At 39.3% G+C, this 57,671-nt stretch carries 52 protein-coding genes, 2 rRNA genes and 1 pseudogene (1 of these 55 cut by a window edge); 14 read left to right on the forward strand and 41 right to left on the reverse strand.

Annotated features, from left to right (window positions below):
- Both KZC02_RS19000 and rrf read left to right on the forward strand, forming a co-directional pair.
- Position 1: ribosomal RNA gene (locus tag KZC02_RS19000) — 23S ribosomal RNA — on the forward strand; it begins 2,822 nt to the left of the window's first position.
- Positions 2–396: 395 nt separating this feature from the next.
- Positions 397–508: ribosomal RNA gene (gene rrf, locus KZC02_RS19005) — 5S ribosomal RNA — on the forward strand.
- Positions 509–702: 194 nt separating this feature from the next.
- Here the strand turns inward: rrf and KZC02_RS19010 are convergent.
- From KZC02_RS19010 to KZC02_RS19035, 6 genes are all read right to left on the reverse strand, one after another.
- A complete protein-coding gene (locus tag KZC02_RS19010; protein WP_221390138.1) occupies positions 703–903 on the reverse strand; it encodes a hypothetical protein in 201 nt (66 codons plus the stop codon).
- Positions 904–1,193: 290 nt separating this feature from the next.
- The gene (locus KZC02_RS19015) at positions 1,194–1,991 is read right to left on the reverse strand and encodes an O-methyltransferase (RefSeq protein ID WP_221390139.1); all 798 of its coding nucleotides are present in this window, start codon (positions 1,989–1,991) and stop codon (positions 1,194–1,196) included.
- 266 nt (positions 1,992–2,257) lie between these two features.
- Positions 2,258–2,395: a 30S ribosomal protein THX gene (locus KZC02_RS19020; RefSeq protein WP_221390140.1), complete on the reverse strand. Its 138-nt coding sequence runs from the start codon at positions 2,393–2,395 to the stop codon at positions 2,258–2,260.
- A gap of 133 nt (positions 2,396–2,528) precedes the next feature.
- The gene (locus tag KZC02_RS19025; RefSeq protein ID WP_221390141.1) at positions 2,529–3,194 is read right to left on the reverse strand and encodes a 2-C-methyl-D-erythritol 4-phosphate cytidylyltransferase; all 666 of its coding nucleotides are present in this window, start codon (positions 3,192–3,194) and stop codon (positions 2,529–2,531) included.
- 106 nt (positions 3,195–3,300) lie between these two features.
- Positions 3,301–4,350: a tRNA preQ1(34) S-adenosylmethionine ribosyltransferase-isomerase QueA gene (gene queA / locus KZC02_RS19030; RefSeq protein WP_221390142.1), complete on the reverse strand. Its 1,050-nt coding sequence runs from the start codon at positions 4,348–4,350 to the stop codon at positions 3,301–3,303.
- Between the two features lie 263 nt (positions 4,351–4,613).
- Positions 4,614–6,119, reverse strand: a complete 1,506-nt coding sequence (locus KZC02_RS19035; protein ID WP_221390143.1) for an acetyl/propionyl/methylcrotonyl-CoA carboxylase subunit alpha — start codon at positions 6,117–6,119, stop codon at positions 4,614–4,616.
- Positions 6,120–6,307: 188 nt separating this feature from the next.
- On the opposite strand from KZC02_RS19035, the gene KZC02_RS19040 reads away from it, so the two are divergent.
- Positions 6,308–7,579, forward strand: coding sequence for a pyridoxal phosphate-dependent aminotransferase family protein (locus tag KZC02_RS19040; RefSeq protein ID WP_221390144.1), 1,272 nt, complete (start codon positions 6,308–6,310; stop codon positions 7,577–7,579).
- Positions 7,580–7,834: 255 nt separating this feature from the next.
- Positions 7,835–8,017 carry a histone H1 gene (locus KZC02_RS19045; protein ID WP_221390145.1) on the forward strand — a complete coding sequence of 61 codons (183 nt, stop codon included), beginning with the start codon at positions 7,835–7,837 and terminating at the stop codon, positions 8,015–8,017.
- Between the two features lie 56 nt (positions 8,018–8,073).
- On the opposite strand, the gene KZC02_RS19050 is transcribed toward KZC02_RS19045, so the two are convergent.
- The 3 genes from KZC02_RS19050 to KZC02_RS19060 all read right to left on the reverse strand — a co-directional run bounded on the left by KZC02_RS19050 (position 8,074) and on the right by KZC02_RS19060 (position 9,495).
- Positions 8,074–8,487, reverse strand: coding sequence for a MaoC family dehydratase (locus tag KZC02_RS19050; RefSeq protein ID WP_221390146.1), 414 nt, complete (start codon positions 8,485–8,487; stop codon positions 8,074–8,076).
- Between the two features lie 97 nt (positions 8,488–8,584).
- Entirely contained in the window at positions 8,585–8,962 is a 378-nt protein-coding gene (hpf, locus tag KZC02_RS19055; protein WP_221390147.1) for a ribosome hibernation-promoting factor, HPF/YfiA family, read from the reverse strand.
- Positions 8,963–9,192: 230 nt separating this feature from the next.
- Positions 9,193–9,495, reverse strand: a complete 303-nt coding sequence (locus KZC02_RS19060; RefSeq protein ID WP_221390148.1) for a DUF4286 family protein — start codon at positions 9,493–9,495, stop codon at positions 9,193–9,195.
- Between the two features lie 167 nt (positions 9,496–9,662).
- On the opposite strand from KZC02_RS19060, the gene KZC02_RS19065 reads away from it, so the two are divergent.
- Positions 9,663–10,082, forward strand: coding sequence for a cytochrome B (locus tag KZC02_RS19065; protein WP_221390149.1), 420 nt, complete (start codon positions 9,663–9,665; stop codon positions 10,080–10,082).
- A gap of 75 nt (positions 10,083–10,157) precedes the next feature.
- On the opposite strand, the gene cysM is transcribed toward KZC02_RS19065, so the two are convergent.
- From cysM to KZC02_RS19130, 15 genes and pseudogenes are all read right to left on the reverse strand, one after another.
- Complete coding sequence (gene cysM, locus KZC02_RS19070; protein ID WP_221390150.1) at positions 10,158–11,030, reverse strand: cysteine synthase CysM; 873 nt, start codon at positions 11,028–11,030, stop codon at positions 10,158–10,160.
- Positions 11,031–11,245: 215 nt separating this feature from the next.
- Complete coding sequence (locus KZC02_RS31960; protein WP_229253673.1) at positions 11,246–11,725, reverse strand: hypothetical protein; 480 nt, start codon at positions 11,723–11,725, stop codon at positions 11,246–11,248.
- On the reverse strand, positions 11,722–12,450 hold the full coding sequence (locus KZC02_RS31965; RefSeq protein ID WP_229253674.1) for a S9 family peptidase: 729 nt from the start codon (positions 12,448–12,450) through the stop codon (positions 11,722–11,724). The genes KZC02_RS31960 and KZC02_RS31965 overlap by 4 nt, the downstream gene beginning before the upstream one ends.
- Positions 12,451–12,524: 74 nt before the next feature.
- On the reverse strand, positions 12,525–13,265 hold the full coding sequence (locus KZC02_RS19080) for an alpha/beta fold hydrolase (protein WP_221390151.1): 741 nt from the start codon (positions 13,263–13,265) through the stop codon (positions 12,525–12,527).
- A 171-nt stretch (positions 13,266–13,436) separates the two neighbouring features.
- Positions 13,437–15,155 (reverse strand): AMP-binding protein, encoded by a 1,719-nt coding sequence (locus tag KZC02_RS19085; RefSeq protein WP_221390152.1) that lies wholly within the window; start codon positions 15,153–15,155, stop codon positions 13,437–13,439.
- Positions 15,156–15,293: 138 nt separating this feature from the next.
- Complete coding sequence (locus KZC02_RS31970; RefSeq protein ID WP_229253675.1) at positions 15,294–15,572, reverse strand: GNAT family N-acetyltransferase; 279 nt, start codon at positions 15,570–15,572, stop codon at positions 15,294–15,296.
- Entirely contained in the window at positions 15,532–15,807 is a 276-nt protein-coding gene (locus tag KZC02_RS31975) for a hypothetical protein (RefSeq protein ID WP_229253676.1), read from the reverse strand. Before KZC02_RS31975 ends, KZC02_RS31970 begins: the two co-directional genes overlap by 41 nt.
- A gap of 45 nt (positions 15,808–15,852) precedes the next feature.
- Positions 15,853–17,247, reverse strand: coding sequence for a hypothetical protein (locus KZC02_RS19095; RefSeq protein ID WP_221390153.1), 1,395 nt, complete (start codon positions 17,245–17,247; stop codon positions 15,853–15,855).
- A gap of 95 nt (positions 17,248–17,342) precedes the next feature.
- Positions 17,343–18,476 carry a hypothetical protein gene (locus tag KZC02_RS19100; RefSeq protein ID WP_229253677.1) on the reverse strand — a complete coding sequence of 378 codons (1,134 nt, stop codon included), beginning with the start codon at positions 18,474–18,476 and terminating at the stop codon, positions 17,343–17,345.
- A gap of 94 nt (positions 18,477–18,570) precedes the next feature.
- Positions 18,571–19,227, reverse strand: coding sequence for a hypothetical protein (locus KZC02_RS19105; protein WP_221390154.1), 657 nt, complete (start codon positions 19,225–19,227; stop codon positions 18,571–18,573).
- A 207-nt stretch (positions 19,228–19,434) separates the two neighbouring features.
- A complete protein-coding gene (locus KZC02_RS31980) occupies positions 19,435–20,001 on the reverse strand; it encodes a thermonuclease family protein (protein WP_229253678.1) in 567 nt (188 codons plus the stop codon).
- Positions 20,002–20,076: 75 nt separating this feature from the next.
- Complete coding sequence (locus KZC02_RS19115) at positions 20,077–20,478, reverse strand: hypothetical protein (RefSeq protein WP_221390155.1); 402 nt, start codon at positions 20,476–20,478, stop codon at positions 20,077–20,079.
- Between the two features lie 336 nt (positions 20,479–20,814).
- Positions 20,815–22,046: pseudogene (locus KZC02_RS19120) on the reverse strand (sulfite oxidase).
- A 225-nt stretch (positions 22,047–22,271) separates the two neighbouring features.
- Positions 22,272–23,078, reverse strand: a complete 807-nt coding sequence (locus KZC02_RS19125) for a ferritin-like domain-containing protein (protein WP_221390157.1) — start codon at positions 23,076–23,078, stop codon at positions 22,272–22,274.
- 29 nt (positions 23,079–23,107) lie between these two features.
- Positions 23,108–23,833, reverse strand: coding sequence for a ferritin-like domain-containing protein (locus KZC02_RS19130; protein WP_221390158.1), 726 nt, complete (start codon positions 23,831–23,833; stop codon positions 23,108–23,110).
- 796 nt (positions 23,834–24,629) lie between these two features.
- On the opposite strand from KZC02_RS19130, the gene KZC02_RS19135 reads away from it, so the two are divergent.
- Positions 24,630–24,935, forward strand: coding sequence for a hypothetical protein (locus KZC02_RS19135; RefSeq protein WP_221390159.1), 306 nt, complete (start codon positions 24,630–24,632; stop codon positions 24,933–24,935).
- A 140-nt stretch (positions 24,936–25,075) separates the two neighbouring features.
- Positions 25,076–26,452 carry a sigma-54 dependent transcriptional regulator gene (locus KZC02_RS19140; protein ID WP_221390160.1) on the forward strand — a complete coding sequence of 459 codons (1,377 nt, stop codon included), beginning with the start codon at positions 25,076–25,078 and terminating at the stop codon, positions 26,450–26,452.
- Here the strand turns inward: KZC02_RS19140 and KZC02_RS19145 are convergent.
- From KZC02_RS19145 to KZC02_RS19175, 7 genes are all read right to left on the reverse strand, one after another.
- Positions 26,440–28,962 carry an ATP-binding protein gene (locus tag KZC02_RS19145; RefSeq protein WP_221390161.1) on the reverse strand — a complete coding sequence of 841 codons (2,523 nt, stop codon included), beginning with the start codon at positions 28,960–28,962 and terminating at the stop codon, positions 26,440–26,442. The genes KZC02_RS19140 and KZC02_RS19145 overlap by 13 nt on opposite strands.
- Before the next feature lie 123 nt (positions 28,963–29,085).
- Complete coding sequence (locus tag KZC02_RS19150) at positions 29,086–30,717, reverse strand: MGH1-like glycoside hydrolase domain-containing protein (RefSeq protein WP_221390162.1); 1,632 nt, start codon at positions 30,715–30,717, stop codon at positions 29,086–29,088.
- 488 nt (positions 30,718–31,205) lie between these two features.
- On the reverse strand, positions 31,206–31,856 hold the full coding sequence (locus KZC02_RS19155; protein WP_221390163.1) for a hypothetical protein: 651 nt from the start codon (positions 31,854–31,856) through the stop codon (positions 31,206–31,208).
- Positions 31,849–32,787 (reverse strand): hypothetical protein, encoded by a 939-nt coding sequence (locus KZC02_RS19160; protein ID WP_221390164.1) that lies wholly within the window; start codon positions 32,785–32,787, stop codon positions 31,849–31,851. The genes KZC02_RS19155 and KZC02_RS19160 overlap by 8 nt, the downstream gene beginning before the upstream one ends.
- A 455-nt stretch (positions 32,788–33,242) precedes the next feature.
- Entirely contained in the window at positions 33,243–33,770 is a 528-nt protein-coding gene (locus tag KZC02_RS19165; RefSeq protein WP_221390165.1) for a hypothetical protein, read from the reverse strand.
- A gap of 497 nt (positions 33,771–34,267) precedes the next feature.
- The gene (locus KZC02_RS19170) at positions 34,268–36,199 is read right to left on the reverse strand and encodes a c-type cytochrome (RefSeq protein WP_221390166.1); all 1,932 of its coding nucleotides are present in this window, start codon (positions 36,197–36,199) and stop codon (positions 34,268–34,270) included.
- An 81-nt stretch (positions 36,200–36,280) separates the two neighbouring features.
- Complete coding sequence (locus KZC02_RS19175) at positions 36,281–38,122, reverse strand: family 16 glycoside hydrolase (RefSeq protein ID WP_221390167.1); 1,842 nt, start codon at positions 38,120–38,122, stop codon at positions 36,281–36,283.
- 523 nt (positions 38,123–38,645) lie between these two features.
- Here KZC02_RS19175 and KZC02_RS19180 point away from each other — a divergent pair.
- From KZC02_RS19180 to glgP, 4 genes are all read left to right on the forward strand, one after another.
- Entirely contained in the window at positions 38,646–39,410 is a 765-nt protein-coding gene (locus KZC02_RS19180; protein ID WP_221390168.1) for a DUF1080 domain-containing protein, read from the forward strand.
- Between the two features lie 264 nt (positions 39,411–39,674).
- On the forward strand, positions 39,675–40,244 hold the full coding sequence (locus KZC02_RS19185) for a hypothetical protein (protein WP_221390169.1): 570 nt from the start codon (positions 39,675–39,677) through the stop codon (positions 40,242–40,244).
- 96 nt (positions 40,245–40,340) lie between these two features.
- Entirely contained in the window at positions 40,341–41,414 is a 1,074-nt protein-coding gene (locus tag KZC02_RS19190) for a hypothetical protein (protein ID WP_221390170.1), read from the forward strand.
- A gap of 233 nt (positions 41,415–41,647) precedes the next feature.
- Positions 41,648–43,294, forward strand: a complete 1,647-nt coding sequence (gene glgP / locus KZC02_RS19195; RefSeq protein ID WP_221390171.1) for an alpha-glucan family phosphorylase — start codon at positions 41,648–41,650, stop codon at positions 43,292–43,294.
- A 131-nt stretch (positions 43,295–43,425) separates the two neighbouring features.
- On the opposite strand, the gene KZC02_RS19200 is transcribed toward glgP, so the two are convergent.
- The 6 genes from KZC02_RS19200 to KZC02_RS32550 form a co-directional block, all read right to left on the reverse strand.
- On the reverse strand, positions 43,426–44,358 hold the full coding sequence (locus tag KZC02_RS19200) for an SDR family oxidoreductase (RefSeq protein ID WP_221390172.1): 933 nt from the start codon (positions 44,356–44,358) through the stop codon (positions 43,426–43,428).
- 135 nt (positions 44,359–44,493) lie between these two features.
- On the reverse strand, positions 44,494–45,498 hold the full coding sequence (locus KZC02_RS19205) for a porin family protein (protein WP_221390173.1): 1,005 nt from the start codon (positions 45,496–45,498) through the stop codon (positions 44,494–44,496).
- Positions 45,499–45,807: 309 nt separating this feature from the next.
- Positions 45,808–46,512: a peptidylprolyl isomerase gene (locus KZC02_RS19210; protein WP_221390174.1), complete on the reverse strand. Its 705-nt coding sequence runs from the start codon at positions 46,510–46,512 to the stop codon at positions 45,808–45,810.
- Positions 46,513–46,518: 6 nt separating this feature from the next.
- Positions 46,519–47,148, reverse strand: a complete 630-nt coding sequence (locus KZC02_RS19215; RefSeq protein ID WP_229253679.1) for a hypothetical protein — start codon at positions 47,146–47,148, stop codon at positions 46,519–46,521.
- Positions 47,149–47,256: 108 nt separating this feature from the next.
- Positions 47,257–48,693 carry a BamA/TamA family outer membrane protein gene (locus KZC02_RS19220; RefSeq protein ID WP_221390175.1) on the reverse strand — a complete coding sequence of 479 codons (1,437 nt, stop codon included), beginning with the start codon at positions 48,691–48,693 and terminating at the stop codon, positions 47,257–47,259.
- A 199-nt stretch (positions 48,694–48,892) separates the two neighbouring features.
- Positions 48,893–49,024: a hypothetical protein gene (locus KZC02_RS32550; protein ID WP_255636896.1), complete on the reverse strand. Its 132-nt coding sequence runs from the start codon at positions 49,022–49,024 to the stop codon at positions 48,893–48,895.
- Between the two features lie 32 nt (positions 49,025–49,056).
- Between KZC02_RS32550 and KZC02_RS19225 the strand changes: the two genes are divergently transcribed.
- From KZC02_RS19225 to KZC02_RS19235, 3 genes are all read left to right on the forward strand, one after another.
- Complete coding sequence (locus KZC02_RS19225) at positions 49,057–49,251, forward strand: hypothetical protein (protein WP_221390176.1); 195 nt, start codon at positions 49,057–49,059, stop codon at positions 49,249–49,251.
- A gap of 72 nt (positions 49,252–49,323) precedes the next feature.
- Complete coding sequence (locus tag KZC02_RS19230; protein WP_221390177.1) at positions 49,324–52,692, forward strand: SusC/RagA family TonB-linked outer membrane protein; 3,369 nt, start codon at positions 49,324–49,326, stop codon at positions 52,690–52,692.
- A 25-nt stretch (positions 52,693–52,717) separates the two neighbouring features.
- The gene (locus tag KZC02_RS19235) at positions 52,718–54,370 is read left to right on the forward strand and encodes a SusD/RagB family nutrient-binding outer membrane lipoprotein (protein ID WP_221390178.1); all 1,653 of its coding nucleotides are present in this window, start codon (positions 52,718–52,720) and stop codon (positions 54,368–54,370) included.
- Positions 54,371–54,540: 170 nt separating this feature from the next.
- Here KZC02_RS19235 and KZC02_RS19240 read toward each other — a convergent pair whose 3' ends face one another.
- The 4 genes from KZC02_RS19240 to KZC02_RS19255 form a co-directional block, all read right to left on the reverse strand.
- Complete coding sequence (locus KZC02_RS19240; RefSeq protein WP_221390179.1) at positions 54,541–55,416, reverse strand: hypothetical protein; 876 nt, start codon at positions 55,414–55,416, stop codon at positions 54,541–54,543.
- A 67-nt stretch (positions 55,417–55,483) separates the two neighbouring features.
- A complete protein-coding gene (locus KZC02_RS19245; RefSeq protein ID WP_221390180.1) occupies positions 55,484–55,891 on the reverse strand; it encodes a hypothetical protein in 408 nt (135 codons plus the stop codon).
- Positions 55,892–55,960: 69 nt separating this feature from the next.
- Positions 55,961–56,593: a response regulator transcription factor gene (locus KZC02_RS19250; RefSeq protein ID WP_221390181.1), complete on the reverse strand. Its 633-nt coding sequence runs from the start codon at positions 56,591–56,593 to the stop codon at positions 55,961–55,963.
- Between the two features lie 419 nt (positions 56,594–57,012).
- Positions 57,013–57,657, reverse strand: coding sequence for a response regulator transcription factor (locus KZC02_RS19255; RefSeq protein ID WP_221390182.1), 645 nt, complete (start codon positions 57,655–57,657; stop codon positions 57,013–57,015).
- Positions 57,658–57,671 lie beyond the last annotated feature (14 nt).

Genomic DNA, 57,671 nt, shown 5'->3' on the forward strand with positions numbered 1-57,671 from the left:
TAACATCTTTTTATTCTTGTTCTCTTCTGCTTCCAATATGACATGAAAAGGAAGTTTATGAGCCAAAAGTTTATAAGTTCATGAGTTAAAAATACTCTAAACTTTGAACTACTAAACTCTGAACTCCACTCAAAGATCTTGTTGGTGGCTATTGGCCCGGACGGTGCGACGATTCGCTTCACATCTTCCCAATCCAATGTCACAAATTAAACCAACAGAAAATCTTGTTGGTGGCTATTGGCCCGGACGGTGCGACGATTCGCTTCACATCTTCCCAATCCAATGTCACACATAAACCAACAGAAAATCTTGTTGGTGGCTATTGGCCCGGACGGTGCGACGATTCGCTTCACATCTTCCCAATCCAATGTCACACATAAACCAACAGAAAATCTTGTTGGTGGCTATTGGCCCGGTGTTCACCTCTTCCCATCCCGAACAGAGAAGTTAAGCCCGGAACCGCCGATGATACTTGGGTCAAACCTGGTAAAGTAGGTAGCCGCCACAATACCATTAAACGAAGACCATCTCTAAAGGATGGTCTTTTTTGCGTGCTTAAGGCCGCGCCCCGTGTTGAGCGCAACTCCGACCCAACAGAGAAGTCAAGCGGGGCTGCCTAAGCGGGGCTGCCTAAGCGGGGCTGCCTAAGCGGGGCTGCCTAAGCCCGCAACCGCCGATGATACCGCGCCACGCAGGCTTGGATTAGGCATCCCCGATCAAACCTGGTAAAACAGGCGCGCCGCGCAGGCTAGACGCCACAATACCATTACATACACAAGCCATCCTTTTGAGTTGTTCTTTGTTGTTTACCACTTCACACACTGCACAAGCCGGTATCATCAGCGGTTCCTGGCTGGTAAAGCAACGGGGCACGCCTGGTGCCGGAACGCGTCGGCCGAACACGCTGTCCAGTCTCATAATACTATTTCAGGTAAATCCCAAAAGGAGGGTGTTTATGTAGTTTCCCGATGCGCTTAAGCAGGGCCGGGCTGCGCTTGATGCCCAAACCGGGGCGATACCGTAATCGCCATTTTTTTATCCAAGTGTTGTTATAAAATAAAGAACCATCCCTTGCGAAGACAGTCCTATATTTTACCTGTAATTATTTAATATCTCAAAAGAGATCAAGGAATCTCAATAGATATATTCATGTCATTAATAAACTTTCTGCTTCTGATTATTTGCCGTAGCTTTTATACCACTTCAAGTATTGCAATGCTTGTTCCACCTATGTGTCTGATGTTTTTAAACTGGTAATCAGTCTGATATAATTCGTTAAGTGCGGACCAAACACCTTGCCAATTTGTATAGTCATGCCAAATAATTAAACCACCCGTGCGCATTATGGAAAGTATCTTTCGACTGTCATTCAGGACGTATTCATACGCATGTGATCCATCAATGAACGCCAGATCCACTGAATTTTCATATTCCGCGAATGAAAAAGTAGCTGAATCACCATAAACCTGATTGATTTTATAGGCCATCGGATGCCCAACAAACCGCTCTCCTGATGATTCTTTTTTTACATATCTGATTTCTCCTTCTTCAATTTTCATCTGGGTTGAATCAAGATCACTGCTTGGCAGGTCCAGCGTAATAATCTTTGCATCAGGCTCTGTATTAAGAGCCATGTTTAATGTAGTTCGTCCCTGAAAAGTGCCGATTTCAAAAATTGTTTTCGGATTTAATTTTTTGACCAGATTGCTAATCACTTTTAATTCGAATTCCGTCGTGTGACCAAATCCACATTCATATACTCCTTCACATGTTGCGTGATCATTGCCCAGTAATTCGAACACATCTGTTTTTGGAATAATAAACGGATCAACAGGTATAATATCTTCTGGATTTTGTTGATGTCTATAGACTTGGTAAAGAGACAAGAGTGAATTTCTTCGGTCGCTATTAAACATTCCTAGGGTCATTGTATAACCAATTCTCCGGGCTACACCAAGATACAACCGAGCATCGTTTACCAATTTTTTCATAGTGCGAATATAAGTTTTTAGTGAAATTCTTTGAATACCTTAGTTAGTTTCGAACTATAAGGTAAGTATATACCTATAAATATTAATACAATCTATAGATTTTGTTTGAAATTACGGATTTATCGTAATTTGATATTTGTTTCTGCAATTATGAAATAGCAGAAACGTATAATAATTGGAAAGGAATTAATCGAAGTGATTTTATTGGTTTATTTCAAAATTCTTATTGTGGGATATTTGAAATAAACCAATAAATATTTATATGACTAGGACTGTTTGGTATTAGTAGGTGAAGTTTCAACCCCGGAAACAGGTTTATTTTGGTTTTCGGAAGGACGCCTTAATACGCCAAAGGTACCCCGCCAGATTTTTCCTCTTCTTGTTTTTTTATCTCCTTTTCCCATAACAATTGAGTTTTAAAGTTAAGAAAATGTCAGACTGCAAAAATAAAATATGGAAATAAAAATGGAAAGCACAGATAAGTATTAATTTGAAAATTTTCTGTCAAATTATCTATAAACAAGCACTAATTTGAAATTACAGATAAATTTCAGCCCATCTTAAATCTTCGGGTGTGGTAATCTTGATATTTTCATAAGCACCTTCAATCAGCTGAATTGTATAACCTGCTGATTCTAGCACACTGGCACAATCGGTAAAATTTGCCTGATATGAAGCAGTAAACGCTTTTTGCATCCAGTCAAGACGAAAGGTCTGGGGAGTCTGAATTAAACGAAATGCAGTTCTGTCTTCTGAGATATTATCTCCATCTTTATTAATTTTCCGGATGGAATCTTTCATTGGGACGCTAACTATAGCAGATCCGAATTCTGATGCATGCTGAAAGCTTTCAGAAATAATTTGTTTACTAATTATTGGCCGAACTCCATCATGAACCGCTACAAGGCCAATATCAGCATTTATACTATTAAGCCCATTTTTAACAGAATCAAATCGGGTATTCCCGCCAGCAATAAGTAATAAAGATTCATGGAAAGAATACTGTTTGCATAACAGTTGCCAGTATTCAAACTGATTTTCTGGCAAAACCAATATGATGGAAAGCTTATCCGAATAATTTCTGAACGCTTTTATTGTATGCATCAAAATGGGTAGGCCATTCAACGCTATGAATTGTTTTGGAATATCGCTTTTCATGCGACTTCCTGTACCGCCTGCTACAATTATAACGTATTCCTGCATAATATCTTCCTTAAAGAATTTATAATAAAAAAGTCATTTACGATATGAATTGCTGCAAAACAATCTGACCGTAAATGACCTATAGTATTTCAGTGACTGCTGATTATTAGATAATCAGCATAGCATCTCCATAAGTAAAAAATTTGTATTTCTCTTTTATGGCAAGTTCATATGCTTTCATAACAAGGTCAAAACCTCCAAATGCGCAGGCCGACATCAATAGAATTGATTCCGGCAATTGGAAGTTAGACAACATTGCATTCGCAATTTTAAATTCGTAAGGAGGGAAAACAAATTTATCAGTCCATCCTTCAACCGCTTTTAAATGACCACTTGCCGAAACAGATGATTCAATAGCTTTTAAAGAAGTAGTTCCAACAGCGCAAACACGTTTTTTAGAATCTATCGAAGTATTAACAATGTCTGCACTTGCCTGCGTTATCCTGTAATTTTCTGAATCAGTTTTGTGTTTTGTTAAATCCTCAACATCCACAGTACGAAAAGTTCCTAAGCCAACATGTAAAGTAACCGGAGCAAAATTCACACCTTTTATTTCCAGGCGTTTCATCATTGCTTTTGTAAAATGCAATCCTGCCGTAGGTGCTGCCACAGCTCCGATATGTTCAGCGAAAATAGTCTGGAACCGCTCACGGTCAGCACTTTCAACTTTACGACGGGAAATGATTTCAGGAGGAAGCGGAGTTTCACCCAATTCATCCACCAGTTTCATAAATTCGTCGTTATTTCCATCATATAGAAAACGAATAGTACGTCCGCGTGAAGTAGTATTATCAATAACTTCTGCTACAAGGTCACTATCTCCAAAATATAATTTATTACCGACACGGATTTTACGGGCAGGATCAACCAAAACGTCCCATAAACGCATTTCCCGGTTAAGTTCGCGCAAAAGAAATACTTCAATTTTAGCTCCTGTTTTTTCCTTTTGACCATAAAGACGGGCAGGAAATACCTTCGTATCATTAATAGCCATTGTGTCACCATCATCAAAGTAATTGATAAGATCGGCAAACATTTTGTGTTCTATTTCTCCTGTTTTACGATGTACAACCATTAAGCGTGATTCGCCGCGGTCTGTAGGATGAAGTGCAATAAGGCTTTGGGGTAAGTCAAATTTAAATTCGGATAGCTTCATAGCTGGTTATTCAGTGAAATTCGATAGTCGTTCAGACCTTGGGTGGGTCAAATTGAAACAGTTATTATTCGTATTTTTTTAGTAATCTCTAATATCAAAACTTAGTGGTGGATGTTTTATTTTTCATATTTTAAATCAAAAATAAGAACATAGGGATACTAATTTTTGTATCATTTATACAAGCCAGAATTATTGGAATTTCCAAAAAATTAAGACCGCAAAAGTAGTAAATTTTATGAGAGAATCCTAGGAAAATACCATTTTTAGTTATTGTTGAACCGCCGTGTTCTCCATTTTGATATATTCGCTGATACAGAATCGTTTATTGGTGTTTCAACAGGCTTTAATGATGTGGCTAAATGAGCAGTTATTAGTGCAGCCAGCATTTCAGAACTTGGTTTTTGTTCTCTTTTTAAATTCTCGGCCGAGAAATACTTGTTAACAAAATTCGTATCAAATTCCCCACTTACAAATGCTTTATGCTGCATTACAAATCGACAAAAAGGAAGTGTAGTTTCTACTCCCGAAATTTGATATTCGTCAATTGCCCGTACCATTTTATTAATCGCTTCATCACGATTTTCACCATAAGTGATCAGTTTGGCAATCATGGGATCATAATAGATGGGAATGTCCATACCTTGTTCAAATCCATCATCTACTCTTACGCCATTTCCCTGTGGCCTGTTGTATGTCTGGAGAGTTCCTACATCGGGCAGGAAGTCGTTGGCTGCATCTTCAGCATATACCCTGGCCTCTATGGCGTGTCCTTTTATGATAAGGTTATCCTGGCTAATAGATAATGGATTGCCTTCCGCAATTAAAATCATTTGTTTTACCAGGTCAACGCCAGTAATCTGCTCGGTTACCGGATGTTCTACCTGCAATCTGGTATTCATTTCCAGAAAATAAAAGTTACGGGACTCGTCCATGATAAATTCTACGGTTCCTGCTCCGTAATAATCACATGAGCGCGCAACATCAATAGCGCATTTTCCCATTGCTTCGCGGATTTCAGGAGTAACGGATATCGAAGGGGCCTCTTCAATTACTTTTTGATGGCGCCGCTGGATAGAACATTCACGTTCAAATAAATGGATGATATTGCCATAATGATCTCCCAATACCTGTATTTCAATATGTTTCGGGGAAGTGATATATTTTTCAATGAAAACTGATCCGTCTCCAAACGAAGAGATTGCCTCACTGACTGCGCGATCCATCTGCTCGTCAAATTCGGTATCCCGATTTACTATTCGCATACCTTTACCGCCACCACCTGCACTTGCTTTTATTAATATCGGATATCCGATAGACGCAGCAATGGTCTTAGCTTCCAGTCTGTCTGTTATGGCCGACGAAGTCCCTGGAACCATTGGAATGTTATATTTACCCGCAGCCTGTTTGGCAGTCAGTTTGTTTCCCATTATGGCAATGGAAGTATCCGACGGGCCAATAAAAATTAAGCCTGCTTCTTTGACTTTCTTCGCAAAGTCAGCATTTTCTGAGAGGAAGCCGTAACCAGGATGAATGGCATCTGCATTTAATTCTTTACATATATTTATTATTTTATCTCCCCTCAGATATGATTCAGAAGATGAGGCCGGGCCAACACAAACTGCCTCATCCGCATATCTTACATGTGGGGACATTCTGTCGGCTTCACTAAAAATAGCAACAGTTAATATACCCATTTCCCGGGCTGTACGCATAATTCTCAGGGCAATTTCTCCACGGTTAGCAACAAGTATTTTTTTTATCGGAGGCATGAATATCTAATAGGATACTGGTGGTAAGGTGTAGAATAATAGCTGATTTTTAACTGCAGTATTTTTATTATTTTACTAACTTACAAAATGCTTGGAAGATAAGTCATTATTAAGGTAAGGTTATTTTTTTTATTTTTGTATTTATCTAACAACGTAATCATTGGTTACCTACAATAAATCAGAAGCGAGTGGATATTTTTGAGAAATTGCAAAACAACTCAGGACCTATCGGGACTCCTGCCAAAATGCTGAACAGCCATCATTATTTTTCATTTCCAATGCTGGAAGGAGAGCTTGGTCCCCGTATGCGTTTTATGGGTCGTGAAGTTTTGAACTGGAGTCTTAATAATTACCTTGGCCTTGCAAACCATCCGGAGGTTAGAAAAGCAGATGCAGATGCAGCAGCAAAGTGGGGTCTTGCTTATCCTATGGGTGCAAGAATGATGTCGGGGAACTCTGTCCAGCATGAAGAATTTGAAAAAGAATTAGCTGAGTTTGTAGGGAAAAAAGATGCATTTCTTTTAAACTACGGATATCAGGGAATTATGTCAGCAATCGAGTGTATTTGTGATTACCGCGATGTGATCGTTTACGATGCGGAATCTCATGCATGTATAATAGATGGAATCCGTTTGCATAAGGCTAAACTTGGTGAATATTACAAGTTTAACCATAATGATATGGAAAGCCTGGAAAAAAACCTGAAACGTGCCACAAAAGTAGCCAACGAAAAGGGTGGTGGTGTTCTGGTTATTACTGAGGGCGTATTCGGGATGTCGGGAAAGGTTGGAGATCTTAAGGCAATTGTTGAACTAAAGAAAAAATATGATTTCCGCTTGCTTGTAGATGATGCACACGGTTTCGGGACAATGGGTGAAACCGGCGCGGGTGTTGGAGAATTGTTGGGTGTACAAAAAGACATCGATCTGTATTTCTCGACTTTCGCTAAATCTATGGCGGCTATTGGTGCATTCATTGCTTCGGACAATCCTGAAATAATTATGTATTTGAAATATAACATGCGTTCCCAGACTTACGCAAAAGCACTTCCAATGCCTTTTGTAGAAGCGGGACGTAAGCGTTTGGAAATAATTAAGGCAACCCCTGAATTAAGGACCAAGCTTTGGGAAAATGTCGCAGCCATGCAAAATGGCTTACGCAACCGCGGATTCAACATCGGATCAACGGAATCACCCGTTACGCCTGTTTTCCTGCATAGTGAAGGTGGAGTTCCGGAAGTGACCAGAATGGTGCGTGACCTTCGTGAAAATATGGGTGTCTTCTGTTCAATAGTAGTTTACCCGGTTGTTCCCAAAGGACAAATCATGCTTCGTATTATTCCAACTGCTTCTCATACGCTGGAAGATGTTGAATATACACTTGATGCATTTACAACTCTGGCTGACAAATTAAAAAACCGGGTGTATCAGATTGAAGATGTACAGGAGGTTGTAGAATAGAGAAATATGCATTTTTAGATTGCAGGAGGCATTTTTCATTAAATGCCTCTTTTTTTGATAATTTTGATGAAATTAATTAATTAATTAAGTTTCTGATTATCAGTTGTTTAGATGTTTTGTGGAATTTAAATTGTATTATAGAAGTGTTTTTTTTTGTTTTTTGGGTTGTGATAATGCTTTTAATTACTAAATTTCGGGGAAACATGCGTTTTTAGCGTGTTTTGGGCATTTTTAAACTAAAAATAAATAAAGACCATGGCAAGATTTGATGAAGTAAAGGATCTGATCCTTTCCCTTGAAGGAGACTTTGATAAGTTCTACAACAAAGAAAACCAAGCTGCGGGTACTCGTGTACGCAAAGGCATGCAGGATCTTAAAACGTTGGCTCAAGAAATCCGCTCAGAAGTTCAGGATAAGAAAAATGCTGCTGAAAAGTAATAGTATTTTAAACACACAGACATTTGGGAGCCCGATTCGTTAGAATCGGGCTTTTTTTAGAATATTTTGTCATTGATCATTGTTGCGATTCCTCTCGTAACTACTTTTTTGGTAGTAATATCTACGATTTCTGTTGATATTTCAGCTATATGTTTTTCTTCCTGGATCGACTTGATCGTAAAAACGGCTTTATAGTCTGTTTCCACATACATAGGCCGGAGAAATTCCAGGGTTTGTTTTAGATAAACTGAACCAAAGCCTGGAAACTGGGTTCCTAAAACTTTCGTAAAAACCGTTGCTCCCAGTATTCCGTGAATAATCGGGCGTTTAAAATTTGTAGTCGCAGCATAAGCCGCATCCAAGTGAAGTGGATTATTATCTCCGGTTAATTCTGCAAAGCGTATCACTTCATCCTGGGTGAAACGAAAAAAATGGTCAAAACTGGCATTTACAACAGGCTCAATATTCATAAGATCATTTTATTATAAATTATTCTTTTGCAAAATACTAAAAAAAGGAAGCTACCTTTTGTGGTAACTTCCTTTTTTAATGAAAAATATATGGATTTTATTCTTCGGTTTCCTCTGCAATAACCGCAAATTCTACGGTTTCTTCTACTTCATCAATAAGTTTAGGAGCTCTTGAGTTATTACGCTTGTCCTTGAATTTTTTCACCTGCATTTTCAACGTATCTACTGCTAAATCAGTTGCCTCTTCAAATGTTGTTCCTTGTTCTTTTACAAACATCGTTCCTCCCGGTACATAAAGTTTAACTTCGAGAAGTTTGGTGTGTAATTTGGCGTTATCACTTTTATCTAATTTTAAGAACACCTCACCACTTGTAATCTGATCGTAAAATGTATCCAGTTTATCCAGTTTTTGTTGGATGAATGATAACAATTTTGGATCCGCATCAAAGTGAATTGCTTGCATCTGCAGTCTCATAAGCACTTAGGTTTAAGGTAAAACATAACTTCAAACCATTCATCACAAAATTCATACCTGATAGTACGGCGGTTTTGATTACCACTCTTGAATAAGTGCAAAACACAGGATTTTCCTGCAATTGCCATGATGAACGGTATTTTAAATAAAGAAAATTAATACCTTAATGTCAAGCAAATTGAGAGGTTTATTCGAATTTATTTTAATAATAATATCTAACTAGTCCCTAATCAGGCTTCTTCTAAAAGTGTCCGAAAAGAGACATACTGACCATTAAATTTTTGATGATGTTTTTCCTGCAATTCTTCCTGATGGTGTGTTTGATAAGCAAGAAAATCTTCCATTGTCCTGAATTTAAATTGAGATGTGTAGGTAGAGCCTTCATTTTCTATCTCGGTCAGTAACCTCAGCAGTTTAACTTCAACTGGCAGATTGGTAGCCAGGATCTCAGGTATGTGAATTGTTTTCATATAAGTAAGCCATTCTTTTTCAGATGGATAACTAATATTTACTGTAATGTTATAGATAATCATTGGTTATCGGGATTTTGTAATTTATATTTTATTGCAAATATGGCACATAAATGTTTACTACTTCTTTAATACATTGTTCAACTTCGGCTGTTACATTATTTGGGAGAAGGTAGTTTGGTGGTTACCTTTGTTATTACCATTAATCACCATAATCTGTTCTTATATTTATGAATATTCTTATACATGCTCATTCGGGCTTGCGTTACGTTGTACTTGCATTATTGATTGCAGCTATTATCGTCGCATATTCCAATTGGCAAAGTGCAAAGCAGGGAGACAGCAAAATTTATTTATTTGCTTTCATTGCCACTCATACCCAGCTTTTGATTGGACTGATCCTGTTTTTTATGAGCCCAAAAGTCAATTTTGATTTTATCAGCGATAAATTTTACCGTTTCTTTACCATCGAACACGGATTTACGATGCTGATAGCGATTGCATTGATCACAGTTGGCAGAATCAGATCTAAAAAACTGGAAGGTGCCAATAAGCATAGAACCGTTCTTTATTTTTATGCCATGGCTTTAATCATTATTATGGTAGCGATTCCATGGCCTTTCAGGAATCTCGGATCGGGATGGTTTTAAGGAGCCGCCGGCAATCAGCTTTCGGCTTTTGGACTAACTTTGATAGCCGAAAGCCGAAAGCCGATTGCCGAAAACTTACCCAAATAACTCACTGGAAAGGTATCTGTCTCCGCGGTCACAAACTATAAATACAATTACTCCTGAGGTCAGTTCTTTTGCGAGCTCAATGGCTGCCCACGCAGCGCCTCCGCTACTCATACCAGCAAATACTGCCTCTTCTTTGGCTAATCTGCGTGTCATTGCAACGGCATTCTCCTGAGTGACTTCCATAACCCGGTCGACTCTGTTTCTATCAAATATTTTTGGCAAATATTCTTCAGGCCATTTCCGTATACCCGGAATACTTGATCCGTCTGTCGGCTGACATCCGATGATCTGCACATTTTCATTTTGTTCTTTCAGATAACGTGAGACACCCATAATGGTACCGGTAGTACCCATAGACGATACAAAATGTGTGATCTTTTGATTGGTATCTTTCCAGATTTCAGATCCGGTCGTCTTATAATGTGCTTTCCAGTTATCAGGATTTGCAAACTGGTTCAGCATAAAGTATCCGTTATCAGCTGCCAGCTTTTCTGCATAATCCCGGGCACCTTCCATTGTTTCTGTCAATGTAACTTTTGCGCCGAAAGCTTCCATAGTCAATACACGTTCACGGGTAGAATTCTGTGGCATGATCAATTCAATTTCTACCTCGAACAAACTTGCGATCATAGCCAATGCAATCCCGGTATTTCCACTTGTGGCTTCTATGAGCTTTGTTCCGGATTTTATTTCTCCACGATCCAATGCACCCTTAATCATGCTGTAAGCAGCCCGGTCTTTTACACTGCCGCCAGGGTTATTGCCTTCCAGTTTACCATATATTTTTACCTGAGGATTCGGATTAATCCGGTTTAATTCAACAAGTGGAGTGTTGCCAACCAAGTCGAGAAGTGAGGACATCTGGAGAATTATAAATACGTGATATTATTCTTAAAATTAACTTTTAAAAAGTCGTAACATTTAAACTTAAAATGATGCGCAATGATTCCTCAACAACATCGCATATCATTGTTAGCTTTGGTCTTCAGATGAGAAATTGAAAATTTATTTGTAATGGATATTTCTAAAATCATATTTACTCTATCAATCTAATGGAGAGCAAATGTAATTGATAATTATTTTGTGGCAGTAAAAAAAGTTAGTGTTCCCAAAAGATAATCATCTATTGAAGTGGAATGTGTGCCGCCTGAAATAGTAATCAGTTCAACATCAGCTGCACTAAGTTTTTTCATGGCAGTTACAGCATTGACAGAATTGAAGTAAAAAACCAATGGATCGGCATCTCCATGAAACAGCCGTGTAGGGGTTTTAGGTTTCCAGTTATAGACATTGTTATCTGCAATCGCATTGATAAAACCTGTATCAGCTCCATCATTCAATAATTTCTTGAACGAATCATTCAGGATTGTATTAAAACTATCAGCAATAGGATAATCTATTCCCAGTTTAGCGATTTGAGTTGCTTCGGGTTCTTTGAAATAATAAGAAGCAGGTTTATTCAGATTATATAATCGATCGTAAGTTAACAACACCCACAGATAACTTTTGTTATAGCTGGCTACTCCGGAAGTTTTATTGTTAATAATGTAATTCATGAAGGCAGTTTTGTCATATGCACCAGCTCCACAGCTCGAAGCTCGAAGGTTAAATTCCGATGAAGCTTCTTCTTCAATTTTTTTTGCAATGACATGGTTGCATACCCGCCTTCTGAATAACCCGCAATGTATAATTTCTCATCCCATTTTACTTCTGCATGTCCTTTCAGGAACTCTTTTGCTGCTCGGAGCATATCCAGTGAAGCCGAAGCAAGTGACGCTCTATGCTCGTAGGGATGTGGATACCCCTTTGAAGCACCATATCCAATGTAGTCGGGATAGGCGATAATATAACCAAGCGAACCAAATAATGAACCAAAAGAGGCACCTTCTGAGCCAGGATTAAAATGCGATGGAGCGGACTCATCGTTAGTAATAGTACCATGCTGCACGCTAATCATAGACACAGACTGGTCTGTAACAGGTAGAATAATAGCTCCGGAAGCTATAATTTCATTACCATCTGTATTTTTTGTTTTATATGTAATTCTGTATGCTTTTACCCCATTTTTTACAAATCCAGGTAAGAGTGGGCTCAGGGCAGTAGCACTTTGCAAGATTGTTTCCTTTGGTATTTCCCTGATAAGGCTGTCATCTTCCAGATACTGATTTTCTACAATCGGATCAGGCGTGTTATTGCTGTCGCAGGCTGTCAGGAACAAAAAGCACCCAAAAACAAGAATATAGATTTTTTGAAAGTAAAAAGAAGGAGTAAATTTTTTCATAGCGTTAATATTGAATAAGTCAGTATTCTGTTTGAGTTAACGAATACTGACTTATTTTAGATCAATAAAAAAAATTATATTGAAGAAATTTTCTCCAAATACCAGTTTATCATTCTTGCCGTTGCATCCGGACGTTCTACCATACCCAGGTGTCCGGCTTCAGCAAGAATAAACGGATAACTTTGTTTAGGATAACCTGACAATTCAATACAGCTTTCAAAAGGTATAAGTTTGTCCTGCATACCAATAATAAATAATACCGGAAATGGCATAGACGCCAGTACAGCTGTCCGGTCTGTCCTGTCACGCATGGCAATAATGCCGGCTATCAATGCCTGGGCAGGTAATTTACCATAGCGTTGAATGTGGGCATTGATCTTTTCAGGATATATTTCCTTAAACCTGTCTCCAAACAGATTCGGGGCAGTATGTTTTACAAAAGCCTCAGTACCATGGTTTTTGAGAAGATCAATGGTTTGGTTGCGCTGATGCTTTTTAGCTTCATCGTCAGCAAAAGCAGTTGAGTGAAACAGTCCAAAACCTTCAAGCATTTCAGGATATTTTTCAGCAAACGCAAGTGCAATATAGCCGCCCATTGAGTGACCGATCAATGTGCATTTCTGAATAGTGGCATTGGTTAAAAAACGATGTAATTCTCCGGCATAATCTTCTACCGACTGACAGAATGTGAAGAGTGAAATATTGGGCCTTACAATGGTAAAAGCGTCGTTGAGAGCAGCATCAAGATAATCCCAGATCGTGTCGTCCACGCCATGGCCATGCAATAATACTAAAGTTTTCCGGTGTAGATTCATAACAATTTACTGTCAAGGTTTAGTACTTGTTTGTTTAAATATACATAAAGCTTACTCTAATTACACTTTTCAAAGGAAATGATTTCGGAATCAGCAGAATCCGGTTCAATAAAAAATACCTGAACAGAGACTGCCCAGGTAATATTTATAAAGAATAATTAACTGCTATTTTCACTTCACGTCCTTTGCCATTTCTTCCTCCCGCAAAGCCCTTCTCAGGATTTTACCCACATTCGTTTTAGGTAATTCTATCCGGAATTCTATTTGTTTCGGGCACTTGTATGCTGTCAGATTTTCTTTGCAAAAAGCTTTTACGGTGTCTTCGGTTAGATCCGGATCTTTTTTGACAATAAATACTTTAACGAGTTCTCCTGTTTTCTCACTCGGGATACCAACACATGCTACTTCCAGCACGCCCGGACATTGCGCTATTACATCTTCTATCTCATTGGGATATACATTAAAACCGGAAACAAGGATCATGTCCTTTTTCCTGTCAACGATTTTAAAAAATCCATCTTCGTCTTCTATACCAATATCGCCTGTCCGGAACCAACGGCCGTTTTCGTCTTCAAAAATAACCTTTATAGTTTCATCCGGGCGGTTGTAATATCCAAGCATAATCTGCGGGCCTTTTGCACAGATTTCTCCTCTTTCTCCAATATCAGCCCAGGTATTATCGTCACGCAGGATGCGCATCTCCGTACTTGGAAATGGCAATCCTATTGTACCCAGTCTGTGATTTCCATCCAATGGGCTTACTGACAATACGGGCGAAGTTTCAGAAAGGCCATAGCCTTCAATCAAAACACAGCCAGTTACCTCTTCCCAGCGCTTGGCCACCACTTTTTGCAACGCCATTCCTCCGGCAATTGAAATCATCAATTCACTGAAATCTACGTCTTTAAAACTGACATTGTTTAACAGGCCGTTAAAAAGCGTATTTAATCCCGGGAAAATATGAATTTTATATTTTTTAAGCTCTTTTACAAAAGCCGGCATATCTCTTGGGTTCGTGATAAGGACATTTAAAGCTCCCCATTTTATCCCACATAATGCGTTGACTGTCATCGCAAAAACGTGATATAGAGGTAACGGAGCCACCATATTTATTTGCCCCGTATGATTAGAATGCTTCATTTTGGACATGAGCCATTCATTAATCCCCTCCACGTTTGCGATCAGGTTACGGTGTGTAAGCATAGCCCCTTTAGCAACTCCTGTGGTACCACCGGTATACTGAATAAAAGCTATATCAATACCTGAAACATGAGGCCTTTTGTACGAGATCTGTGCGCCGGTCTTTAATGCATCGTTGAAAGAGACAGCCTGAGGTAAATGATAATCAGGAATCATTTTCTTCACGTATTTCAGCACCGCATTGACAATCTGCTTTTTAGGAAATCCGAGCATGTCACCTATCTCGGTGATAATTACGTGCTCAATACCAGTATTAGCAATAATCTTTTCCAGATTTGCCGCAAAATTGGCCACAATAACAATCGCCTTTGCACCGGAATCATCAAACTGGTGCTGCATTTCCCTGCTTGTGTACAGCGGATTGGTATTAACAATTGTTAGTCCCGCCCTGAGCGCACCGAACATGGCAATAGGGTATTGCAGAATATTTGGCATCTGAATTGCAATACGGTCGCCTTGTTTCAGGCCTATACTTTCCAGGTATGAAGCAAAATTCCGGGACAACAGATCAAGTTCTTTATAAGTGATTTGTTTCCCAAGATTAGTATACGCGGGCTGATCCGCATTATTTTTAAAACCAGTCTCCATCAAATCCAGCAACGAAGTATATGCATCCGGATTTATTTCATACGGTACTCCATCGGGATAATGTTTTAACCAGGGATATGTATCTTTTGATATGGACATCATAAATTATTCAGTCAGGCAACGTTTATTGATTCATATATTATCAAACAATAAATTAAGACAAAAATTTATAAAATCAGTGCTATTAATTTATGAAAGTATGATTTTAATATAAAACGGCATAGTAATCATGAAACAGCTTTAATTTGTTTTTTTCATTTCCCAGAGCCATAGTAAGCCTTCGTCGGAATCATTGATATCCGCAGTTTGTGCAAAACCAACTTTTTGTAAAATCTGGCAGGAAGCATTTTCCTCAGGTAATGTATGGGCAATCACTTTATGTACGCCACTTCTGGAAAAAGCATGCTGTACCAGTCCCATAGCGGTTTCGGTTCCCAGTCCCTTCATTCTGTGGGAAGGTGCTATTTCATAACCAATTTCAACTGTTCCTTGTAGAATCCGGTTCGCCCTTGTAACCACAGGATCCAATAAGTTGGTTATCAGGAATATGAATAGTCAGGTATACCCACCATTCACGAAGCGGAGGATGCGCTTTCCACCGGTCGTAGGAGGGAGTAAAAGTGTCCCTGAATTCGGTCCATTTTTTAGGGACATTCACACCCATCACACGGGCCAGCGTATTATTGCCCATCCGTATCGCGTCAAACAGCGTATCGTCACAGGGTACAATTCTTAAATTGGGGGTAATAATCATAGAATAATATCTTAAAAAAGATCAGAACCCCCAATTTAAGTAAAATCATTGTGAGTTGTTTTCATCAAAACGATCTGTGATCACTTTCCGTATAGCCTGGTACGGACGCATACCGGTACTTTGGGTACGTGTAACTGCCCGGTCAGTAGTTGCGTTAGCCTTGGCGCGTAGTGCCAGGTTGGAAACAGTCAGATGGCTGTTACGCCAGTAATCGTATTCCTCTTCATTCATAACCTCGCGCGTAACCTGCCCATGTGCGTAACCGTCACCAAATGAATGCGTACGGCTGTCGGTTAATGCCTGTTTACGCTCTTCTTCAAGTTTAGCGATTTCAGCAGTAATATCTTTTTCTTCCTTTTTTAATTCTTCCCACGATGGCAATACTGACAACTCATTTTCCAGGATATTCCTTTGTATCAAATGATTGGATAAAGCAATTTGCACAGGCTCCATTTGTTTAACGATTTTTTTACGACGTCTCCGCAACTGCCATAATTTGGGGTCTATCTGTAGCCAGCGATACCAGAATCCTTGTAAAACGGGTAATGCCATACCCAGTGAAACTGCTCCTGCAATGGCAAATAAGACGCCGCTTAATACAAAAGAGAGCAAAGCCCACGGACTGTTGACCAGATCCAGATTCAGCTGATCTGTATTTCTTAATGCCTGTTCAATCTTGTTGGCAAGTTCCGGACTGTTGACGGGATTACCAGTTAAGGGATCGACAGCATTTAACTGCAAATATTTTACCGATTTATTAATAGCTTCTTTTAACTTGTCTGTTCTGTAAGCTTCATATCTGAACCAGCCCAGAACAATTAAAGTCACAACCGTGAAAATGGACAAAACCAGTTTGAACGTTGCATATCTTGACTTTGCCTTGTGCGAATCTTCTTTGTGATAAGGCTCTTCGATCAGCCGGTCGTAAGCTGGTTTTAATAAGATTGATAGCATAGCAAGGCCAATCGCAAATGCCCAGGCTTCATTGGGATTCCTGATATTGAGTGCGTAAGCTACAATTTCGTGCGAAATAATTAAGTCGCCCGCCACAAATGAAATTCCAGCTGCCAGAAATATCAATCCTGCAATCAATGAATATACCGGTGCCTTATCGCAGCGCTTTTCTCTCAACAGCCCGGTATGGGAATCAATGCCGGCAATAGACGATTCCATATCCTGAACCTGTTTGGAACTGCTGTTTAGTCCTGTTACTTCCTGTTGCAGCTTATCGTAGGATATTTTTTGTTGGCGAAGCGTGTCCTGATATTTGTTCTTTACAACTGCAAGTTGTTCTTTTTTCTGATTCAGATTATCTGTAATCCAGTCATGGCTGACCTGGCTGGCCAGATAACCTTCATATCCCTGACGTTCTAATCCTTCAATACCGCTACTATATCCATGCTGGTAATCACCATTCTGGTTTAAATTCTGCTCATCCATGTTGTTATATTTTTGTCCGGTTTCCCGGTATGATGATTAATTGAAATGATTGAATACGAAAACTATTCGTACGACGGACCTAGCCGAAAGCTTTCTTATTCTCCCTTTTGAATATAACTCAATTGCTTTCCGGTCAACTGGTTTTTCATACGGCGTGCCAGGAAAAATTCGCTTTCAAATAGTTTGATAAGCATATCCCTTTTTGCAAACAAACGGTCACGTTCTGTTTCAGCTGCGCTTTGCTCTCTTACAACCTGCCATTTTTTTACACGTAATTCATCTACTTCTTCCTGCAAAACAAGTATTTCTTCTTCCCAGCTGGCAGAATCATCTGTATACCGTTTTTGATCTCTCATCACACCAAGCCAGGATTGCAGATCGGTACGTAAAACGGTAATGTTGCTAAGGAATAGTTTTCCGGCAAAAAGGAAGAGGAACAGTACAAATACAAATAATGCACTTGCCTGTAACCAGCTTTGGTATGGCAGGGCATTGGCAAAAACGAATAATGCGGCAGCAAAAGGCAATCCGGTTTCTTCCAAAAGCGGCCGCCACGTAACTTTAGTTTCCACATTATGGAACATGGAAATACGCCCAAACAGGCTAAACATTCCTGCCAGGAAAATTCCCAGAGCAATCCAGGAACTTTCTGCAAAAGCAGGCCTTAAAGACTGCCGTATCAGAAAAAAGTTTCCGATACACATGGCAATGCAAAGACTCAGTCCAATCAGTGTCCGTGGCAAATGATGGTCTGAATCTGTTTTGGCAGCTTCGTGCTCGTTTAGCCGAATTTTCAATTCTTCAATCCGGTCAGTTTTTTTGCCAATAAAAAGATTTAATTCCTGGATGCGTTCATTATGCTGTTCAATATAGCTAACAGGTTCTGCGGCAAGCTGGGAGAAATATTTTTGGATGATATCTGTTTTCTCAGTCGGCTCAGACTCTGATAACCCAAACAGGACGCCCTCATCGCGCAAAGTATCTTCGTCGGAAAGCCAATAGGGAATGCTTACTTCTGATTTTGTCAATGAAGAAGATTTCGTTTCAGATAACAGGTTGTCCTTTGTATTTACCTGGATGTCGTTAAGCGGAAGCAAATTTTGCCCTGAAAGATCGGCAGGATTTTTATTGGTTTCCCGTTCAGTTTCGGGTTCTTCGTCATAATACTGATCTTCGTCAGATTTTGATGCCCGGAATAAACCGGAAATGTATTCAGTGAATTTGGCCATATTTTTTCATGGATTAGCCTGCGATTATCCATGAAAACTGAATATTAACCTACATTATTGTGATAGCCGGTTATTAAAATTGGGTAAACCGCTCTTAATTAGACGTTTCAAACATTTTTTGTAATGCCTGCCAGAGTTTCTTTTTCAGGTCTCGTTCCGCTTCAATTACTACCAGAGGATCTGTTAAAAGAAACCATATTCCTTCAACCATTTTGGGGGTATACGGAATCATCAAAAGGTCCAGGTGAAGTTTGGCAAGTGGTACACCAAACGTTATGAAGTAATTAGTCCGTTTTTCTGCAAGTACATTTCGTGCATCCGATTTTGGTAAAAAACTGAAATTGATAATATCAGCACTATCGATAGAAGATTTAACGGCTTTTAAAATATTATCTAGAAAAAGCGCTTCCGAAATGATCATTTCTTTTTGTTTCGGTTCATCAATCAGGATTAAAATTTTATGCTGCAAAACAGGAAAATTCCCGATCGACGGTACATCTGTTTTTATTATTTCAAGTTTGGGAGAAAGTGGAATTTCGACAGGGTTGTCAATAGCAATAATAACCGGTTTTTCAGGAACCACAGTTTCAACCGGAGCAATTATGGCGGGAACAGCGGTTACAGAGGATTTAATATTTTCCTCAGAAATTACTTCTTTTTCATGCACAATTTCACTTTCGGCTTTGGTTTCATGTAACTGAAATAAAGTGTCATTCTGAAAAAGGATCTGAAAAAGCGCTGCTGAACTCATTTGAAATATGGAAAAAGGTATTTATAACAGAAAGTAAATTTTTATTTCAGGCCCTTCAATGCAGTTTCACCAACAGATCCAATGTAACACATTGCTGTAAAGGTTTTAAATAGATCTATTCATGAAATGTCCCGAAGAGACTGTAACGGGTAAACAATATTACAGTATCCGGGTTCCCATTACACATTTGTTCAAAACTCTTCATTCTTAATTCAAGATTCCTTTAAAAGCTCCAGATTCCAATCTTTTTTTCTGTGCCTGAATTTCCAGATTAGAATATTCTACACTGCTGGAATATTTTTTGAAATGAACGGCGAGTCCATTTTTAACCAGTTCCTTGTTAAGCACTTTTCCATCCGGAAGTATGACTTCACCTAATAACCGGCCATATCTGTCAAAGTTACCCGCATGTTTTATAGTTACTATTTTCCTGAAGCATTTATCAGAAGTAAATTGTTTGGCAATCTTGTAAAAAGGCTTGCCACGCTCCGGGCTATTTACATGTAAAAAGCGGATTCTTAACGGTTTACCCATCCTGAAACCTGCTTTTTTTCCTGTGAAAATAAATTTCATTTCAATCGTATCCCCATCCTGAATTCCGATTACTTCTGCTCTTAGCGGATTGGGTAAAATATCACTGGCAGGAATTTTAATTTTCGCTTTGTCCTGTGATGGCCTTTTAACCTGCTGAAAGGAAGTTAAACAGAAAACTAAAATGAGTAAAGAAAGGTAATTTCTTGTTAATCGGGAAGTTGTATTTTTTAGGCTTTGCACGCGTATTAATTCATAACGTTTGAAATGTAAAGGTAAAAATTTCTGATCCGGCGGCTATATTTTATCGGATTGAAATTACTTTAATTCTAATTTGTACCATTTGATGTCTTTCAAAGGCTGTCGGCGGGCTAGTGTAGCAGTAGGTGCGTAATATTTTTCAAGATAATCCAATACCTGCTTTTCAGTTTCTCCCAAATCCCACAGATTATGGTTTGCCTGCATCCAACGAATCTTTTGTTTCCAGCCATCTCTGGTAAATCTGTTCTGGATAATCAGCTTTGAAGAATGGCAGCTCGTGCATTGTGCCTTAACCATATAAAGATCTTTATCAACGATCATTCCCGTTTCAGCGTCTTTTTTTAATGTATCTGTGAATGACACAGAAGTCTTTACAGCAATGTTATTATCTGATCTTTTTCCGGTAAAAGAACTTGCCAGAATAACAAATCCGATAAGTCCCGCAATTAAATTTTTCATCATGTAATTTTTTATGTTCCCAGGGATATATACCCTGGGTTGAGGTATAAGAGCCTTTCAGGCTAGCGTTCCATTATCCTATTGAGTTCCCAGGGATATACCCTGGGTTGAGGTATAAGAGCCTTTCAGGCTAGCGTTCCATTCTCCTATTATGTTCCCAGGTATATACCCTGGGTTGAGGTATTAGAGCCTTTCAGGCTAGCTTTCCATTCTCCTATAGAGTTCCCAGGGATATACCCTGGGTTGAGGTATAGGAGCCTTTCAGGCTAGCGTTCCATTCTCCCCTTCCTCAATTTTCCCCTTCTACCATTAACCTTTTAACCTTTTAACCTTTTTTTATTCCACTTTCAAAGCAATCCGTTCGCAGGCGTTATTCAAATAGCCTCCCGGGTTCCAGGCAGGAATCACCATTGGCTGTGATACGGATTTGTCGTCCGTTGCGCGTACCCAAACTTCATAATAGCCTTTCAGAGGTAACTTTATTTTAGTATTCCAATGTTGCCATGCCAACCGGTTTACAGGTGCTTCCAGTTTGCAATTCTGCCAGGTAGAGCCAAAATCAATAGAAACATCTACGGTTTTTATTGCTCTGTCACCTGCCCATGCATGTCCCCTTAAAGGAAGTTCTGCTCCTGCCGGGATAATGGCTCCTGATTTTGGAAAAGTGATAATAGACTTCACCGGCATCGACTCGATGATCTTAAAATATTCATCAGTTTGTGGAACGTCCTGCCCTGGCGAAACCGGGTTTTTTGGCATTTTATAACTATGCCCCTCCATTTTGGCGCCGTCGTGAACCTTGTTACGGATTGAGATTGAACTTAACCACTTTCCGGATACAGAAGCCGGCCAGCCTCCAATTACCAACCGCAATGGATAGCCATGGAATTCAGGAATATCTTTTCCATTCAGCTGCCATGCAATCAATGTTTCGTCTTCCATAGCTTTGGCAATAGGTACGCCTCTTGAAATGGCTTCTTTTTTAGGATCACGGCTCAGGTGCATATCCTTTCCATGGTATCCTATATATACAGCATCACTTTTTACACCTACATCATTTAGTATATCCTTCAACCGGACACCGGTCCATTCGGCGCAATGAACTGCACCCTGTCCCCACTGATTACCGGAAGTCTGCGGCTGAAAACCGGAACGCCCGTTTCCACCACATTCCAGTACAAGCTGATAAGTATATTGTTTGAAGCGTTTCTTCAGGTCTTGCAGCGTATAAGTTTTTGCAGATTTTGCAGACTCGCCATCAATGGTCAGGGTCCAGGTGCTGATATCTGCTTTTTCGGGAATCAGGCCGTTATTTCTGATAAACATTTTGTCGACAGGCGTAATACGGTCGTCCAGTAAATATAGCGGCGATTCTACATTCCAGGGTTTGTCCCCCTGAACGATCATATTAATATCTTTTCCTTTTAAAGCATCTTTCTCATCTAAAGCAATGGGAATGTATCTTTTCGGAAGTTTGTCGGCAAATACAATTTCACTTCCCAGGGCTGCAACAATAGCTGCCATGCTCGTTTTTTTAAAAAGCCTCGTCTGTCAAAAGCCAGTTTCATACATGCAGGATTCAGGTGTTTATGCAAAAATACAATGTTCCGTTTAGTTATGCCGTATTTAAATGGTTTGAATATGGATACAATAAATTGTCGTACGAAACCAAAAAGAAAGGTTACCCAACCGGATAACCTTTCTTTTTACTTTATATCTATTAAACTGATAAGAACTATATCGTCACCAAATTCTGTGTGTGCAATAGGTTCAACAGGAAGGTTAATTTAAAATTACATTTTGATAAAAGGCGTAGCAATTGCCAAAACCTCATCTTTTGTCAAAGTTTCGTCAAACGCTTCTGAAATGGCAGCATTTGATTTTCCGGATAGACCTGTAATATCTACTCCGCCCTGAGTCATATTGTCTTCTCCGTTATATATAGCCTGTACAGCAGGAATAAGAGGTTGTTTCCCGGTTATCCAGCCTTTAGTTGCAGCAGATGCATTTACGATAGCAAATATTCTGCGCGCCTCAGCCGCGTGGCGGGCTTCAACAGAGTGAACCTGAAGAGCAACCTGTAAAATAGCAGGATCCATCATCAAAGCGCCAGCCTGACCTTTGTATGCACGTACACCAGTATCTTCAAGTGCACTTGAAACTGTTATGAAAGTCTTGAAGTTGGTCAAAACATCACCAAAAGCACCACCATAGGTAAGATCAAATTCAGGTTTTGCTCTGTTGGCATCCGTTATTCCCAATGCTTTTTCAAGGTAAGCAACGTGCTGTGTTTCGTGTTTGCTGATCTGTGTAATTACAGTCTTGTAAGCATCCGGAACCAAGCCTGCTGCTGCAAGGCCGGCCTTGTAAAAATCGTCCTCCAGATATTCTAATGTAAGAGCAAATTTAAGTACGTCTACCGCTGATGCTGACTGAGCATATGCTTTGTTAACAATTGTAGCAAAAGCCATCGGTGCGGCAATGGCCATCACTTTGCTGCTCATGCGGTTCATGAAATGGCGGCGTGAAGCGTGCTCCAGACGACCAACTGCATCACCGTCAATTTTTTGTAATTCGTCAATTATTTTGAAAATATTCATTGTTTCTGAAATTGAAGTTGTGTTGGAAATTATTTACCCACGTTAGCACCTGTAACCTTTGTCTTTAGGAACGGCGCTACGGCAGCAAGAATAGTAGCCGGATCAAGTGCTTTATCAAGTCCATTTGTATCTACTACATCGTCTCCTGCAAAATCAGCTGAAAAAGGATTCAGCAGATCGCGTATTACGGATGCATGGCGAGCTTCAACAGAAACAATTTTACCAGCTAAAACCAGGTAAGCACCAGTTTTGATCAGATTTCCGGCACCATTATATGCAGCAACCCCGGTATCTTCGAAAACTTTTGCAGTACCCAAAACTGAGGCTCTGCTTGTAAAATCAATAGCAGAGAAATTTACTTCCAGTCCCGGAATAATAGCGGTTGGTGCTGCTGCTGTTAATGCAGCCTTAAAAAAGTCTCTGTGAATAATTTCGTGGTCACGGATGTCAGTCAGAATACTCAATTCAGCAGCAGAAATTCCTGAATAAGGTGTAGCAATTACTTGTGTGTAAAATGCTGCTTCTAGTTGTTCAAGCGCATAAGCATAGTTTAAAACGCCAACATCTCCTGAACCAAGGTCTACTGTTGTACCATCTGTCGGTGGCACGTCGTCATGGTCAGTACATGCAATAGCCATTGCGCCCAAAGAAGTAGCAATACCTGCTGACATTAAAAAAGAACGTCGGTTAAGCGACGATGACATTTTTTCTTCCTCTTTACCGGAATCGTTTTGTGAATTTTTAATTCTGTTCATAGCAATAAAAGGTTTTGTTTTCCTCTCGCCCATCGAAAGACAATCTGGAAAACCTACGCCCTTGTAAATACTTTAGATCAGTTGTTATTAAAATGAAGCAATGTGAACCAGGAAGTATGATGCTTAAAACGGAAGAAAAATTAATAAGTATCGTATCTAGTTGCCTTCTTTTCAGGTAGTTGAGAGATAATAATTATTCTACAAAAAAATTAATTATTTCCTGGAAATTTTACCAAAAAATACCAAAACAATTTGAAGCAGAGCATGAAAACAACAGGGATCGCTTGTTTGAAACACCAGAAAAGCATAACAAAAGGAATGGTCTGAAAACAAAAAAATCCACTGCTGGATCTTTTTTGTTTTCAGACTAATCGATAGAAAAATAATATAACGTTGAGAAAAATAATGATATAGTGCGTAAGTGGGTCTTATAGTGTGAAATAATACTACTAAGAATTGTAGCCCATTTGATATTTGAAAATGAAATAAATTCTACACAAATATAGATAATTATATGTATTTGAGAAATTTAATTCAATTATTTTTTATTAAATTAAATTGTAGAGCAGGCTTCCGATAAAAGGGAATACTACTACGGCAAATACAAATGAGGTATTTTTCATCAAATTGTAGGAATTTTCATAAATAAAAGACTAATATTTATATAGAATAAAATTTATAAATAACTGTTTATCAGCGTATTATGTGCTTGTATTCTTTCTGGTTTAATTATATTGGACATTCTGATAAAGAGTACATCTACAATAATAAATGTTTCAGGTAACATCTTACAATCATGAAAAAACAAATTATTTCAGCAATTGCCCTGTTACTCACATCGTTTGTTTCTGTACAGGCAAATGATCTACCACAATCAAATACAATTATCTCGGCTGCTCAGGAAAAAGTGGCTGTTAAGCCCGAAGATCTGCCGGAAGCAATTAAAACTACACTTGCGAGTGATGCTTATGCAGGATGGCAGGTAGTAAGCGCTTTTTTAGTAACCAAAGCAGATAACACACAGGTTTATGAGATATCTCTGAAAAAAGGAGAAGAATCATCCACTGTTAATCTGGACAAAGAAGGAAAGAAAGTAGAATAAATTGACTTGTTTTAAATAAAATCGTAAAAGTAGGAGCCGGAGAATTATTTCTCCGGCTTTTGGCGTTTGTTTTTTATAATTTTACGTTTTATCAGCTCGTTAAGTCAATTATTTATTTTATCAATCCCTATAACTTTAACATGGCCCATCTGCTTTTGCTGGAAGACGATACTACATTTTCAAGATTACTAAATTCATTTCTTAGTAAGCATGGACATAAAGTACAAATTTGTTCCACTTTAAAAGAAGCCAAAGCCGCTTTGAACCAGAGTATGGACGAAAATAATCCTTACGAAGTTTTGATGCTGGATTACAGGCTGCCTGATGGGAATTCTGTTGATCTTTTGAAACAGTTAAGAAGTGAAGGATATCGCATGCCCGCATTTATTATGACAAGCTTTCATGATGTGCGTACAGCTGTAAATGCGATGCAGAACGGCGCATTTGATTATATCACAAAGCCAGTAAACCCGGAAGAACTTCTGATGGTTTTAAGTGAGGCGCTTAACAAATCGCATATATCAGTTGAAAAAGTAGAACCGGAGTCCAAAGCAGGTAAAAAAGCAGACAAGACACAACTTGATTTTATTGAAGGTAACAGTAAAATATCCAAGCAACTCTATGAATATGTCCGTCTGGTAGCACCAACGGATATGTCCGTGATCATTCAGGGTGAAAGCGGGACGGGGAAAGAACATGTTGCGAAATCCATACACCGTTTGAGTAAACGTAAAAACGGGCCGTTTGTAGCTATTGACTGCGGTTCTCTTTCCAAGGAACTGGCGGCGAGTGAGTTGTTTGGCCATAAAAAAGGCGCATTTACTGGTGCATTGATGGACAAAGTAGGTCAGTTTGAAGCTGCGGACGGAGGAACTCTGTTCTTGGATGAAATTGGTAACCTTGGCTATGATGTACAGATAAAATTGCTAAGAGCATTACAGGAACGTATCATTGTTCCAATCGGCAGCAACAACCAGGTAAAAGTGGATGTAAGGCTTATTGCAGCTACAAACGAAGACCTGATGACAAATGCAGCGAACGGGGATTTCAGAGAAGACTTGTATCACCGTCTGAATGAGTTCAAAATTGAAGTGCCGGCACTCAGGAGAAGAGGAGAGGACCTGAATATTTTCATACAGTATTTTGTAGATAAAGCCAACGAGGAATTGGGCCGGAATGTACAGCGGCTGTCAAAAGAAGTGATGGAAATTTTTCATACTTACGACTGGCCGGGGAATCTCCGGGAATTGAATAATGTAATTAAAAGGCTGATTTTGCTTACGAAGGATGAAGAAGCCACACTAAATGCATTGCCTGCCGAAATGATAACTGCTATGTCGGAAACGGTTCCCAAGGCCACCGGTTCGGACCTGAAAGCTTTGCAGGAAACGCACGAAAAAGAAATGATAGAAAAAGTACTTCAGGAAGTCAGGTATAACAAGAGCAAGGCAGCCAAGCTACTCAACATAGACAGGAAAACGCTTTATTATAAAATTGAAAAATATCATATAGAGTAGGAGAGGGCTTTTTCTTCTACTTCCTCAATTACATTCCGGGCCTGGTGTATTACATCATTTAATTCAGCGGCTGGAATTTTTTGCTTCTTATCCCGTATGGCAATTTCATAAAAACGGAATTGGGCAGATAGTTTTTTAGCGCCAATTTGTCCGGTTCTGCCAGCCATTCGGTGCATGAGTTCGTGCATATTATCCATATCCGAATTTTCAATGCATTCATATAAAGAAGCCAGGTCCTGCCGGGAATCCTTGACAAACTGATCCAGTATTTCCCTCATAATGGTATCATCGCCAAAAGTCATCTGGTTCAGTATAGATAAATCCAGCTTTGTACGCACCGGCAATTTTTTTATAGAATATTTTTCAAGCAGTTCCAATAGCTCGTTTGAATGGAAAGGCTTCATCAATATGCCGTCAAAGCCCATTTGCAGAAGTTTAGTCCGTTCTTCCGGCAGTGCCTGAGCTGTGAGCACATAAAATTTAACGTCAGGCATTGCAATTTCCCTCAGGCGTTCACAAAGCTCAGCCCCGTTCATTCCCGACATGCGCATATCCGTGAGCACAAATTTTACCTCATTGTCCCAGGGCTGTTCAAGTGCATCTTCTGCTGATGAAAAACAGGAATGTTCAATGTTATACATGTCAAGTACCGAAGAACACCATTTCAGTATAAAAGCATCATCGTCTATCAGCCAGACTTTACCATTTACCAGATAAGTTTTTTTCTCTATCTCTTCTGATGTTATTAGCGGGGTTTCTGCTTTTTCAAGCATTATTTTTACAAAAAACGTAGTGCCTTTTCCGGGATTGCTTTGCAGATAGATAGTTCCGTTCATCCCTTCTACCAACGCTTTCACAATACTAAGCCCTAATCCGGTACCACCAAACCGTCTTGAAATAGATGCATCAGCCTGTTCAAACTGATTAAAAACGCGTTGGGCCTGTTCCTGCGATAAACCAATTCCTGTATCTGCGATCTGGAATTCAAGCACCATGCTTTCGTCCTTTGCAACTCCGGCTGACCGTAATGTTATTTCACCGCTTTCAGTAAATTTAATTGCATTGGTAAGCAGGTTGTACAACACCTGGCGTAGACGAAACGGATCGCCTTTTAAGAAAAGGCTTGATGATAATTTATTTTCCAACGCCAGGGTAAGTCCTTTTTGCCGCGCGGTCGGCCGTAACATCTGGACTACTTCGTTCAGTAAGGGCGTAATGGCAAAAGTCTGTTCTTCAAAAGTAAACTGGTCTGAAATAATCCGGCTGTAATCCAGTACTTCGTTCACCAGGTACAGCAGGTGTTCAGATGCAGAATGTAAACTGTTCAGATCCTGCTGATTTGGTTTCTCGTCCGTTTTCAGTGCTTCTGTATAACCAATGATCGATTGCAGCGGCGTACGGATCTCATGGCTCATATTGGATAAAAACCGCTGCTTGGCCATACCGTGATATTCCGCCTCTTCTTTGGCTTCTTCCAGCTGGCTTCTGTATTTATTGCTCTTGGTGATATCCTTAAAAATCAGATATGCCAGCAAAGCAGTGAGAAAAAAGAAACCGAGCATTACCCACTCTATCTGTTTCTTGCTTTCTGCAATCATTTTCTGGGATTTCAGGCTGTCGTTGTTGGATTGTTTTACAACCTCATTTTCAACCTCCTGCATCACTCGTAACAACTGCCTAACCAAAGAATTACCGGCTGTTGATAATTCCTGTTCGCGGTCTATAAAGCTGTCAGTACGTAGTTTTTGGGATTTTTCTATAGCATTTACGGCCTCGCCTACTTTTTCAATCGTACTATCCTTGGGAACAATAGTAAGCGTATCGACCTCTACATTCACTTCCTGCCTTTGTACTATTTGTGTCGGCACAACAATAACAGGCTCTTTTTTATTCTTTTTTGAGCCGAACATTCTGTTAAAAAGGCCTTTTTTTTCTGGTTCTGGTTTTTTTGTTGAGTCCGGAACAGGTATATAAGTTGTAGTGGTAGTCGTGCTTTTTTTTGTTTTAACAACTGTGCTGTCCGTTTTAAGTTTATTGTCTGTAATCAGTCCTGAAATGGATTTTACCTCATCCGATAGCGCCTGATTGCTCACCAGTTTGGAACGGACTTTCACATAGTTTCCAAATATCTGCTCCCGTTGTTTCAGAATACGTTTCATGGAATCTATCCGTATGATCTGCTGTGGATCATCAATGGTGAGTGTACTGAGCGTGTCAAGCGTAGCTGCAAGTTCCTGGGACTGGATCAGAAACTGTTGCTTTTTGTCCACGCCCGGAATAGAGCCGGCACTTTGAAGATGGTCTATCTGAAGGATATTTTTAAAGACCTTATTTACAAGCCTTAATCTGTCGTTGGGTGTAGAAAGTACATCCAGTTTGATCAGCATATCCTCAAATGCCAGCTTGCTGATTACCCAGGAAGTTCCCAGCGCAAGTGCAGCAATAAAAAAGCCGAGCAAAACTTTGCCTTTAACAGAACTGGTGAACGATGGATTTCGTGTGGATGGCATTATTTCAGGGCGTTGTGATAAATAGTAACGAAATTTAAGAAAGAAATGGGGTATTTCAATAAACGAAAGCCGGAACTGTATATTGAAATATGATATAATCCATTATTATTGAGCAAGATATCTTTATATTTCCGAAATGAAGTTGAATTCGCCCATATTTTTTTTGCCATGATTTACCTGGTAAGTATTTGCTGTATTCTGCGACACTTTTACGAATTTCAGCGATTTATTTTGACCATCTGTAATGCTTTGAATAGCCTTTCCGTTCATCGGAAGAGCCACTACAATATTCATATCGTTTGCTTTTCCTGTCAGTTTATATTTTACATTAACAGAACCGGATTTTTTTGAAATGTAAAGGTTTAAACGGCTGCCATTTGGTAGCAACAGTTTTTCCAGTGCAATATTTCCATCTTCTAATGCATTCAGATTGGGCTTAATGGTGATCGTTTTGGTAAACCGGTTATAATCAACGCCAAAAATATTTTCAATCAGGATCTGGATATATTGTGCTGCGCTCCACGCATAACGTTTTACACCCTGGCCACTTGCATCCGAAGTTTTCAGGAATTCTGTATAATTTGAATTAAACATCCTGACCGTTTTTAAAGCTAATTCAGAAGCCAGGTCATATCTGCCAATGTCTTCCAGTCCTTTTATTACCGCCTCGTTACGCAACGTCCATATATCACCCGACCAGGATGGATTACCATTATAATCACCCACCGTTTCCACATAGATTTTATCCGTTTTGGCAACGCTTGTAATTGCATTCCCTTCCCAGTTGAAATACCTATTATCTGTCAGCATCCGGAGCATTTTCTGGATTTTTTCCGGTGTTGCGGTCTGGTGCCTGAACGGATCGAATGTGTAACATATCAGCTTGTCGTCCCGCTTTTTCTCATGGATCAGATAAGCATAAAAAGCACCGGTATTGTCATCCCACATGTATGTATTAATGCTGTGTTTAAGCTCTTTTTCCAGTTCATTAAATTTTTTGAAATCTTCATTTAAATCAAGTTGACCAGCAAGCAAAGCCAGATCGTGACAGCCTGCAACTACTTCCACATTCAGATCCACTTGCGAGACGGCTTTCAGCCGGTTTTCAAAAGGTGGGAAAGATTCTTCAAAAACGCCTGTGATCAGTCCTGTTTCTTTATCGCGCCTCGCGTCCGACAGCCACCAGTTCAGATAAAGTTTTAAACTGTTATAGGTTGCAGTTATAAGTTCCTTATCATCCGTATGTTTAAGCACATTATAGGCGCTCTGGAAAAATTTTGGTAAAGAACTGCACGTTGGAAAGTTTGGTACTTTATCATATCCATATAATGGAATGCGCCCGTCCGGCTTCTGCACACCAATAAATCCCCTTACCATATTTTCAGAAAATTTCTGGTTCGACCATTTGGTAGCATTCATACTGATAGAACCATCGAGCTGCCACCAGCATTGCCCGTAATGCCCGCCGGGAGCAATAAACGGATACTTAAATCCAAAACCCGGATCCATCACCAGACATTCATCCAAAACATCAAACGCATCCTTAAAATCCACCTGCGTTATTCCCGGAAAAGAAAGGATTGGAATAACGTCATTGCCATTAATGTTTTCTCTTTTAGGGATGGAATCGGTTGGTGGATTTGGACAGTAAACGCCGGAAGCTTTAACCGGATTGGATTCTTTAATATAAACTGCTTTACTGGCAGCACTATTAAAAAGAAGGCAGGAGAGGAGGAGAGTTAGTAATTTATTCATTTGCAGCTTTTTATTACTGCTTTTATTAAGGCTGGGAGTGGGGAAAACTACCGGGGGAAGGCAAACTTTACATCTACAAAAGACAGATTTTTCAAATACTGGGCAATCGTTTCTTCGTAAATGCTGCATCATAATCCGCCTGTACTCTCATCTAAATATTGGCATCAATATCTAATGCATTTTCAAATTTAATTGCAATTGCTACCAATATATTACGGCACCATTTAATTATGTCTGTAATAGGAGCAGGATACATTTTTATAACAAGCGCAAAAGCTGGTTTTTGATGTTTCTTGCTTCAAGGTCAGTTTTGAGGATTTCTCCGGTATGAAATGATAGTTCAGGACAATAAATATGGTTTCTCATTTTATTGAAAACGCCTTGGTTTAAATATTTTGATAGTTCCATTCAGTAAAGCTTCTTCATAAACAATCTAGCTAATTATTTGGTTATTTTTTTCTTAATATTATATATGAATTTAAATCGTGTTAGCTAAGAATAAGGTCATTAAGTAGTTTTGTTATTAATTCATTGTCAACTATTTTGGTTGGAAAATAATATTCTAATTCTCCACCTACTGATCCTAAGACTAATGGAGTTGGATTGCCCGGTTTTCCTGTGTAAACAATTGTACAGACAGGATTATTGTCTACTGGATGCCCTGAATGAATCGTATCAATTGGGATTTGATAAAGTTGTCGGGTACAGTGACTTTCCTTATAATTTAAGGATAGATTTATTTCTTTTAAACTTCTTTTTAAAATACGATCTTCATTTTGATTATAAGCCCCTTCATAAATTGCATATCTAATGCCATTTTCATCATCAATTTTGAAAACATTATTAATAATACATCCTTTATATAAGAAACTATTCACAACATAATAATGATTGTGAATATCCATTAATGCTTTATGTTCATAGTATTTTTTATCCCAGATATGAATTCTAATAGTCTCCATATTTTCAAATTCATATAATTTTGAATAAATAAAACCTAATGGATGATAGTATGCTTTTTCATTTAAATAAGAAGTTAATAAAAGAAAACTTAAAAGTTCGGCAGATTCATTTTCCAAAGAAAAAATGTCTTTATTTATAAAAGATTGCCTAAGTTTATCAAATTTAAAATTATGCATATGGTTTTTCCGTTGATCTTAGTATTTCTGTTATTTTTTCGTAATCATTTACGGTTAGTCCACTGTCTAAATTTAGCTGATTAATAATGTCATGAACATTTTCCGTCGTAAGTGTTTGAAGTTGATATGGGAAATTAATTGATGTGTTAATTGGCTTATACTCTTTAAAGGTTTGCAAAATTTCTTCTTTGTATGTCCTATATAAAAAAGATCCTTCTCTACAAATCAATGCGGGTTCTTTGGGGTCTTCCTTTGTAATTATTGCAGTTTTAGAACTAAGATCAATTCGAAGAGTCGAAAAATTATTTTTTAAACAAATTGATAAATCCAATAAAGGATAATTGCATTTGTAAATTATTGCAGATACTACTGTTGCCGTACATTCATGTCGGACATATTCTTTGTTCCAAATAGAATTGTTTTTAGAAGCGGAATTAAGACCTCTTCGAAAGTTTGCATATTTTATGCAAATACTTTCATCCGTAGGATCTATAATTTGAATCTTAATGCTTTTATGTTCATTTGTTCTCTGAGCAATTTTAGCAATTTCTGGAATCGTTGAAGTTCTTGTATAGCGACCTAATCCGCCTGTGAAATACCATATTTCTGTTTGATTCCTCTCTTTCTCAAATAATTCATTAATTTTAAAAGATTCAATTATTTCAAACTTCTTTTCTTCATCTGGTAGCTCGATATGAAATAGAAAAAGGCCAATACATACAGTAACTGTTAGTGAAACAAAAGCGCTATCAAATATTCTAGAAACAATTGTTAACCATTTTGGATCTCTTGGAATAATTCCTGAATCAGGAACTATTGGTTCAAAATTTGGCAGTACAAAAAACCTAATTATGAGAATTACAAGAAGTATTAATCCAATAGATATTAGGAAGATACTTCTTGAACTTTTATGTTTTAGTAATGTTTTCATAATTATTTTTCAACCGTTGTTTTAAGCTATGTGATAGTTAAAAATTAAGGGGGATCAACGTGAATTTTGTTTAAAACTGAATTGAAATACTAAGATTGAACCTGTATTCTTTAACTTCTACAATTCAAAATTATGTTGTATATATTTTGTGACCATTCTAAGATAAAATACTATTATTAAGAAATTATTTTTACGATGTATGTAATGTTTGTAAGGCCGCTCATTTAACTTGTTGGATCAATTTGTTTCTATATATTCATTTAGTTTTCAAACATAACTGAATCGTTAGATTCAAATACTAATGAAATTTAACTTACAGATATTATTTTATTCTTTGTAAGAACCAAATTCAGGTGATGGCTTCAGGAGTATTGTTATTTTAATGGAAATTTGCCTGATTTTTGATAATAAAACCCATTCGACAAATCGTTATAATAATTCTTCATGATTTAAATTTAATGTTTTGAATATCCATAGGCAACGCCAGTAAAGCTTGCTTTTGTACCTCCACTCATTCCATAAGATCCATTTTTAGAAGTTTGAGTAAGGATTAATACCAAATGGGCTCCTTTCTCTGCTGCTTCTTGCTTTAATTTTTTAAGAGCTTTGGTTTGCATTTTTCCAGCATTTGTCATACTCCAACCACTATTAGCTTTAGCATGTATTTCTCCTAATTTTAACAATCCTGCGACTTCGGATTCGTTATTTGTTATTTGAACTTTACTCCAGTCATTTTCACTATTAATAATAACTTTCTCACTTATTATTTGCTCCCTTCCAGATGCAAACAAAATCTTATAAACTGTATTTTTTGAAATTGAATTTATTGCATCTTCGTTTAAATATTTGTATTTGACACTAGTTTCTTGTGTCTCAATAACCTTACAATTAATTGTATCTTGATTATGAGTAATTATTTTGTCTTGTGAATAACTTTCTATTCCAATAAATACCAAAGCTATTGCGATAATTAGTTTTTTCATTTTTTATATATATAATTAGTTGTTTACTTAGGTAGATTTTTATTGGTTTAAAATGTTAAGAAACAGAGCTATATTATTGGTAATTACGAACAATCGCTTTCTTGTAAATTTAAACTACTTATTAGATAACATACCAATTGTCCAGAAAATATCTGTTAACTTTTTTAATGTAGCAAAAAGAGTATGGAAAATGGTTTTGTATTAGTTGTATGAAACGTGTATTCTTCTATTAGCCACTACATTGCAGAAAAGTTCGATGACTAATTAATAGACTTTTTAGAAAATTGCAGACAATATCTATGGCATTGTTAGGTTTAACAAAATCAAACATATAAAAGAGGGTTATTTTCTCGCCAAAGTACAAATTATTTCTTTCAAAATTCGATATATTAGATTTTTATTAATCGAATCATAACAAATGTATAATAAAGCAGGAAACCGGTTAACGGCTCCTAAAAGCCATCAACCGGTTTCCTGATATTCAAGAAGAACCTATATTACTTCCCCAAACTATTAATCCAAGCCGCAATCTTCACAGCGTCAGCCTTGGGCACCTGTGGCATTGGAGCCATGGGTGTTGCGAAATCAGGCCAGTTTTCTGGTTTTGGAGCGTATATCAGTTCAACTATCTTTTCATTGGTATACTTGCGTTTGGCAACATCCAGATAGGACGGGCCAACTACTTTTTTGTCGGCTGCATGGCAGGCCAGACAGGTGTTTTTTGCCAGCAATGGTTTCACTTCTTCCCATGTTGGTGCCTTTCCTGCTGCGGCAGTTGTTTTGCCTTTGCCATCGGGTGAAACGTGTTCTTTTACGGTTGTTTCAACCGCTGCTTTGGCGACTCCCGACTTGGTGGTTTTCAACTCTGATACTTTTAATTTTTCTCCATCCGGAATATTATTCAGCGTATAATAAGCATCGGCATGTACCAGTGACCATGAGTTGGTGGCAGAACGAACACCTTCCAGCTGTATTTTGTGTACATAATACTGGCGCAATCCGTCAACAACTACTCTTACTTTTTTACCGTCTTCCGATAATTTTACGCCTTTAATCGTCAAGTCCTCAGAATTAACCGGAGGACTTCCGTAAACGGGATAGTGTTTGTAGATATAGCTGCTCACTTTATAAGAATCCAGGTCTTCGGCAGATTTACGGTCAACCGGCATCGTGAATTCGATCTCGAAACCATCTGGCATTGCTTTAACGGTATACATTTCGAACGGCATTTTACCATTCCAAACCAAACGCTGCAATCCCTGGTTGGCATCTCCGGCCGATCCCCAGCCGCGATTAGTTTCTCCTACAAACATAGAACCGTCTTTATCAAAAGCCATACGCAACACACCCGACTGGAAACCGCTACGGAAACCAATAGAAGCGCCCTGGTATTCACCTTTAACTTTTTCCAGAACAACACGCATGATATTACTTTGTCCCTGGTCACCCACAAAGACCTGTCCGGTAAACGGGCCAAAATCTCCTTTTGTATTATCAAGGATCAGTTCAGAAGTGGATACTCCGTGCACGCCATAAGGAAGCCAGACAGCCGGCAATCTTACCATGTCATACTTTTCTTTCAGCTGATATAGGAATTGCGGGTCTTCATTCCGTGTGTTTTCAGGTTTAATAGCACGGTCATTTGCATCTCTTTCCTTGCGGTTGTCACGTTCTGCGAAAAATTGTTTTTCAGTTAGTTTAACGGGTGAGTTTGGTAATCCAGCCCATCTCAAACCTGCCGGATGGCCCATGAAATCACCTTTTTTAACCTGGAAAATTCCACCGGTTCCCATCCAGTCGCCCTGGTTGTCGGTATAAAAAAGCTCACCGTTCAGCATACTGATACCTGCCGGAGAGCGTACACCTGTTGCGTAAGGCTCAAACTTGCCATCGTTGGTAATATGAAAAATCCAGCCACGGCCGGGAACACGGCTTTCGCCTCTCCACCATTCTTCGTCTCCGAAAGCTACGTTACCACTCAAAAAGAAACTGCCGTCCGGTGCCAGTTTAGGCCCGAATGAATACTCATGATAATGTCCTGATAATGGCCATGCGTACACGGTTTCGTAAACATCCGCTTTTCCATCACCGTTTTTATCGATCAGTTTGGTCAGCTCACCGCGTTGTGCACAATACAAGGCGCCGTCTTTGTAAGCAAGGCCCAGAATTTCGTGTAATCCGGTCGCAAATTTTTTGAAATAAGGCGTCCGGCTCGTCGGATTTTCTACAACCCAAACTTCGCCACGACGTGTAGAAATAGCAAGGGAACCGTTTGGCAGAGTAGTAAGCCCACCTACTTCCAGGATTATTCCTTCCGGAATGGAAGGCGTTACGATTTTATAAAAATCTTCTTCTTTCGGTGATTCCTGTGCTTTGAGCACAGTCAGTGAAGTGAGGAAGATGAATGCTAAATGAGCAAGTTTTTTCATTGTTTTAAAGGCTATCGGCTGTTGGCAATCGGCTGTCAAACAGATGGCTGTTGGCCGGCGTTAAAATTATAACTGGATATATCAGAACAGGATTGCGTATTTCACCTCACCGTTACTCACCGGAATCAGTAATTCCTGTTGCCCGTTTGCGCTTCTGATCTCCGGTTTAACATTTTTATCTGCGAGCTGGATATAATACGATTTGCCGTTAATGGCATAAAGTCCGTCAGAAACTTTTTCGATCGAAGAACCGTCAGCTACTCTTGCTACCAGATCCTTTACCGGATTGATCACTTTGATAATACGCTCGAAATACTGGTTGTTTACCACAGAAATGTAATCCGTTACAGGCGAACCAAATGCCAGATACTGGAAAGTGGGCACATCTGAATCGTCCAGTACATAACCTTTCGGGCGGTAACCGCTGCCGGTCGTATCCGTTACCCATTTGGATTGTCCGCTGCTTTTACCCAGAAGCATATCATCTCCCAAAACTGTTACACTTCCGCGTGGTCGTGAAGAACCGTCGCCGCGATCGTGCCACATTGGCGTTGCGTCCAGAAATTCGCCACGCCAAACCTGTAAGATCGTTCCTTTATCCAGATCGTAAGTGTAATGAAGATTAGCCGGGCTCCCTACCGAAACGGCATGAACAACACGTTGTTTTTTGGAAGACTCATCTTTTTTGAAATCCATAAAACTACGCGTAACGGTATTGGTAGCAGCTGCGATCAGGATTGGGTCAGTTGCATTGCCAGCCATGGCCGAGCTTTTCGTATTATAGGTTACTTCCCTGAAACCAGGGCCGCTTACCAAAAGTCCCAGAGCGGGTTTCAGCCAGCCGTCTCTTTTATTGTTAAAAATTTCGACTGTATGATCACCAGCTTTCAAATTCACTTTTCCTTCGCGATAGTTTTCATTCCATGCCGGAGTAATTACCAGTTTGCCATCAATTTTCAAATAGGAATTTCCGGCTGCCTGCAAGCGGAAATTGTAATCACCAGCAGTTGGAGCATTGTATTTTCCGGTATACACCAGTGAAAAATTGTTGTTCTCTTTCAAAACTTCCCAGGTAAGTGTTTCTGCTTTTCCGGTTTCGGCAGGCGTAAGTTTAGACAGATCATCTGTTTCCATCAAACTGCCATAATAGGTTTTGTAGTTCAGGTCTGATAACGTTCCCGGTTTTTTATCAAAATTATTGATCACAATATTTTTGATCGCCAAAGAACCATGATCACCCTGGAAACGAAGCGGGCCCATCGCCACATCTTCTGCTGTCAGCGATCCGCGGGTCGGTCCGCTTACTTCTACATTTTCATGAATAATAGTACCGTTCAAAACGATTGAAAGAAATACCGCGTTGGATATCTTTTTACCGTTTGAGTCAAAGCGTGGTGCCTGATAAGAGATTTTGATATTTTGCCATAGTCCGGGTGCTTTTGCTACATTGAAACGCGGTGCGTAACCTTCGTAACCTTTTTCGCCTTCTGGTTTTGCGTCGTTCCAGCGTTCGTAAATTCCACCGCAGTCGTTATACTTAGCGGATTTCTTTCCCCAGCTGTCAAATAATTGTACTTCGTAATTGCCCTGAAGATAAATTCCTGAATTAGATCCTTTGGAAAGCATGAAATCCAGCTCAATATCAAGGTCACCATGTTTGAGATTCGAGATGAGCTCATACTCTGCGCCATACTTTCCTTTTTCATGAATACACGCCAGAACTCCTTTTCCTGGTGTGGTCGTTAGTACATTTTCCCTTGAAATATCTGCTGAAGCATTGCCAACTATTTTCCAGTTGCCGGATTTGTTAGTAAATGCACTAAGATCGTTGAGAGGGATGGTTTGCTGTGCAAAGGCTGATTGTGTGATTACGACCAGTCCCAGCACCAAAAAATGTAAAAAATTACTGCTAAATTTAAACATACACGATGTAAGTTTGGGTTTTGGGTTAAAAGCGACGCAATTACGGAATAAGAATCTGGAAACCAGAAAGCATTATTAAATTATATTAAAAAATATTTGATTAAGTGGCTGCCTTTGTTATTCTACCGCGTAGTGGCTACCTGTTTGCAGCAACCAGGTTAATCAAATGGTGTAACATGCAGTCGGATCGCGCTGGTAGGTATGCGGCTTATTATATATGTGTAATAGTGTCATGTAATATCTCACTGTATTAGGGTTCACTACTTGGCTTGTTAAAGCAATCTGGCATGTCGATTTCTACAAACAGCCAGGATCTACGGTTCATCCTAATAACAGGTCATTATATGATAAAATATAGCTGATAAATTTGATCCAATTGTTTACATCAAAATTAATTCTCAGTTAAATTTTGAAAGCTTCCTGATTTAATTAGATGAGAATAGCATTTGTTAACGCTTTTTACTTAATGTTGTGTTTTGATTTATTTCAATGAGTAATTAGACTAAACAGTTATTTTCCAAAAATGAAAAAGTTAATCCTAACCGCGTTCAGTTTAGCAACCGCTTTTGTCGCGCATGCCCAGCTACAACCTACTAAACAAACACCTGAATCAAGCGAATTATGGACTCCGGTTCCACGTTTGGTAACACCTGGAAAACCATCTGCGGTGGGTTCCGGCTTTACGGCACCTTCGGATGCGATAGTTTTATTTGATGGTAAAAATCTGGACAGCTGGGTTTCTGGTAATGAAGGAGGTGGGCCTGCTCCATGGACAGTTGCAGACGGCGCGTTAACCTGTGCACCTAAAAAAGGAGATATTGTGACCAAACAAAGTTTCTCGGATTACCAGCTTCATATCGAATGGCGTGCTCCTGCAAAAGTAGACGGAAACGGCCAGGGACGAGGTAACAGCGGTATTTTTATGCAGGGGATTTATGAACTTCAGGTACTTGACAGTTACAACAACCCAACGTATGTGAACGGACAGGCGGGATCAATCTACAAACAAACAATGCCATTGGTAAATCCGGTTGTAGGGCCAGGTGAATGGCAGACTTATGATGTAGTTTATACAGCACCGCATTTTAACAAAGACGGCCAGATGGTTATTCCTCCATATATCACCGTACTTTTAAATGGTGTTCTGGTTCAGAACCATACGGCGATTCAGGGAACAACTCCTTATGTTGGACAGCCTATGATTACGCCTCACGGACCAGGACCAATTAAACTTCAGGATCACAATAATACCACCAGCTTCCGTAATGTCTGGATCCGTGAAATATAATCTTTAATTGCTAATTCAAATCAGGCTGGTTGCCACAGCAATAAAGAGAGCAACCAGCCTGAAAGGCTCAAATACCTCAGCCCGGGGCAACGGCCTGCGGGAATGGATGAGAGGCCGGTTGCAATTTTAACAGTTAAACCTTAATAATTAACCCTTAAACCAAAAGGTACAATATTTGTGAAAGACTTAAATGATGTTGAACATCGTTTAAGTCTTTTTATTTTTATAACAACTTCATACATTACCCAAAGCACGTTTTAAAGTATGCAGGAAATAGAGCCATATTACAATTGGGAAAAACATTATGTAGCAAGTCGTGACAAGCGGTCGCCGTTTTATGGCCGGACGTACAACCTTGATTATTATGAAAATGCGATTTATGGCTACTACATTCATCCGCTTTGGGACGAAATCGGATCTGAAACGCTGTATGTAAAAATCCTTTTTGCTGATTACGATAAGCGTTATGTTATTATTGAAATGTTTGGGGAGTGGAATGATGCGCTTCATAACGACATTATGTTTTTCAAACGCCAGGTGATAGATCCGCTCGTGGAAGAAGGTATTAACCAGTTTATATTAATGGGAGAAAATGTGCTGGATTTCCATGGCGGCAGGGAAGATGATTATTATTCCGAGTGGTTCGACGACGTTGAAGACGGATGGATTGCGGCTGTTAACTTCCGTGAACATGTAGAGCAGGAGTGGAAACGGTTTCGTTTGGATTACTATATTAATTTTGGTGGTACTTTACAAATTGAAAACTGGCGTACATTAATGCCTGACCCGTTTCATGAATTGGTTAAAAAATTGATCATAAGAAGATTAGCCTGACGCAAAAAGGTATACGAATTGTTTGCAACCATGCAAACTCCTTTGTAGCTTTCGAATTCATCCTGTTTATCGATATAACCTAAACATTATTAAAAAATGGCCGAAAACGACAAACCAACACCAAATGATGCGAAAGAATCACTGGATAAAAAAACCGAGGATTTGAAAGTTACTGCATCTGATGCCAAAGACGAAATACTGGAAAAAGCGGAAGGTGTGAAAAGTGATGCGGAAATAATTGCGGAAGCTGAACTGGCTGCTGCAAAAGTTGCCGCTGATGACAAGATTGAGGCAGCTAAGGAAGCAGCACTGGATGTTAAAGCCGGTATATCAGATAAAATTGAAGAAACAGAAATAGCAGCATCTGAAAAAGCAGAAGAAGTAAAAGCTGATTTTGCAGAAGCGAAAGCAGAAACAGAAAGCAAGGTTGATGAATTGAAAGTTGCCGGAGAAGAAAAAGTGGAAGAAGCGAAGGAAACGGCTTCTGAAATTAAAGATCAGGTTACTGAAAAAGCAGAAGAAGTAAAATCGGCAGCAAGTGAAAAAATAGAAGAGGTAAAGGAAAAGTTTGCTGATACGAAAGCAGAGGCTGCAATTAAAGCCGAAGAATATAAGGAAGATGCCAAAGAAATAGTTGCTGACATTGAAACCAAAGCTGCTGATAAAGCGGAAGAGGCCAAAGAAGTATTTTCAGAAGTTAAAGCCGATACCACAGCCAAAGCAGAAGAGGCAAAAGTAGAAGCAGAAGCAAAAGTTGAGGAGTTGAAAACTGGTTTTTCTGCGAAAACGGAACAGCTTCAAAACGAAGTTGAGCTTAATATTGCCGCCGGAAAGGTAAAAGCACAGGAAATCGTTGCAGATCTGACTGAAAAAGCGGAAGACTTAAAAATAATAGCGGAAGAAAAATTAAGTATTGCCAAAGAAAAAGCACAGGAACTTACAGCTGACGCCTCCGAAAAACTGGCTGAACTGAAAGAAGAAGCCACAGAAGCTTACGAGGAAGCAAAAGAGATTGCATCACAGAAACTTGTGGAAGCTCAGATAAAAGCAGAAGAACTGAAAGTGAAAGCAGAAGCGGAATTTGAGGAATTGAAAGAAGCCGCAACCGAAAAATTTGAAGAAACAAAAGTGAAGGCCAAAGGTTTCTGGGCCAGATTGTTTGGTAAATAAAAATAAAAAACTGAAAGTGCGCCTGTTCGAAAATTCCGGACAGGCGCTTTTTTGTGCGTTTTTTACTCAGAGATAAATTTGCATTGTAAGATTCCGGCATTCCATGAAAACCATAATGGCATAATTTTGTTAATTCAAATTATTCAGGGTCCTGGCTTTAATTATTCCCTGAAAATTTTCTACTTTCCAAATATTATTGTTCCTGGTTCTAACACATTAACCTGACTAATTAAATGCCACAATCAAACTTCCCGATTCCTTACAAGCATCCTTTTACTCCGGATAATAAATATAAAAAATCTGTTGCATATTTCTCGATGGAATTTGCTGTTGATCAGGCTCTTAAAACATATTCAGGCGGACTTGGTTTTTTGGCTGGCTCACACATGCGAAGCGTATACGCCCTTAAGCAAAACCTGGTCGGAATTGGAATGCTCTGGAAATATGGATATTATGACCAGGGCCGTAAAAGTGACGGAAGTATGCAGCCTGAATTCCATGAAAAGATGTATCACTTTTTAGAAGATACCAACATCCGTTTTCAGATTCCAATATCCGGAGAGCAGGTTTGGGTGGCTGCTTATTATCTTCCCCCTGACGTATTCCAGTCAGCGCCTTTGTTTTTATTGACCACAGATACAGATGGAAATGATGTAGAAACCCGGAAAATAAGCTATACTTTATACGATTCGGATGTAACAATGAAAGTGGCACAATGTATGGTGCTGGGTATTGGTGGTGCCAGATTGCTTGAAGAATTAAATTATGAGCCCGAAGTATATCATTTCAATGAAGCGCATGCAGTTTCGGCTATTTTTCATTTGTTCAAAAAACTTGGTAAAGTTGCAGATGTAAAGAAACGCGTTGTATTTACTACGCATACTCCTGAGGAAGCCGGAAATGAAAAACACAATATGCATTTTCTGGAAAACCTTGGATTCTTTTCTGGATTGCCTTTGGATACGGTCAGAAAAATAAGCGGGAGCAAGGGCGATATTTTTAATCATTCACTGGCGGCATTAAGTCTGAGCCGGAATGCTAATGGTGTTTCTAAACTGCACGGAGAAGTATCCAGAAATATGTGGAAACCTTATCCGAAAATTGCACCGATCGGGCACATTACGAATGCGCAGAATAATACATACTGGGTTGATGAAATACTGGAAGACGCGCGCGTGGCAGGAGATATTGAAACGATTTCTGCCAGAAAGAGAGAGCTGAAAAGGATATTATTCAAAACGGTTGCAGACCAATGCGGTAAATTATTTGACCCAAATGTATTGACAATTGTTTGGGCAAGAAGGTTTGCGGCTTACAAACGTCCGGATATGCTGGTGTGGGATCTGGAAAGATTTACTAAAATTATGAACAATACAGACCAGCCTGTACAGATTATTTGGGCAGGAAAGCCATATCCAAAAGACGATGGAGCGATCAATACATTCAATCACTTGTTTTATCTGAGCCATCTATTTCCAAATATGGCAGTTTTAACGGGTTATGAACTGGCACTTTCAAAGTTAATAAAAGACGGTTCTGACGTATGGCTTAATAATCCGGTAGTAACACGCGAAGCTTCAGGAACAAGCGGAATGACAGCAGCTATGAATGCCTCATTAAATTTATCTACCTATGACGGCTGGATCTGCGAGTTTGCGAAAGACGGTGAAAATTCGTTTATCATGCCGGTTGCGGAAGGAGACGACATTAACAAACAGGATTGTGAAAATCTGCTCGACAAACTGGAAAATACAGTTATTCCCATGTACTATTCTGACCAGAAAAAGTGGCAGGAAATAGTTTTAAACAGTATGAACGATGTGAGCGTAGAGTTCAATTCGGACCGGATGGCAAGGGAATATTATGAGAAGCTATATTAGAGGGCAATCGGCTTTCGGCAGTCGGCTATCGACTTCTTAATTGTCTGATTTTAGCTGATTTAATTTTTATTATAGTTAAGGCACAAATTAACAGCTGTTAAAATTTGTCTACCGACCGCCGACTACCAAAGTCACCTCCCCATTAACTCAATACCTTCCCGGAATGTATGCGGTTCATAACCAAGTATGTTCCGGGATTTTGTCAGGTCAAAACCGGTACGTGGCGGACGGCGAGCTGGCTGGGTAAATGACGAAGCGTCTGTTGGGGAAATTAAAGATTTGTTTAGATTGTAAAAGTCAGCCGTCATTAATGCCATTTCGTAGGGAGTCAGAAAATCCTTTCCTGATATGTTAAAAACCCCTTTTGCCTCCTTTGTAGCTATTAAAAAACATCCTGACGCAAGGTCTTCTGCAAGAGTAGGTGTACGGAACTGGTCGGTTACTACTTTAATCTGTTTGCCTTCTTCAAGCGATTTTTTTACCCAAAGAATGATATTGCTCCGGCTCATATCGTGTGCAATACCATATACCAGTACAGTTCTTGCAATAGCCCAGTTTAGGTTCGAGTTCATTACTGCTTTCTCTGCCGCATATTTGCTCCAGCCATAAAAACTAACCGGATTAGGTTGGTCATCTTCTGTATACGGACCGGCAGTTCCGTCGAATATAAAATCGGTTGACAAGTGTTCGAGAAAAACCTTGTTCTTTTCACATGCCTTAATTAAAAATTCAACCGCAATCACATTCAGTTTCCAGCATGCTTCCTTTTCCATTTCACACTGATCGACATTGGTCATAGCAGCAGTATGAATAACAACGTCTGGTTTAAGCCGGCTGATAACTTCATCCACTGCGAAAGGATCGGTTATATCCATTTCCTGATATTCATATCCGTCAGTAAACGGCAAACGATTTTTCCCGACAGCAGTCGCAATAGTTGTAACGGAAGGATCCTGTATTAATAATTCAACCAGTTTTTGCCCAAGCAAACCATTGGAGCCCGTAATGAGTATGCGTCTTTTTATGGATTTTTCGTCAGTTTTGAATTGTGGAGTAAGCGGCATAGGGATCATTTACGTTTTAAAAAACGCAATATAGAACATACCTTTTAAAGTTTTATTTGGAGTGAAAATACAATAGAACATAAAAAATGCTGCCTCCTGATTCAGAAGACAGCATTTTTGACCATAAATTATTTTCTATATCTTAAAACCAAGTGTTGCGCGAAGTATATTATTCTTTTGGTTACTATCCTTAAAGTAATCAGTTATACCCCATTCGTGCGTTATATCAATGGTTATAAATCCGAATTCCAGGCCAATTCCTCCGTTTAACCCATATGAGAAATCATGCAAATTATCTTTATTGAATTGTGCCAGTTTCGTTTTATCAACAGCCAGAAGATAATTGGCTACTCCGCCGGCTTTTATATTAAATCTGAAAAATCCCTTATTCGCTCTCGTCAGATAGATACCGATCATCACCGGTAATTTTAAAGAATGAATCCTTGGTCCACTGTTTAATTTAACATCGGATATGCTGTCTTCACTGGTAATCTGCATGGAAGAATTAAAATAATGTAATCCGGGCTGCACAAAGAATCTTTTTGCCCTCATTCTGATATCCAATCCTGCATTCCATCCTACGCGTCCGCTGTATTTGTCTTTTTTGAAATCAGCATCAAAGCCGGATGCATGGATACCAGCCATTGGTATCACCCAGGTTCCTGAGTTGCGTGGCTTGCGTTCAGCAAAACGCTCACGGAAAGTAATTCTGTCCCGGTCATTTTCTGAATAGGAATTCTGGTCATTATTTCGGGAATAATTTCTATCCATTTCATCACGGCGATAACGTCGTTCTCTTTGCCATGCCCTGAAATCTTCATCATCCTGAGATCCGTAACTCATCCCTGCCGATGGATTATTTTGTACTTCGGGTTTCTTATAATAATCAGGTGGTACTATAATATTATTAATCACAATAGTTGGCTGTCCGGGTTGCTGAGGGAAGTTTTTGTAAGTCGATTCAATCACCCTTTTTGCAATATCATTGATCGTCTCGTTCTTGTTTACAGAATCTATAGTAATGGTATTCTGAACAACGTTAGGGCTTTTTTGCAGCGTATCCTTATTTACAGTTTGTGCCCATACGCTTCCTGCCAGTATACCTGTAAGTAGAAATGTGTAAATCAGCTTGGTTTTCATTGTAGAAGTGATTAAAAGTAAATATGTTTTTGTTCAAATTATTGACCGGATCATATAAGTTTCCAAGTCTTTTATTTGTTACATTAAAATATCCTGCCATACACGAGTTATGCTGGCTTGCGTTCTAATTGAACCGCTTGATCTGAATTGAAATATTTTCTTGTAGAGATAATGGGGCAGTATTTAAGCTGGTTTTGATAAATACAATGAAACCCGGAAACGAAATTCTGATTTTAAGCCAAATGAAAATTCCCCAAAAACCAGGTTGAAAGGTTTTTGGGGAATTTTTATAATGAATCGAAATCAAAACTAGAAGTTGTATCCGTACTTTCTGGTGATTTTTTTCTTTTTCATTTTTTTGACTGAAACCTCCATTACGATATTCTTTTCTGGACGGTCGCGTTCGTCACGGGGAAGAGAACTTATTTTATCTATCACCGCAATACCATCTATAACCTGTCCGAAAACCGTGTAACCACCGTCCAGATGCGGTGTGCCGCCAATGGTTTCATATACTAATTTCTGCTCATCAGTAATTTTTCGGGCTGCACGGGCTGTTTGTTTTGCAAGGTCACTCTTACTCCATTTTCTGCCCTGAACTATATAAAACTGGCAACCACTTGATTCTTTTGCAGGATTATTGTCGCGGGCTGCTGCCAATGCACCTTTCTGGTGAAATAGTTTGGGACTGAATTCTGCCGGGATTTTATAACCGTTATCGCCTTTTCCTACCATTTGTTCAGCGGTAGCATTTCTTGATTCAGGATCTCCGCCCTGGATCATGAAATCTTCGATAACGCGGTGAAATATCAATCCGTCATAAAATTTGTCCTTGGCCAGTTTAATGAAATTCGCCTTATGTTTGGGCGTTTCGTCAAATAAAATAACCTGCATCGTTCCCTGATCCGTTTTGATCGTGATCAGGTCGTCTTTTTTTGATTTTTTCTGTGCGAATGTACTTGTTGAAAATAAGCTCGTTAGAGCCAGTAGTATTAGTAATCTGATGTTTTTCATTGAGTTTTATTTAGCTGCGAGTATTGTTTTACCGGAAGGAAAAAATTCAAATTTCAATCCGAAATCTTTTCCTTTCGATACATCTTCCATATTAATCCGGACTGATTTTTTATTCCAGGTAACTACACTTTTTTCTTCTTTTGGTTTATCGTAATTTTCAGTAAAATAACGTATGCCGGCACTCCAAAGCTGTTTTGTAGCTTCGGCGCTATTTAAATATACATCCACTGTAATTTTATTGACCTTTTTCTCAGAATCTATATAGTACAGAACGTCAATTGATTCCAGCTGGGGAGTATCCTGGGTATAGCCCAGATGATCAGGTTTTTCCTCAAACATCTCAAATGTTTCCGTCGCTTTTACTTTGCTGACAGGATCACCAAATGTTATTCCTCTTATAATTCCAGTCGCTTCTCCCGACTCGGGAGTAGCCAGTATAGTTTGAAGCAAAGCGGATTGATCACTATTTAAATCTTTTCGAACAGGACTGGTTAGGGCAATAGAATCAGCTGTTTTAGAATCGGTATCTTCTTTCGTTGCAGTACTGCATGCATAGGATACAGATAGAAACAAGATAAGAATCAGGGATTTTTTTAGAAAAATAAAATATTTCATGCGTGTAAAAAATGTATTCATTGTAAAAGTTAAGCTTTTTAGATAAAACAGTTGTGCCGGCTTGGCATCTTTGCTGAAACTATAGTTACTGCAAATTTAACCATTATACAGTAGTTATTGAGTGTTGCGTCAGAATTCCCTGGAAATATTAAAGAAGAACCTGCGTTCTCCCTCGGCATTAAAATTAATATTGAAACGGGCCAGGATATTGTAAAAGGTCACCACATCAACACCGGTTCCGGCACCGAATAACAATGAATTCCCAAGTTTGGTATTGCTGAGCTCAGGATAATGGTTGCGTACATATCCGGCATCTGCAAAAGTGTTGAGATAAGCAGCCAGTGGAACTGTATTAAACTGTTTCACAGGAACCCAGGAGAAATGTTTCTGGAATGAGAACAGTTTGTATTTAATCTCATTTTTCAATAAGGCATAATCCTGTCCGTCAACTACATACAGCTCGTAGCCTCTTACCAGATCATTCCGGTATCCCAATCCAATGGTTTGTAAATAGGGCTGTCTTTTCGGAACAGACATTCTTGCCCGCACGCCAGTGTTCGCATACCAGCGTTTGCTGATTGGAATGTACTTACGATAAGACCCGTAAATAAATGCCTGATTAATATCATCAGAAGGTAAAAGTCCTATTTTTGAAATCTGGATACTCCCGCTTTGCCCACGTAACGGATACTGGAAATTGTCCCTTTTATCGTAACTGAACGTATAGGTAAGCTGGAAATATTTTTGGACTGTACGGCCTTTCAGCAGATAACCGGGATTCAGAATGGCAATTGTATCGGCTATTTTCCCATAACTCCAGCGCAGATCCAGGCCGTGAAAAGTATAGTATTTATTTCGGCGTGTAAGTGTTACATAAGAATAGAAGCGTTCTTTATTGACAACTTCACTGTTCAGATAATTGAGTTTATCGTTCCACGTCCTAAAAGCCATTGTTTTATTGGTAGAGTAGGAGGTGCCGACGGTAATTCCTGTTTTCTGGGCTTTGTCAATGTAGGGCAATGAATAAGCAACTTCAAATTTGGGTATAAAACCGAATTCTGCTATAAAACGAAGCTTATCAGCACGGCCGGTAACATTTCCATAACTCAGATAAACTCCATAAATGGTTCTTTTAAGATCCCGGTTTCTGTCATACCACCATTCATTAAAATTACGGTCAGCAAGCTGGAAAACCGGAAGTACGATAAAATACCAGCGCTCCTTTACCACTACTTTTATGTCAGTCCGGATGTTGCCCGAAACAGAATCCTGATCTGGCTTTGTAAGCAGGTCTACGGTAACAAATAAATTGGTGTTGATTATTTTCCGCCGGTCAATTTCCAGACTTTCCTGAACCATGCTTTTATATAAAGTGTCACCGGATCTGATTGCCATTTCCCTGAAAATGATCGCTGACCTCGTTTTGTGATTCCCTTCAATCGTAATATCTCCGATAATTATATACGGTATACTATCCGTTAAAACCGTTTGCGACAGAACCGGCCTTGAGGCAATGGCAAGTATGAAAACAAAGTAAAGATTAATGTACCGTAAGGGTTTACTCATTTGTGCGGGTCTGCGGTTTCACAATGAAACGATGTTTTGTATGGATATAGTTTGTCAAAAATACAGAAAAGAAGGTTTCACGCAAAGGCTGCAACGTTGATGGCGCGGAGAACGCAAAGTTTTAAGAGAAGTCAGCATTCTAAATTAGAGAAGTCAACTTTCTAAAAGTTGACTTCTCTTTTTCGGAAAGTTGCCTTCTTTAATTCGGAATGTAAAGGTTTCTGCCCACTCTCAGCACAAGACCTGCACAATGGCCGCTTTCCTCCTTCTTTTCCTTAATGTTATCTTTTTCAAAAAACAGATACAAAGGATAGTCTTTTCTAAATGACATACAGTATCCTACTTAACTAACCAGCTAATAATATGTCACTTTCCCGGGCAGAATATTTGATCGAAAAGCTGATCAGCAATAAACTCTCCGGGGAGGAATTATCAGAGTTGCTGGATGGAGTAAGTAATGAAAATGACCAGCAGCATTATTCTGAAATTCTGGAAATTTATTTCAACAGGCTTGTAGAGCAGAATGACGAAAACGAAAAACCTGAGTCAAATAAATAATCCAGAAAAATTTAACCCGATTATCAATACACCTTACCTAAAATGCATTAACTAAATACTTATTGAAAAACGATGAACGAGAACTTTACTATTCAGCGAACGCTTCGGCGCTTATTTTTCATGACCCTTCTGGCAGGGGCATGTATGTCGCTAGCCAGCGCACAAAGTGTGGTTACGGGCAAGGTGACGTCCAGTGAAGACGGTGCTGCAATGCCTGGTGTAAACATTATCCTGAAAGGGTCGCAAACAGGTACTACTACCAATGCTTCGGGTGCATACTCTATTGATGTAAATGGAGAAAATCCGGTACTGGTTTTTTCTTTTGTAGGTTACAATCAGGAGGATGTACCGGTAAATGGCCGCAGCATTATTGATTTTGCCATTTCTCCAAGTGCCGAAAATCTTAAGGAAGTAGTAGTTACTGCCCTGGGAATCAGTAAGGGCGTAAGAGAACTGGCCTATTCTGTGAGTAATATCAATGGGGAAGAACTGGTAAAAGCAGGAAATCCCAATCTGATGAAATCTCTGGATGGAAAAGTGAGCGGCGTTAACCTGACAAATCTCAGCAGCGATCCTACTTCATCGGTACTTGTAAATATCCGTGGTACCACTGCCATGCCCACCACAGGAAGCGGAGGAGCCAACGTGGCAATAAAAGGACAACCATTGTATGTAATTGATGGGATTCCGGTTGGTACACAGACTTTTACCTCAAAGGACGGTGTGGATTTTGGTAATATTCTTTCTCAGCTTAATCCTAATGATATTGCTTCCATTACAATCCTGAAAGGCGGAAGCGCCGGTGCGTTGTATGGAGCGGAAGGTGGAAACGGAGTAGTGATGATTACGACTAAAACAGGAAAAGGGGCTAAAAAAGGATTAGGCGTTTCCTTTTCAACCATGGCTACTGCCGAAAAGGCTTATCAGTTTATTGATAGCCAGATGGAATTTGGACAAGGTGAAAGAGCATACGAATGGCAATATGATAACACCGATACCTGGGGCCCTAAACTGGACGGCAATTTCAAGTCAGATTATTGGGATGTAAAGGATAAAACCTGGAAAAACGGGCCTATGGTTTCTTCCGGAGAAAATCGTGTAAAAGCTTATTTGCGTACAGGAAGTACAATTACTAATAATATTGGTGTAACCGGCAATTATGACAAGGGATCTTTCCGTTTGTCGCTGTCGAATATGACCAATAATGGTGTAATGCCAAACACAAAAACACAGCAGAAATCAGTCAATTTTAATTCGCAGTATAATATTACCAAACGCTTGTCGGTTTCGGTGAATGCGAGTTATATCAATACTTACAATCCTAATAAAGCCAATTCAACGGGTTCTAATAGTGTACTGAACAGTTTGCTGTTTAATATGCCAAGTAATCTTCAGCCGCTGAGTGACATGAAAAGTTACTGGCTGGATGGCTTTGAAGGTGTAAAGCAAAATGGTGCTATTATGAAAGACAATGGCGTGGACGTTGCTGAGAACAACCCATGGTGGACAACATATGAAAAAATCCACCGTTTTGGCCGGGATAATTATTTTGGTAAAATCCAGCTGAACTGGCAATTGTCTGATAACTTTTCCTTTTTGCTGAGATCGGGAATGGAAAATGTGAAGGAAAATTATGAACTGAGACAATCCTGGGGAGATAGAAGTGATGCGTTGGGACAATATGTTTCTGGTACCAATAGCAGTCTGGAAGCAAATTCAGATGCAATTCTATCTTTTAATAAAAATTTTGGAAGGCTGTCTTTAAGTGCAGCGGTTGGCGGTAATTATCGTTTTACCAATTCGAGCAGCCAGGAAATTATCGGTGGCGACCTGAATTCTCCGGCATTGTTCACATTGGCGAATATTAAAGCCGGAACTATGACTGTAAATGGTGACCCATATGTAATCGGAAAATCCATGAGCGCTTATGGAACTGCAACCATTGGATGGGATGATCAGTTGTTTCTGGATGTTACGGGGCGGAATGACTGGAAAGGGATTTTACCAGAGGAAAAAATACATTATTTCTATCCATCTGCATCGGTTAGCTGGCTTGCATCTGAAACTTTTAAAATGCCGGAAGCATTCAGTTTGCTTAAATTCCGTCTGGGCCTGGCTGATGTGGGTAATGGACTGGTAAGAAGAAGGTCTATTGATACATACAGTTATGATGCCAGTCCATGGGGCTCAATTAACACAGTAAGCCTCAATGCTACGATCGTTGATCCAAACCTTAAAGCACAGCATTCCGTGACACAAGAAGTTGGAACAGATGTGTGGTTATTCCGTAACAGGGTTAAGTTTGATTTTACCTACTTTATAAAAGAGCAAAAAAATCAGATCGATAATATTCCATTGGTAAAAGGAACAGGATATTCAGGATTGCTGACTAATATCGGTGATGTAAGAAGTAAAGGTTACGAATGGGGTTTGTCATTTACTCCCGTTAAATCAAAAGATTTTTCATGGGATGTATCAGCAAGTTTTACACATTATAAGGCTACCATCACCCGCTTATCGGACAGCTTTGCACCAAATGGTTATGTTTTCGCAAGTTATGATGGAAAAACTAAAGTGAAAATTGCAAAAGGTGAAACGATTGGTAATATCTATGAAGAAAATCCGATCCTGAGAGTAAAAACCGGTCAGTATGCAGGAATGCCGTTGCTGGATAGTGAGCAGGGTAAATTTCAGAAATCATCCGATGAAAGAGACCGCGGGCAACTGGGTAATTTCAATCCTGACTTCATTCTTGGCTTAAATACGAGTGTCAGATACAAGCAATTCACGCTGAACATGGTAGGAAGCCTGCGTAAAGGAGGTAAATATGTTTCTGTAAATCAGCAATATCTGGAATCAAACGGAAGAGCAACTACTACGCTCGGATCAGGGGATAACAATCCGTTATGGCAGGGCGGGCGTGATGCTGATCATGGTGGTATGGTTTGGCCGGCTGTGAATTCCAGTCAGTATGATGCGATCAATAGTAATAACAATGACAAGCGTTCCGATTTTCAGGATGCAAGTTATGAGAAAGGTGTATTCTTAAATCCGGGTTTTGAAGGCAATCCGGAAGATGCAAAAGACAGCGATTACATTGTGAACGGAGCGGATCCAAACAATACTTTTTACGATTTCCCCTACAATGCCTATGGCGACGTCATCTGGGATTTTACTTCTACCAGAACTTATGATGCTACCAACTTCAAAATGAGGGAAATTTCAGTGGCTTACACTTTACCGCCGGCTCTTACAAAAATGTATAAGCTCAATAATGTAACACTTGCATTGGTGGGAAGGAACGTATTTCAATGGAATAAATCAGGCAGGCACGAAGATCCGGAATCTGCATTTAGCGGCGTGGGTTCCAGTCAGGGTGTGTTGAGAGCTACATTGCCAAGCATTCGTTCATATGGATTTAAGCTTTCACTTGATTTTTAATTTATAACTTTTGGTTAAAGAAACTATGAAGCCAATACTGAAAATATTTACGATAATAGGATTGCTGGGGCTTGCATCATGCAGCGAAGATGAGTTGAGAACGGCGGATACCTTACAGCAGAAAGATGCTGTGGAATCCGTAAATGATCCATATCTGCTGGCCTCAATCATTAAAAAAACATCTTTGTTTTACCAGAAAATGGGCTACGATTCACGTATGCTTCCAGGCGCTGTGCAGCACATGGAAAGCAATTACCAGAGTAGCGACAATTTTTATGCCGGATTTAAATCTCCGGTAACGAGCATGTACGATGCCATGGATATTCTTAAGCTAATCGATGGTTCGATTGGTTTGGCGGAAACGAGAGGTTCAAAAACCCATCAGGGAATATTCTCCATTTTCAGGGTATTGCTGTTTTCTTACATGACGGATTTTTATGGGGATGTGTATTATTCGGAAGCTTTAAAGGCCAGAGAAGGAATACTATATCCGAAATACGATAAACAAAGTGATATTTATAATGGTTTGCTCACTGAGCTTGATGCGGCCGCAACATTGATTACCGAAGGGACTGAGCCGGTATCAGGCTCTTATGACCTGATGTTTGCAGGTGATAAAGTGAAATGGCAGAAATTTGCAAATTCACTGAAACTGCGTTTGTTAATGAGGGCGTCGGCCAAGTTACCTGATGCAGGAGCAAAAATGTCTGCACTACTTAACGCTCCGGTTTTCACTGACGCTACGGACAATGCATCTATTGAATATGTAGGTACAACAGGAGGAGAAAATGGTAACTCATGGACAGGTGGGATCTTAAACTGGGGCTCAGCGGATGAATTCGATAAAAGAAGGCCTTCCAAAACGCTGATTGATAAGCTGACAGAACTGAATGACCCGCGGATGAAAATATGGTTTGCACCGATAGAAAAACCTTGGACCAGTGATAAGGCAAAAAATGGTGTCACTTTTGCTACAACTGATCCAAACGGTTATAGTTATACTTCTACCTGGGAATACATTGACCGCTCCAAAAGCGAAATAGCTTTGTATGCAACCAAGGATATTCTGATTGATTCCAACAAGGTATATGCGGGCTTTATTGCCGGTATGCTAAGTGACTGGAAAAACGGTAACGGGCATTATGACGTTGCGGCCGGTGGTGCAACAGGAAATTTTAAAGTATCTAAATTTTCAAAATTGTTCAGGGAAAACAAACATCCTTTACTGAAAGCAATGGTGATGAACAGCGATGAAATTCAGTTCATTTTGGCAGAAGCCGCGGCAAAGGGCCTGATCACAGGAAGTGCAGATACGTATTATCGCAAAGGAATTGCCAATTCGTTATTGAGATGGGGCGTTTCTCAGGCAGATGTAGATACATATCTTGCACAAACGAGCGTTGCTTTACCCGCCGACAAAGCTGGACAACTGGTAAAAATAGCGGATCAGAAATGGATTGCTTTGTTCCTTGTATCATCAGAAGCTTATCTGGATCTGCGCAGGACAAAATTGCCCAATATTTTCAAAAATGGCAGGTTAAGTGGTTTCGATTTTCCATTACGCTATCGTTACCCCGGCGATGAACTGGGACAAAACAGAACAGCTTATGATTTGGGAGTAGGTACTTTATCCCCGGCTACGGATGACGAAGGAGCAAAAATGTGGCTGCTTCAATAGCGATCCGGCGATCCGGCGGCCAGGCGATCCTGCGGTCCGGCAAAAAATGTATATACCCTCTGAATCGGAAAAAACTCCAGGCAATCTGCCTGGAGTTTTTTTAACTACTCAAACTCAACTTTCAATAAAGACAAGTGATGAATAATTTGAAACAAATTAGTTAATCTTCCTCATGGCAGCATAAGCGTTGCAGATTCGATTGAGGAACAATTTCCGGAGGACGCTTTTACCGAGTAGGCTTTTTTGCGTGGTGCGGTTATAATACGGTTTTTCTGTGTTACACCCTCAGAAGGTGTGATAGTATAAGTGTAAGTGCCTTTGTAATTAGTAATAACAAAAGTAGCATTGGTACTACCGGCAGCAGGCTGGTCGTAGATACTAAGTGTTGGATTATCCGGTATGGTACACGCGCGGACTGCATTGCAAAGTCGCAGATCTATCCATTGTCTGGTATCTGTGGATGATGTATTTTTTAAAGTCACAGAGGTAAAATAACTTCCTCCGATATTAATCATAGAAGCATTTGCGGTTAACCCTGGTTTTGCATGGATCGTATTTCCGGATACTTCATATACATCCGGGCACGCATCAGGAGAGTTGTTGAAAACGGTTAGAACCGGAGTAACGGGTGTATTGCTATGATTGGCACTAATTGTAAGCTGGTTACCCGCCAGGCTATTCTGCGAAACAAGTGCAATCTGTACATTACTGACCGGCTCACTGAATGTGAAAGTAATGGATCCTCCAATCTTTCCTGTGCCGGGAAAAAATAACAAGGCACCTGGTTTAATTGTCAGACCACATTTAGAAGAGCTTGGACTCATGCTGTAAACTGCGGTATTAATAGTTTTGGTGATAGAAACCGGTTGATTATCAATTGAAACAGTAGCAGGAAAATTGTTAAATCCAAGTCCCGGATTCGGGCAGTTTATTAATAATGGTGATGGAGGAACCTGGCCAAAAGCTAATGTACTTATCAAAAAGCAAAACAACGGCAGCAAAATCCTGCTAAAACCAGCGTGCTTTTTATTAAAAATCTTTTTCATATTTTATAATTTTCGTTCGTGGAGTGGTGTATATTAAAATTCGTTTTTTAAAATTTTGTGGGTGTATTTATTTGCCTTTTTCTACTTCTTTTTCCTTGAATAATTGTATGAACCATGAAACATCTGCACTTTCAATATCCAGCAGATATTTGTCCGCGCCTTTTACAGAATAACCTTTGATAATTCCTGAGGAGACATAAAACGTATACAGCAGCTGGCTTTTGGATTTTTTATCAAAAACCCGGACTCCGGTTATTTTGTAATCTTTTTGGTCCCGGGTCTGGAATTGCGAAAAAACCTTGGCATGGTGGGAAAAGGCTACATAATTGGCACTACCTATAACGACTCCTTTAAGTAAACCTGCATCTATCTGTTCTTCCAGAATTTTAAATTCTTTGGGTAACTGTCCGATTACATTTTTTAATAATTTAATCTCCCAGGTTTGTGCTCCCGATCTTTTAAATAAGTTATACATATACATTTAATCTTTATTAGTTTGGCAATTGATGACCAGATCGATGTGGTTATTATGCCTCAGCAGCGATTAACTCACAGTCATCATCTCTCTTAGTTTAACTATATTATCTACTTTCAGTTTTTTGAAAATACTGGTTTTCATGGCACTGATTGTACCTAGTTTTCTTCCGAATACTTTGGCGATTTCGGAAGTTTTTATGCCTTGTATAAGGCTTTTTGCAATTTCGTATTCCCTCGGGGTAAGGGGAGGAAAACTATTTGCAGGCAAGGCTTTATTTTCAATAATGTATTCATCCAGTATCAGTTCCAATACTTCTTTGCATACGTAGCGTTTCCCTTCCAGCACGATCTCAACACACTCAATAAGTTTGTTTGTACTGTTCTGCTTCGACAAATAACCATTTACACCCGCTTTCAGGTAAGGTACGATCAGAGAAGCATCCGGTCTGTCGTCATACACAATAAGGGCAGTTTTAGGGTACTGTTTTCTTAGCATATTTACAAAACTCAGACTATTGGTGCTGGAATGCTCACTAAATCCCAAAATGACCAGATCAAGGCTTTGCCTGGGAAATGACTGCTGAAAAGCAGCAACATTTTCGGAGCCTAGGATTTTGACTTCTTTGAAATGATCTTTAATGAAAAAATCCAGGCCCGTACGTAAAATAGGGTGCCTGTCAATGATTGCAATTGTTTTCATAAGATTTATTTTAGCAAAAATGTTTGGTTTGTGTTTCGATTGTCAGCCGCCGGACCAACGAAGCGCCGTTCTGAAATCAATCCTCCCAACGTCCGCCAGGAGGCTGATCAACTACTCAAACTCAACTTTTTCTATAATTTTTTTTATAGCATTTTGCATTGCCTGGCTTTGATTCTGCATATTTTTGGTACTAGCTGTAGGCATTTTTAAAAATCAAATGATCACCTTTCTTGAAAGCAGAAAGCTAGGCATATAGATTTTAAGAAAATTGTACATAGGGGCTATCTTTCCAAAAAACGATTATTTCTTAGCTTGCGTCAAATTTCTGCTTCCTAATAGATAGAACTCATTTAACAGCCAATTAAATTGATTATCAGAATATTTGAACGGTATTTGATAAACGTTTATCAAACCTAATGCTACAAATGTATACGGGGCTGAATCACTTCTCTTAAATTAGATATATTATCCACATCAAGCTTCTTAAAGATCGTATTTTTAATTGTACTTACCGTAGATGCTGTTACTCCTAATGTTTTAGCAATTTCAGAAGTTTTCATGTTCGCGATCAGGTATCTTGCAATTTCATATTCACGACGCGTAAGTGGAGGGAAATTGTCATCCCGGGAAGTTCCTCCCGCCACATAATAACTTTCCAGTATCCACTGCATTACTTCATCATTCACATATCTTTTTCCTTTTAATACTTCCAGGATGCATGTTTCTATCTCGTCCAGGCTATTTTGTTTTGTAAGATATCCCCGCAAACCGGCCTTTAGATAATGAGTGATCATGGAAAAGTTAGGCTTTTCGTCGTACACGATTACGTGGCCGGTAAATGGTTTTTTGCCTTTACTTTCCATCGTAATGAAATTAATATTGATGGCATTGGCACTTTGATTGATCCCCAGGATAATCAGATCCGGATTCTGGTCTGAAAAATCTTTTTGAAAAGTTGTAATACTCTCAGATTCAATGATGTGCACATTTTTGAAGCGGTTATTGAGGAAAGAAACCAGTCCCGCTCTTGATATGGGATGTTTGTCAATTACTGCGATTTTCATAGCGATACCTTTTA

This window comes from Dyadobacter sp. NIV53 (assembly GCF_019711195.1).
Lineage (GTDB): Bacteria > Bacteroidota > Bacteroidia > Cytophagales > Spirosomataceae > Dyadobacter.

Excerpts from the sequence above, each read along its gene's own strand:
- KZC02_RS19015 (WP_221390139.1), bottom strand. The coding sequence starts at position 1,991 with ATGAAAAAATTGGTAAACGATGCTCGGTTGTATCTTGGTGTAGCCCGG.
- KZC02_RS19020 (WP_221390140.1), bottom strand. The coding sequence starts at position 2,395 with ATGGGAAAAGGAGATAAAAAAACAAGAAGAGGAAAAATCTGGCGGGGT.
- KZC02_RS19025 (WP_221390141.1), bottom strand. The coding sequence starts at position 3,194 with ATGCAGGAATACGTTATAATTGTAGCAGGCGGTACAGGAAGTCGCATG.
- queA (WP_221390142.1), bottom strand. The coding sequence starts at position 4,350 with ATGAAGCTATCCGAATTTAAATTTGACTTACCCCAAAGCCTTATTGCA.
- KZC02_RS19035 (WP_221390143.1), bottom strand. The coding sequence starts at position 6,119 with ATGCCTCCGATAAAAAAAATACTTGTTGCTAACCGTGGAGAAATTGCC.
- KZC02_RS19045 (WP_221390145.1), top strand. The coding sequence starts at position 7,835 with ATGGCAAGATTTGATGAAGTAAAGGATCTGATCCTTTCCCTTGAAGGA.
- KZC02_RS19050 (WP_221390146.1), bottom strand. The coding sequence starts at position 8,487 with ATGAATATTGAGCCTGTTGTAAATGCCAGTTTTGACCATTTTTTTCGT.
- hpf (WP_221390147.1), bottom strand. The coding sequence starts at position 8,962 with ATGAGACTGCAGATGCAAGCAATTCACTTTGATGCGGATCCAAAATTG.
- KZC02_RS19060 (WP_221390148.1), bottom strand. The coding sequence starts at position 9,495 with ATGATTATCTATAACATTACAGTAAATATTAGTTATCCATCTGAAAAA.
- KZC02_RS19065 (WP_221390149.1), top strand. The coding sequence starts at position 9,663 with ATGAATATTCTTATACATGCTCATTCGGGCTTGCGTTACGTTGTACTT.
- cysM (WP_221390150.1), bottom strand. The coding sequence starts at position 11,030 with ATGTCCTCACTTCTCGACTTGGTTGGCAACACTCCACTTGTTGAATTA.
- KZC02_RS31960 (WP_229253673.1), bottom strand. The coding sequence starts at position 11,725 with ATGAATTACATTATTAACAATAAAACTTCCGGAGTAGCCAGCTATAAC.
- KZC02_RS31965 (WP_229253674.1), bottom strand. The coding sequence starts at position 12,450 with ATGAAAAAATTTACTCCTTCTTTTTACTTTCAAAAAATCTATATTCTT.
- KZC02_RS19080 (WP_221390151.1), bottom strand. The coding sequence starts at position 13,265 with ATGAATCTACACCGGAAAACTTTAGTATTATTGCATGGCCATGGCGTG.
- KZC02_RS19085 (WP_221390152.1), bottom strand. The coding sequence starts at position 15,155 with ATGATGTCCATATCAAAAGATACATATCCCTGGTTAAAACATTATCCC.
- KZC02_RS31975 (WP_229253676.1), bottom strand. The coding sequence starts at position 15,807 with ATGATTATTACCCCCAATTTAAGAATTGTACCCTGTGACGATACGCTG.
- KZC02_RS19095 (WP_221390153.1), bottom strand. The coding sequence starts at position 17,247 with ATGGATGAGCAGAATTTAAACCAGAATGGTGATTACCAGCATGGATAT.
- KZC02_RS19100 (WP_229253677.1), bottom strand. The coding sequence starts at position 18,476 with ATGGCCAAATTCACTGAATACATTTCCGGTTTATTCCGGGCATCAAAA.
- KZC02_RS19105 (WP_221390154.1), bottom strand. The coding sequence starts at position 19,227 with ATGAGTTCAGCAGCGCTTTTTCAGATCCTTTTTCAGAATGACACTTTA.
- KZC02_RS19115 (WP_221390155.1), bottom strand. The coding sequence starts at position 20,478 with ATGAAAAATTTAATTGCGGGACTTATCGGATTTGTTATTCTGGCAAGT.
- KZC02_RS19125 (WP_221390157.1), bottom strand. The coding sequence starts at position 23,078 with ATGAATATTTTCAAAATAATTGACGAATTACAAAAAATTGACGGTGAT.
- KZC02_RS19130 (WP_221390158.1), bottom strand. The coding sequence starts at position 23,833 with ATGAACAGAATTAAAAATTCACAAAACGATTCCGGTAAAGAGGAAGAA.
- KZC02_RS19135 (WP_221390159.1), top strand. The coding sequence starts at position 24,630 with ATGAAAAAACAAATTATTTCAGCAATTGCCCTGTTACTCACATCGTTT.
- KZC02_RS19140 (WP_221390160.1), top strand. The coding sequence starts at position 25,076 with ATGGCCCATCTGCTTTTGCTGGAAGACGATACTACATTTTCAAGATTA.
- KZC02_RS19145 (WP_221390161.1), bottom strand. The coding sequence starts at position 28,962 with ATGCCATCCACACGAAATCCATCGTTCACCAGTTCTGTTAAAGGCAAA.
- KZC02_RS19150 (WP_221390162.1), bottom strand. The coding sequence starts at position 30,717 with ATGAATAAATTACTAACTCTCCTCCTCTCCTGCCTTCTTTTTAATAGT.
- KZC02_RS19155 (WP_221390163.1), bottom strand. The coding sequence starts at position 31,856 with ATGCATAATTTTAAATTTGATAAACTTAGGCAATCTTTTATAAATAAA.
- KZC02_RS19160 (WP_221390164.1), bottom strand. The coding sequence starts at position 32,787 with ATGAAAACATTACTAAAACATAAAAGTTCAAGAAGTATCTTCCTAATA.
- KZC02_RS19165 (WP_221390165.1), bottom strand. The coding sequence starts at position 33,770 with ATGAAAAAACTAATTATCGCAATAGCTTTGGTATTTATTGGAATAGAA.
- KZC02_RS19170 (WP_221390166.1), bottom strand. The coding sequence starts at position 36,199 with ATGAAAAAACTTGCTCATTTAGCATTCATCTTCCTCACTTCACTGACT.
- KZC02_RS19175 (WP_221390167.1), bottom strand. The coding sequence starts at position 38,122 with ATGTTTAAATTTAGCAGTAATTTTTTACATTTTTTGGTGCTGGGACTG.
- KZC02_RS19180 (WP_221390168.1), top strand. The coding sequence starts at position 38,646 with ATGAAAAAGTTAATCCTAACCGCGTTCAGTTTAGCAACCGCTTTTGTC.
- KZC02_RS19185 (WP_221390169.1), top strand. The coding sequence starts at position 39,675 with ATGCAGGAAATAGAGCCATATTACAATTGGGAAAAACATTATGTAGCA.
- KZC02_RS19190 (WP_221390170.1), top strand. The coding sequence starts at position 40,341 with ATGGCCGAAAACGACAAACCAACACCAAATGATGCGAAAGAATCACTG.
- glgP (WP_221390171.1), top strand. The coding sequence starts at position 41,648 with ATGCCACAATCAAACTTCCCGATTCCTTACAAGCATCCTTTTACTCCG.
- KZC02_RS19200 (WP_221390172.1), bottom strand. The coding sequence starts at position 44,358 with ATGCCGCTTACTCCACAATTCAAAACTGACGAAAAATCCATAAAAAGA.
- KZC02_RS19205 (WP_221390173.1), bottom strand. The coding sequence starts at position 45,498 with ATGAAAACCAAGCTGATTTACACATTTCTACTTACAGGTATACTGGCA.
- KZC02_RS19210 (WP_221390174.1), bottom strand. The coding sequence starts at position 46,512 with ATGAAAAACATCAGATTACTAATACTACTGGCTCTAACGAGCTTATTT.
- KZC02_RS19215 (WP_229253679.1), bottom strand. The coding sequence starts at position 47,148 with ATGAATACATTTTTTACACGCATGAAATATTTTATTTTTCTAAAAAAA.
- KZC02_RS19220 (WP_221390175.1), bottom strand. The coding sequence starts at position 48,693 with ATGAGTAAACCCTTACGGTACATTAATCTTTACTTTGTTTTCATACTT.
- KZC02_RS32550 (WP_255636896.1), bottom strand. The coding sequence starts at position 49,024 with ATGTCATTTAGAAAAGACTATCCTTTGTATCTGTTTTTTGAAAAAGAT.
- KZC02_RS19225 (WP_221390176.1), top strand. The coding sequence starts at position 49,057 with ATGTCACTTTCCCGGGCAGAATATTTGATCGAAAAGCTGATCAGCAAT.
- KZC02_RS19230 (WP_221390177.1), top strand. The coding sequence starts at position 49,324 with ATGAACGAGAACTTTACTATTCAGCGAACGCTTCGGCGCTTATTTTTC.
- KZC02_RS19235 (WP_221390178.1), top strand. The coding sequence starts at position 52,718 with ATGAAGCCAATACTGAAAATATTTACGATAATAGGATTGCTGGGGCTT.
- KZC02_RS19240 (WP_221390179.1), bottom strand. The coding sequence starts at position 55,416 with ATGAAAAAGATTTTTAATAAAAAGCACGCTGGTTTTAGCAGGATTTTG.
- KZC02_RS19245 (WP_221390180.1), bottom strand. The coding sequence starts at position 55,891 with ATGTATAACTTATTTAAAAGATCGGGAGCACAAACCTGGGAGATTAAA.
- KZC02_RS19250 (WP_221390181.1), bottom strand. The coding sequence starts at position 56,593 with ATGAAAACAATTGCAATCATTGACAGGCACCCTATTTTACGTACGGGC.
- KZC02_RS19255 (WP_221390182.1), bottom strand. The coding sequence starts at position 57,657 with ATGAAAATCGCAGTAATTGACAAACATCCCATATCAAGAGCGGGACTG.